This window comes from Alkalimonas mucilaginosa (genome assembly GCF_036327005.1).
Taxonomy (GTDB): domain Bacteria; phylum Pseudomonadota; class Gammaproteobacteria; order Enterobacterales; family Alteromonadaceae; genus Alkalimonas; species Alkalimonas mucilaginosa.
Genome location: NZ_JAUGZK010000013.1, coordinates 57672 through 112511 on the forward strand (window position 1 = coordinate 57672; position 54840 = coordinate 112511).

Sequence of the window (54840 nt, forward strand, 5' to 3'; positions counted from 1 at the left end):
CGTTGCCATGGTGCACATCAAAATCCACAATGGCGACCCGCTGCAGCTGGTATTTATCCAGTGCATAGCAGGCGGCAATGGCGATGTTGTTCAGCAGGCAAAACCCCATGGCCTGATCGGCGGTGGCGTGATGGCCAGGTGGCCGTATGGCGCAAAACGCCTGCTGGTTGTCGGCCTGCATCACTTCATCCACCGCCTGAATGCCGGACCCTGCCGCCAACAAGGCAGCCGGCAGGCTTTTGGGGGTCATGGTGGTATCCGGATCCAGCCAGATCTGGCCCTCACTGGGCGCTTTGGCATACAGCTCGTCAATATAGAGCTTGCTATGGGCCCGGTACAAATCGCTGACCTCGGCCGGGCGGGCATCGACTTGCTTGATCACATACTCAAGGCCAGAGCGCACCAGCTGATCATTGATGGCATGCAGCCGGGCCGGCTGTTCCGGGTGCTCCGGATCCGGGTTGTGCAGTGCGCAGCGGGCATGGCTGAACAGGGTCAGTGGCATCAGTTACTCCTTGGTCTTTGGTCGCAACGTCAGCTGCAGCGTGATTTCACCCGGCTCATCGGCTGGCAGCCGGACAAAGCCGGCTCTTTCAAATACGCAGAGCATCGGCTGGTTATCGGCCCGCACATAGGCCAGCATGGCGTCCAGGCCGCGCGCTTTGGCAATGGCAATCATTTCATCCAGCAGCCGTTTGGCCATGCCCTGGCCCTGGTATTTTTCCCGGGTGACAAAGGCGACTTCGCAGCTGTTGGCTGCAGGCAGCAGGTAATAGCGGCCCACCGCCTGAATTTGCACCGCCGAGCCTTTTTGCCGCACGATACATAGCGCTAAATCTTTCGATTGATCGACACTGACCAGGTTGCAGGACTTTTCCCGGCTCATCTGGGTAGGTACGGCGTTGTAACGCAGTTGCAGGGTTTCTTTGGTGTGCGAATAGAAAAACTCCTGCAAGCGCCGTTCATCGGATGGATTGAGCGGTCGTAAATCAAAGTGTTCGCCGCCAATAATGAGCTCCTTAAAACCCACCTTGCCAAGCTCCGGCACTTCGACCGGGGTTTGCTGCTGGTAATGCGGCACCCAGTAATGCTCGCGTACTTTTTGCAGCAGCTGGTGGCGAAACTTGGGGTGGGCAACCCGGATCAGCTCCAGTGCCCGCTCGCGGATGCTTTTACCACGCAGGGAAGCCACGCCAAACTCAGTCACCACATAGTGCACGTGGGCCCGGCTGGTCACCACACCGGCACCTTCGCGGATATGCGGTACGATGCGCGACGTTTTGCCATCTTCGGTGGTGGACGGCAGGGCGACGATGGGCTTTCCGCCCGCACTCATGGAAGCACCGCGACTGAAATCGACCTGGCCACCAATGCCGCTGTAAAACTGATGCCCTATCGAGTCTGCCACTACCTGGCCGGTTAAATCGACCTCAATGGCGCTGTTAATCGCCATCATCCGTTCGTTGCGGGCAATGTTGGCCGGGGAGTTGACGTATTCGCTGGGGTAAAAACCAATATGCGGGTTGTGATGAACAAAATCGTACAGCGCCTTACTGCCGACGCAAAAGCTGGTCACTACTTTGCCAGGATGAAAGGTTTTGCGCCGGTTGGTGATCACGCCTTTTTGAATCAATGCCATGATGCCATCGGTGATCATATCGCTGTGTACACCGAGGTCTTTGTGATTGCCCAGGTACTTCAGCACCGCAGTGCAAATGCGGCCGACACCGAGCTGTATGGTAGCACCATCCTCCACCAGCAACGCAATGTACTGGCCGATGCGCTCACTGACTTCGTTGTCGCTATCCACTTTTGGCAGTTCGGGCAGTGGCTGCGCACATTCAATACTAAGGTCAATCTGGTCACGGTGAATAAAGCTTTGGCCATAGGTCACCGGCATCAGCGGGTTCACCTGGGCAATCACAATTTTAGCGGCTTTGGCAGCAGCGGCGACGACATCGACCGACACCCCGAGCGAATGGTAGCCATGCTGATCGGCCGGGCTGACCATAATCAGTGCCGCATCCAGTGGCAGAATGTCGTCGGTAAACAGATGTGGAATATCCGACATAAAGCAAGGGGTGTAATCGGCACGGCCCTCGGCCACTGCCTGGCGGATGGTATCGCCGCCAATGAAGAAGGTATTTACTTTAAAACGGTGCTGCTGGTCCGGGTTGGCCCAGGCATTGTCGGACAGGGTGAGTAGCTGCACAATTTCAATGTCATGCAACTGACGGCCATGGGCTATCAGATCGTCCATCAGTGCGCCTGGCACAGCCGCATGTGAGCCAATAAAGATGCGCTGGCCGGATTTTAGGTACTGTTTCCAGTCGATACCAAGGGCTGAGGGCATAAGGGCTCCTGTTTTATTGCAGTATCTATCAGTATGCAGCAGGTAGCTATTCGACTTTAGGCGATTTGCCCGGTGCTGTTCCTGAGGAAAGTGACGGGAAGCGACGATGCCATTACCCGGATAAATTGTAAACTAAAAAGCAATAGGTTTAGCGGATTTTGTCTGGTCGAAGTGTGCTTTGTTGAGATGAGTTATTGACTGGTGTTTTTGGTTACTTTAAGATTGCGGAAAAATGGAATTAAGCTGTAATTATGGAATCTTTGTCAATATCCCGCTCTGCGTTGCTTGAAAAGTTGAATGGCATGGATTTGCTGTTAACATTGCACGATCGGTTTGGTGGTTCATTTCAAGGCAAGTTACTGCACTACTGTGCTAAGTCGGGCGCTGTTGTGCTGGACGGTGCCGACACTGCTGATTGTGTGAGTTTCCATCAGTTGGAAGACCTTTCCTCTATCAAGTTGCATACGAAAGTAGAGCATCTTGGCTGGTTAACAGGCAAGACAGTTAGTCCGCTTATAGAATTGCCGGCCAGTGATTTCGATCTGGACGACTATGTCTATCAAGCAGAACGAATGCTTGCCGAGCAGTTAAATCACGCTATTCAAATTTCCCTGGAGCAGGTTGCTGCATCTGATTTAACAGCAAAGCTGGCCAGTCGCCGTGTGATTGAGTCTGCTATGGCTATTGTCACCAAGATAGCGGCAGACAGTTTGGGCATGGAACTGTTAGGAAGTGTAAACACCCTTTGTTTTGTTAACACTTCGGAAGACAGTCTCAAAGTGAAGCGGTCGCTTGCGACCATTAAGATTTATTTTAATACCTCGAATATGCCGGGTACCAACCTGGCAGAAAAACTTGAACGTGATATTGAGCGTGTTTTGTAGTTCATTGAGCGATCAATTTGAAAGCACTATCATTGCCAATTAAGGAGTAAATAATGGGATTAGCAGAAAAAAAAGCCTCGCGGGATTTCCAGCAAAATCGCTTGGAAGCATTGCAGAAGCAACTGAATAAAGAAGCCGGTTTTGATATTGAGCTGGAAGTGAACTGGGACACACTGGAAGTAGATAAGTATGCCCATCTTTATGATGAAGCCTGGCCAAAAGTCTACTTCCACCCACTGATCAAAGCCTTTAAAGAAATGTGTTCTGACGACTTTGCCCGGGACATTATCAAAGAAAGCCTGAAAAAAGTTGTGATTCAGAATTACAGTGACAACTACGCTTATGATCGCTTTGCAGAGTTCAAAAAGGGTGTGTTGACGCTGAATCATTCTCCGATCACCAACATCCATCACGAGAATGAGCGCGCTGCCAATATCCAGTTTGTGGTAGAAAAAGAGCTTTAATCTCTCCGCCTGCTCTGCTGCATTGCAGCGCAGGCTTCTTTTTGGGAGTACTGTAAGCCCATGAAATATTTTATCTTTAGTCTTATTTCACTGCTGTGCGCATCACTCAGTTATGCCAATGTCTATCACAGCATTGATGCTGAGATCGAGTCTCGTCTTGTTATCTTGCCCACTGAACATCCGGATCGCTTTTTAATTGGCTTTGATGGCTTCCAGCATGAACTAGATCGCCAGGCGATGCTGTATGAAAAGCGCCTGAACAGTCGTGATGCCAGGGACGGGCACTATTACCAAATGCTTGGTATGCCGTATACGCATGTGCGCAATAATGGTCGCACTACCCTTATTTTTGGTACTTCGGTGCCTTACCTTGAAGTACATCTTGCTGGCCGGGCACCGGTGAAAATGGTGCTGACCGGGCCAAGTGATACAGCGATGAAAGAACGCATTGAGCAGCGCTATAGCAAACGCCAGGGCTACAGTCTGAGCCGCATTGAAGCAAGAAAACAAGTCGAGCAGGCGGCAGCACAGCTGCATAGCGACTGCGCCGCAACGATTCAGGTCCAGGTAGACTGGGATAGCTTTGCAGGCTCAGAACATCGGACTACCCCAGCGGTGGGGGCACGCTACATCGAGGCGCTGAACCAGATTTGCCAGCGTGATGACGATTATCGCCAGGCTGTGCTGGATATCAGCGAGGTGACACTGGTATTGGCCGAGAGTCCTGAGCAGCATCAGATTAAGCGAAATGGCAGTCAGATTGTGGTTGGGCTGGCATCGGCGGCACCGAATATTACCGAAACCTCGTATGCCCAATTAGTGGCACTATTTTGATAAATAAAGGAATTATAACAATGAAATTAAAATTAATGACAATCATTCTGGCAGGGCTGGTAAGTCAATCGGTGATGGCATCCACAGTGGTGGAGCGCAAAGCGATGCGTGAAGCTGAAGCAAAAATTGTTGAAGCGGCCGAGCAAACCAAAGCGACATGTGGCAATGCAGAGCTGGCTGTATCGGTGAACTGGGATGAGTACCGCAGCATGATCAGCGCCAATGAGAAAGTACTGCAAGACAATCGTTACCAGGGACAGTGGGTCTTATCGCATACGGCGGATCGGAATACCTCTGTGTTCGAAGCCTTAAGCAACATTTGCAATGATGATGAAGATTACAAAGAAGTGATTGCTGAATTAAGTGCTGTTGTTATTACGCCTAAGCCAGCATTTACTGATTCGGATAGCAGCTTTAAGCTGGATGGTACAACGCTGGTGATTGAGTCTGGTCACCGTATGAATCGTAGTGCTTCAGATTTTGTACGGCCAATCAAGCAACTGTTCTGAGTTACTGTTTTGTAAAGAGCAGCTGCTTATCAGGCCCGGTTTACCACCGGGCTTTTTTTATGGCAGCATCGGGTGGTCAGCCATGGTTGATGCCGTACTTTTGCTAACAGCAATGGGCAGGGCAAAGGATTGTACTCGGCCGTGCAGCAGGGTTGTGTTAGGCTGTGGGCCGGAGGAAGCATGATAGCGATCAATGACCAGTTCGAGTTGGCAGAGGATGAGTTGGAGTGGCAGTTTATCCGTGCCAGTGGCCCGGGTGGCCAGCATGTTAATAAAACCTCGACCGCGGTGCAGCTGGTACTGGATATACGGGGCAGCTCGCTGCCGGATTGGTTGAAACAGCGGTTGCTGAACCGGGCCGATCACCGTATTACCCAAAGTGGCAAAATTCTGATTAAGTGCCAGCAAAGTCGTAGTCAGGAGCAAAACCGGGAACAGGCACTGGCGCAGCTGATCCAGTTGTTGGCTGCGGCCTCGGTGCAGCAGAAAAAACGCACCGCCACCAAGCCAACCTATGGCAGCCAGCAACGGCGCATTCAGCAGAAAAAGCAGCGTGGTGCTACCAAGGCGCTGCGTCAGGGCAAACCAAAGCTGGAATAGCCCTGTTATTGTGCCTTTATTTGCCGAACCTGATAGCCACGCTCTGCCAGCAAGTCCAGCACATTGTCTGGTCCTGCCAGATGCAGAGCGCCTACCAGCACAAATTCAACTTGTGGGGTTTGCAGCATGGCATCGATTTGCTCTACCCAGTCCTGGTTACGTTCGGTGAGCAGTCGCTGATAAAAACGCTGGCCAACTTCGGTGTCCTGCATCTCGCTGACCAGCCCGGACAGAGCCTCGCGATCACCACTGCGCCAGGCAGCAAGTGTTTGCTGCATAAAGTGCTCGGTATCATCCAGTTGGTCCAGATTTTGTACTAGCCAATCGTCTTCAAAGCCATCAGAGACCGAAAAAAGCAGAGCAAATTGCTGCTCCAGTGTTTCTAAAAAGCCTTTACTTTTGCCATCTTGAGCCCCTTTTTTATAAAAGTACATATCGACACCGTCACCCGCCATACCTAGTTGCTGCAGTTTAAACTGCATCATTTGTACCAGTACAAAGTCTGGTTTAAAGGCTGCCAGGGCTGTGATATCAATGCCCAAATCCGCTGCTGCCTGTTGCAGTCTCTGGTAGCTTTCCTGGCTAAGCACTGAGTTGAGCGTTCGGCCATCCTGGTACATGGCATAGCTCAGCATCAGGGGACCAATGCTTGGATCCGACAGCTTGCTGATATCAATTTCAAATACCAGTTTGTCGGCTTGCTGATAAGCTTTATCAAACTCTGCTGGCAGCGGAAACTCACTGGCTGGCAGCAAGTGCACGGTGCCGCCGATAAACAGCTGATGCTGGTCGTTACTGACTTGCCAGACTGCACTTTGTGCCAGCAGTTGCTGACAGAAAAACAACAGCCCAACTGCGATCAGGCGAAAAAAGGTATGTGAGAACATAGCGAAGCTCCTTGTGCACTAAAAGCATTATCATAATGGTAATTTGTCGATAACAACAGCCTTTGCGGCAGCTATGCTGGCAGATTGTTGCTGCTTTGGTAAGCTATCATGGTTGAGTACAGTACAACGAAGTATTAGGGTGAGAGAAGAGCAAACGGTGTGGAGAGAATCATGGAACATTATGCGGCCTTGCGGGCCAATGTTGGTTTACTGGGAACCCAGTTAGGTGATTTGATCCGCCAGCAATTGGGTGAGACGGTGTATCAGCGCATAGAGCAAATCCGCCAGTTGTCGAAAGAGGCGCGGGCAGGTGACCTCGGGCAAGAGCAGCAGTTGAAGCAACTGCTGCAATCATTAAGCGATGAGGAATTGCTGCCTGTTGCTCGTGCTTTTGCTCATTTTCTCAATTTGGCTAACCTGGCGGAGCAGCAGCACAGTACCAGCCAGGAAGTACTGGCAGAAGATCGTCAGGCCGCGCCTTTGCAGGCGATGCTTAATCATTTGCAAGCCGCCAACCTGGCTCCGGATGAGATTGTAGCTGCGGTGGAGAAGTTAGCGATTGAGCTGGTGCTGACAGCACACCCGACTGAAGTATCGCGCCGTACTGTGATCCATAAGCTTACTGAAATAGCGGATTGCTTAACGGCTCTGGAGCAGCAGCGTGCCGATTGCCAGCAGCAGCGGCTGCGTGACAGGATGCAGGAGCTGATAGCTCAGCTGTGGTTTACCAATGAAATTCGTGAGCAGCGCCCAACCCCGGTCGATGAAGCCAAATCCGGTTTTGCTATTATTGAGAGCTCACTGTGGCAGGCGGTGCCGGCCTTTTTACGCGAGCTGGACAGCTGGATGCGTGATGCTGCTGGTCAGGCGCTGCCGCTTGCGGCCACGCCGGTGCGTTTTGCCTCCTGGATGGGCGGGGATCGTGATGGCAACCCTTTTGTTACTGCCAAAGTGACGCGGCAGGTTCTGCTGTTAAGCCGCTGGAAAGCAGCCGATTTGTTTATGCAGGACCTGGATGTGCTCAGCAAAGAGCTGTCGATGAACCAGGCCAGTGATGAGTTGCAGCAGCTCAGTGAAGCCGCCTTTGAGCCTTACCGGGCAGTACTGAAGCAATTACAACAACAACTGAGCTATACCCGTGATTGGCTGACCGAAGCGCTGAACCGGGACCGGCTGCAGCGCCCGGCCGATCTAATCTGGCAGCAGGAGCAATTGCTGGAACCTTTGCTGCTGTGCGATCGCTCCTTGCGTGAATGTGGCATGGCACAAATTGCCGATGGCCGGCTGCAGGATACCATTCGTCGGGTTTATTGCTTTGGGGTGACGCTGTTAAAACTGGATATCCGGCAGGACGCGGCCCGCCATACCGGGGTATTCAGCGAGCTGACCCGCCATCTGGGGCTGGGTGATTACAGCGCCTGGAGTGAAGACGACCGCCAGGCATTCCTGCTGCGCGAGCTGCCCAATCGGCGGCCGCTTTTTCCAAAGCAGTGGCAACCTTCCGAAGAGGTGCAGGAGGTGTTGGACACCTGCGATATGGTCGCCCGCCATGGCGAGGAGGCCTTGGGCACCTACGTGATTTCGATGGCGGGTAGGCCTTCGGATGTGTTGGCCGTGCAATTGCTGCTAAAAGAAGCCGGCATAGGCTTTGCGATGCGGGTGGCGCCTTTGTTTGAAACCCTAAGCGATTTGCAGCAGGCACCGGATTGCATCCGGCAGTTGCTGGCGATTGACTGGTACCGTGGTTACATTCAGGGCCAGCAGGAAGTGATGATTGGTTATTCGGACTCGGCCAAGGATGCCGGAGTGCTGGCTGCCGCCTGGGCACAGTACAGCGCCCAGGAGGCCTTGGTGCAGGTCTGTGCCGGTGCCGGGGTGCAGCTGACCCTGTTCCACGGCCGTGGTGGTACCATTGGCCGTGGTGGAGCACCGGCCCATGCCGCCATTTTGTCACAGCCACCAGGATCCCTGGATGGCGGTTTTAGGGTCACTGAGCAGGGCGAAATGATCCGCTTTAAGTTTGGTTTACCCAAGCTGGCTGAACGTAGTTTAAGCCTCTATGCCAGTGCCGTGCTGGAAGGCATGCTGTTACCACCACCGGTGCCCAAAACCAGCTGGCGCCGGGTGATGACAGAGCTGGCTGAAAGCTCTTGTCGGGCTTATCGGGCTATGGTGCGCGAGCATCCGGATTTTGTCCGTTATTTCCGGGCGGCAACGCCAGAGCAGGAATTAGGTCAGTTACCACTTGGCAGCCGGCCCGCCAAACGTAACCCTAAGGGCGGGGTTGAGAGTTTACGTGCTATTCCATGGATTTTTGCCTGGTCACAAAACCGCTTGATGTTGCCCGCCTGGCTGGGTGCCGGCAATGCGCTGCAGCAGGTGCTGGATCAAGGCGAGCAAGCAGTGCTGACCGAGATGCAGCAAGCCTGGCCGTTTTTCGCGACCCGCTTATCGATGTTGGAAATGGTCTTTTTAAAAGCCGATGCCGCCATTTCCGCTTATTACGATCAGCGCTTGGTGCCGACCGAGTTGCATGCGCTTGGCAAGCAATTGCGGCAGCAGCTGGCGCATGATCAGCAATTGCTGCTTAGCCTGACCAGGCACCGTGAGTTGATGGAAAATGAAAGCTGGATCCGTGAGTCCATTATGCTGCGCAATACCTATGTCGATCCTTTGCATCTGCTGCAGGTGGAGCTGCTGCACCGGCAGCGGCATCAGACGGATACGCTTAGTTCGCAGATCCAGCGTGCCTTGATGGTCACCATCGCCGGTATTGCGGCAGGGATGCGGAATTCGGGGTAGGGCTGATGCGCGAGGGCACCCAGGATTTGGACGATTGCGGTACGTCCTGGAAAACGGTGTTAAACTAGCACGAACTTTCAGGTCTCATCGTGAACACAAACCATGCTCACCGCTATTGCCATTGAAAATTATCGTTCGATTGTTCGCCTTAGGTTGCCTTTGCAGCAGCTGAATGTGATCACTGGTGAAAATGGCAGTGGAAAGTCCAATCTGTATCGGGCACTTCGCTTGCTTGCGTCAGCTGCGACCAATCAATTGGCCGCCAAGATAGCAGCTGAGGGCGGGCTGGATTCCATTTTTTGGGCCGGGATTCTTTTGCCTGAGATGGGGCAGTCCGCGAAAGAACCCAAGCGCTTGCGTCTGGGGTTCTCAAGCTCGGATTTTGGTTACAGCATGGTATTGGGTTTGCCAGTCCCTTCATTGTCCTTTTTTGACCGTGATCCGGAAGTTAAATTTGAAGCCATCTGGCATGGACCGCAGCTCAGGCCGGCAAGTGCCCTGGCGCATCGTGATGGTCCTGTTGTGCAATCAAGAGATGCCGCTGGTTGGAAGATGATGCATCATCATTGTCTTCCCTACCGAAGTATTTTCGATACGTTGGCAGACGCCAAAACAAGCCCTGAAATTATGAATTTACGAGAGAGCATGCGCAGTTGGCGTTTTTACGATCACTTTCGGGTGGATGTGGATGCTCCGGCCCGGCAAGCTCATTTCGGCAGCAGAACCTTAGTGTTGCATCATGATGGTCGTGATTTGGCATCAGCACTGCAAACCATCGCCGAAATAGGAGATGTGAAAGCTTTGCATGCCTTAATTGACCATGCCTTTCCGGGGTGCCGTGTTGAGATCCATGTGATGGATGGTAAATTTCATTTGATGTGGCATCAGAGCGGTTTGCGCAGGCCACTGAACGCAGCGGAGTTATCGGATGGTACCTTGCGCTTTCTACTGTGGGCGGCTGCACTACTGACACCCAGACCACCCGCTTTGATGGTGTTAAACGAGCCGGAATCAAGTCTGCACCCGGATTTGTTAGCGGCACTTGGGAAGCTGATCATGCATGCGGCAGACAATACCCAAGTCATCGTGGTGACTCACTCCAGCAGGCTGAGAGCTGTTTTGCAGCAAGATAAAGCCTGTTCCCACATTCCATTGCTGCAACAAGATGGTGTCACTTTGATCGCAGATCAATCTTGGTTGGATGCCCCTGCCTGGACCTGGCCAGACCGCATGCGTTAAAAGAACGCAGCCTGTGATTCTGAAGCGCGCATCAGTGATGCTAGAATGCAGGGTGCCACACTTTCATTCCAACATCACCTTGCCATCAAGGACTAAGCCACTGTGTTGGTTATTGCGCGAGAGCCAACTTTTGGTTCAGCCCTTGCAAGCGGTATGAGAACTGCTGCAGATTGTGCTGCACCAGTTCGCTGTCGCTCAGCTTAGCAGCGCGCTGAAAGTCTTGTTGCGCCTTGGCTAGATCCTGCGCCACCCAGTGCATCACACCGCGGTTGCTGAGTGCCAGCGCTTGCATTTCGCGTCGCTCGGCTGCCGAAGCCTGAGCCTGGCTGCGAGCCAGCGTGATGGCGCGGGTACAAGCCGAACTGGCAACGCTGATATCGGCTAGCTGGGTGTTGGCGACACAAAGCGCCATGGTTCGGGCAAAAACATCGCCATCGGCTTTGCTGCTGTGCAAGGTGCTCAGGCCTTTGGCTGCATCGCCCTGTTGAATGGCGCTGGCGCCGGGCGTTGCTTCGACAATAGCCATCTGATAGTGGTCACTGGCGCTCACCAAGCCTGCGTTGCAGGCAAGCAGTAAGGCTGCCACAGGTTGTACAATCAAAGAAAGTTTCGCTTTCATGGTGATTCTCCAGTTGCTGTCAGCCAAAAGTGCTGACAGTCCTAACTTTAGAGAGTCCCACCCAATCCTACAAACGATAAAAACAAGACCGATGGTTGAGCAAAACTCATCTGTACTGCTCAAAACTGGCCAGCACCCAGTCAATCAACCACTGGATTTCTGGCCGGTCCGGTTGTTGCCGGTGTTGGATCAGGTAATACTTATCCCGGGTAGTCCAGCTGCCATCAAACAGAGCCACTAAAGCGCCGCTATGAAACCAGGACTGACTGATCGGCATCGGGATCAGTGCAATCCCCAATCCTTGTTCTGCTGCCCGTGCCATGCCAAACATGCTGTCGAGTTGCAGGATTTGTTTAGGGCGAAAATGCTCGATACCGGCAAATTCAGCCCATTGATGCCAGGCATGGGGCCGGGATTGATGCAGCAGCAAAGGCAATTGATTGAGTGCATCCAGCCCCAGCCGGCTACATTGTTCATACAGGCTGGGGTTGCAGGCGGGTTGGTAACTGATGGCAAAAAGCTCATGGCACAGGGCTGCCTGCGGCGGGCTGCCAGAAAGGATAATGGACACATCCGTTGGCCGGCTCGGGTCGCTGCGGGTTTTCACCGTATCTACCCGCAGGTTAATGGCCGGGTATTGCGTCGACCACCCCCGTAAACGTGGCATAAAGAGTTCGCTGGCAAAAAATTCCGGCATACTGATGCTGACTTCCTTACTGCCGGCATTTTGGCTGAACTCGCTGATGGTATGAACCAGCTGCTGCATCACAGGCTGAATGGCCAGATAAAAGCTCTTGCCAGCCGGAGTCAGCTCCAGCGCCCTGGTTTTTCGAACAAACAAACTTAAGCCCAAATCCTCTTCCAACTGCCTGATCTGGTGGCTGACCGCCGACGGGGTGATGTACAACTGTTCGGCGGTATGTTTGAAACTGAGATTGTCGGCAGCCAGACAAAAACAGCGCAGGCCTCGCAAGGGCGGCAGGCGTGTCGACATTAAAAAAACTCCTGATAGTCATATCCAAAGTACTAGCCAAAAAGGTACAGCAAAACTCGTGCCTTTCTTTCTGCCTGCTTTTAGTCAGCATTGTAACCAAAATCCGGCTGTATACCGCTCTTTTTTGGTGCAATTCACCTTGCTGGTGCAACCGGGGCTGGTCGTTTTTTCTTGGGGCCTAGTCGCAGAAAAGCCTAAGCGCTTGATCTACCCCCGCCAGGATGGCGTACACTGAACTGCCAAACCAAACGATTTGTGATTCGATGATCCGACAGCTATTGATGGTTCTTTGGTGTTTGCTACTTGCTGTGCTTGCAACCAGTGTGCAGGCGGTTTCGACGGGCTGGAAGCAGGCGCCGCATATTCAGGTGGAGCTGGTGAGCTCACACCAGACGGTATCTCCTGGCCAGACATTTATGCTGGCGCTGCACTTATTACCGCAAGAGCATTGGCATACCTACTGGCAAAACCCCGGTGACTCCGGGATGCCCACCCAGATCCGCTGGCAGCTGCCAGAAGGGGTGACCGTTTCTGATATTCAGTGGCCAGCACCACAGGCTTTTTCCATCCCACCCTTGATGAATTACGGCTTTGAAGGTTCCACGGTGCTGCTGAGCAAAGTGACTTTGCCGGCCAATTACACTGGTACCGGCTTGCTCGTTAAAGCCGACGCCTCCTGGCTGGTGTGCGAAGAAATCTGTATTCCGGGTGATATGGCGTTTGAGTTGCCGCTGGCGGTGGCACGTCAGCCGGCAGTGTCGGAGCATTACCGTCCGCTGTTTGAGCAAGGTAAAGCAGCGCAGCCGGTGGCTTTGCAGCGGACTGCTTCCTATCAGTTGCAGGATGGTGTGTTTTCTGCAGTGATCGAGTCCCAAGACGATTTGCTGGTGGACGCCTTTTTTGTGGCGGCCACCGATCTGGTTGAGCATGCCCGTGAGCAGGAGATCAGCTGGCAGGATGGCAGCTTGCTGATCCGCCAACCACAGAACACTTACTTTCATCAGGCGCCAGAGCAGATTGAGATTGTGCTGACCAGTGGCCCACAGGCTTTCGTGGTGCAGGCGCAGCGGTTGGATGCAGCTGGCGCTGCGCAGGCGGGTACCGACTTTGGCCTGGCTGCCTTTTTACTGGCGCTGCTGCTGGCGGCGGGTGGCGGCCTGATCCTGAATTTAATGCCCTGTGTTTTTCCGGTATTGTCGTTAAAAGCCATTAGTCTGGCCAACAGCAGTGGCGATGCCGCCAAACAAAAGCGCGATGCCTGGAGCTATACCTTGGGTGTACTGGCGATGTTCGCAGTACTGGCCCTGGCACTCATTGGCCTGCGGGCGGCAGGCGCTGCAGTGGGCTGGGGCTTTCAGCTGCAAAACCCCTGGTTGGTTGGGGCTCTGGCCTACCTGTTCTTTGCGCTGGGCTTGAGTTTATCCGGGCTGGTGCACTTTGGCAGCCGTTTAATGCAGTTGGGATCACACCTTGGTCAGCAGCAGGGCGCTAAGGGCTCGTTCTTTACCGGGGTATTGGCGGTGATTGTGGCCAGTCCCTGCACCGCGCCTTTTATGGGTGCAGCACTGGGGTATGCCGTGACCCAATCAGCACCGGTGGCCTTGCTGGTGTTTTTGGCCCTTGGTTTTGGCATGGCGTTGCCATTCTTGCTGCTGGCTTACAGCCGCCGGCTGGCACGTTTACTGCCTAAACCAGGTGCCTGGATGGATACGCTCAAACAATGGCTGGCGTATCCTTTGTACTTAACCACGGTCTGGTTGCTGTGGGTACTTGGCCGTCAGGCCGGGGTGGATGCGCAGGCGCTGGTGCTGGTGGGTTTGGTTTGTCTGGCTGCTGCGTTATGGCTCTGGGGGCGTCAGCAACTGGGGCAGGGCTTTCGGTTGGCGCCGCAGCTGAGCTGGGTGTTTGCTTTGCTGGCCATCTTGTTGCTAGTGCTGTTGCAGCCACAGCAGGGGGGGGCGCTGCAAAGTGCGGAAAACCGGCATTGGGAACCCTGGAGCCCGGCACGCCTGGCTGAACTGCAAGCGGAGCAGCAACCGGTGCTGGTGAATATGACCGCTGACTGGTGCATCACTTGCCTGGTCAATGAACGGGTGGCGCTTAATACCGACAGCAGCCGCCAGGCACTGACGGACTATGGCGTGACCTACTTAAAAGGTGACTGGACGCTGAGAGGTGCTGATATTCATGCTTATTTGCAACAGTATCAGCGCGATGGTGTGCCTTTGTATGTGTTGTACTGGCCGGGACAGGAGCCAAAAATTCTGCCGCAGATTTTAACGCCAAATACGCTTCGCGATCAGCTTGCACAATTGGCAAATACAACGTCAGGTCATTAGCGCCTGACACTTTTTATGCAGCCAGAGCCGTAGTGGCTGTTTATTTAACAATGAAACGGAGTAATGCCATGAAACTAAAGCAACTTTTCAGCGCCCTGGCGCTGGCTGGTACCGTGACTGCGGTGGCTGCCGCACCACAAATCGGTGCTCCGGCTCCGGATTTTACCGTGGTCGATAGCCACGGCCAAACCCATTCACTGGCAGATTTTGCCGGCAAGAATGTGATTCTGGAGTGGACCAACCACGAATGTCCCTTTGTAGTGAAGCATTACGTCAGCGATAACATGCAGGGCCTGCAGCAGCACTTTGCGGATGCCGATACGGTCTGGCTAAGCGTGATTTCATCTAAACCAGGCAGCCAGGGCCATGTTAGCCCGGAAAAAGCCAATGAGCTGACCGCTAGTCGCAGTGCCCAGCCTGCAGCGGTGCTATTGGATGAAAGCGGCGATATGGGTCGTGCCTATGACGCCCGTGTTACGCCGCATATGTATGTGATTGGTAGCGACGGTAATCTGCTGTACATGGGCGGTATTGATAGCATACCAACCGCCAATCCGGCTGATATTCCTAAGGCGGAGGCTTACCTTGCCAATGCTGGCAATGAAGTTCTCGCCGGTCAGCCGGTAAGCAAGCCAGTCACCCGCCCTTATGGCTGCAGTATTAAGTATTAAACTATCATCATCAACCAGCAGGCCTTGTTGCCTGCTGGTACCTGCTTTGTAAACACATTTGTGTTCTTTACTCCAGTGTAGATATTTTTGTAGCAATATCGAAGCTGGTTTTATGTGATATTTAAGTGATAAATTCTTCCGTATTGTTGTGTTGCTGGGTCTTCATTGATATTGATGTGCTGCTTGATGTGATTCAAGCAACATCAAAAATTAAAAATGAAGGAAATAACTATGAAGTTAGATCTAAAAAAATCCGAGCTTGTCAACCTGTCCCAAGATAACAAAGTCTTACCAGAGGCGTTAACTCCGCAAGTGGCCGGTGGTACCCGCCCCATGCCATCTTCACCCTTTAATGGTTGTATCACTGCCAATATGGATACATGTGTATCCAATCCGGATGGTTCAACCATAGGGTGTTGCATTATCCCCTGATTTTTAGGCCGTTAAGGGAGAATGCCAGCTCTGCTGGCACTCCCAATGATAGCTATGTGTGCATTCAGGCACATTTTTATGTCGTTTACTAAGTCCAGTATGGATGATGAAGTCAGATAATGAGGATTTTCAACATGAACTTACAATTAAAAAAAGAACAATTGCTTAACCTGTCAGAAGACACCTTGGTTTTACCACTGCAACTTACGCCACAGGTTGCAGGGGGAAATACGCTTCAATGCCATTCACCGGTTAGTAGTGAATGTCCTCCAACCGAAACTACGGCAACGATCAGGGAGCTGTTGACCGCTGCTTGTTAATATTGGGTCCTTGTTTTTCGTTGTGATATATATATGATAATTTTTGGTATCTATTGCTGTGCTAAGTTGTAGTTGTTATGACTGGTGTCCCTGCTTTTTGCAGGTGATAGCAAACCAAAAGGAAACAACAATGAAACTAAATCTAAAAAAATCGCAACTGGTGAATTTGTCACATGATAACAAGGTACTTCCTGAAGAGCTAACCCCGCAAGTTGGTGGTGGTTTTGATGGTGGGACTATCCCCGCAACTCGGGATACCCCCAATCAACCAGGCTGTCCATCCGATCCCTTTGGCTGGACCAATGCATGCTGTCAAATCCCTTGATTATTCTTGGGTGATAGGGAGTAAAGCGAGAGGCTCTCCTCTCGCTTTCGTTTATCTTAACAGGCTGTGTAGGAGTTAAGCTTTGTGGCTGATACAACCAAAATTAAAAACATTATTGCATTGCTGACTGCGCATATTACCGACAATATGCATCCCCCCTCTCAGCCAGGGATTTTATCAGGCCGTGCCGGCCAGCTGTTATTTTTATGGTATGCCGCGCGTTGGATCCCCGGCCTCATTTCTGAAAGCCAGTTTGAAGACTTGCTTGCTGATTTATCACCGAATATGGAAGTGCCCTATGCCATGTGCTTTGGCCATGGACTTTCCGGTATTGCCTGGTTTTACGAAGTCATACTGAATGATACGGAGTATCAGGCTGAGTTTAATGCCAACAGCGACACTGTATTGCATGACTATGTGCTCTCTGCACAGGGCAATGCTGAGTTTGAATATGTGCTGGGGTTAAATGGTATTGCGGCTTACGCAGCAAGACGCGCACATCATGGACAGGGTAAGCAGTTGATTGAGAGTCTTGTTGCAGAGCTCATCGCCAGAGCTCACTTTTTTCATGAAAATGAGTGCTCCTGGCCCACACAGCCAACGTCAGCCTATCGTTTGGTGGAAGATAAAGATGAGCAAGAGTTTAACTTAGGTTTGGCTCATGGCGTGCCGGGAATACTGGCCGCACTGATTGCATTAATTCCTCATTTAGATGAAGAGGATTGCAAGCTTAAGGCGACCAAAGTACTGCGTGCAGGCTGTCACTGGCTGGTGAAACAGCAGCAGGATCCAGCTACCTATGGCAGTTATTACGCTAATCTGGCGGGGTACCCTGCAAAATCCAGGCTGGGTTGGTGTTATGGCGATCTTACCATCGCGTTGACTCTGTTTCGGGCAGGTGCCTTGCTGTCTGAGCCGGGCTATTCCAAACTGGCACAGGCTATCAGCCTGCACGCCAGCAGCAGGGGGCCGACGGATGCCATGATTCAGGATGCCGGGCTTTGCCATGGCGCCGCTGGTCTTATCGTCATTTTTAGCTTGTTACAGCGTTATTACCCTCACCCAGAAATAGCTGCTGCATCGGCTCATTGGCGAGACTTTGTGTTGTCGCGTTTTGAAAAACAAGGCTTGGCGGGCTTTAACAAATTAAAAGATGGGCCGGATAATCTGCACTTTGAAGAAGATTACTCATTCTTAAGTGGCTATGCAGGGGTAGGTCTCTGTTTATTGGTTGCCGCTGGCCAAGAGCCGGATTGGATCGATGCGCTATTGCTGGCCTGATAAAAAGAATAAGAAAGGAATGCTATGAGCAGTAAAACCACCCTTATCGCTGACTTTCATGTGGTCAGACTGACGCGCCTTAGTGTGAGTAAAATCAAACAACTCCCCAAAACGAACCTGGCTTTGCAAGATTATTTGGCCAGTTGGTTAGCGTCTCCTGGGGTACTTGAGGCCATCTATCTGGCCAGCCCGTCTTTGGCCGAGCGACTTGAACTTTGGCGCAGCAAGCCAGACAGCAAATCAGGCCGTAAAGTGACTGCCGCTTTGTTAAAGTACTTGATTCGCATGAGCTGCCGGCCTACCCCTTTTGGGCTTTTTGCCGGTGTTGCGCTGGGAGAGTTTGCTGAAAGCAGCCGGCTAATGCCGGGTGATTTGCTGCAGGATAAACGCAAAACCCGTTTGGACATGCATTATCTGAGCACTATGCAACTGCAATGGGCACAGAGTGATGATGGGCGCAAGCAGCTCCGCTACCAGCCCAATACCACCTTGTACCCATTAGGTGCCTTTATGCACTACATTGAATCGTATCAATCGTCTGCGCAGCGGCAGTATCGACTGAGCTCGGTAGAACGTGATGAAGCACTGGAGGCCATGTTACGGCTTGCCACAGCATGCATGACAGAAGCGGAGTTGATCCAGCAATTTAGTGCCGATTTTCCTGATGCTGCAAAAGACGATATTGCGGACTATGTCCGACAGTTGATTCAAGAGCAAGTGCTGGTGGCCGAGCTGAAGCTGCCCTTAACCAGCGGTCAGCCGGATCAGGCATTTCTGCAGCAGTTACTTCAGGCTGGAAATCTCGAGGATAGTACTCAGCTACAGGCTGCTTTGGAACGGTTGGCCTGGATAGATCAGCAACAAGCTGCACAGCCAGATGATTATCAGGCCATTGTGCAGCAACTCAAGCAGCTAGTGTATCCGGTGTCGGAAAATAAATTATTTCAGACCGATACTTACCGGGCGATGATGCAGAACCAGTTGGATAAGGGTGTGGTCACGGTGCTGGAAAAAGCATTGCTGGCATTAAAAGCTCAGAGCTCACCAGCTGAAAGCTCATTTAAAGAGTTTATCGGCAGTTTCCAGCAGCGTTTTGAAGGTCAGTTTGTACCTTTGTTGCAATTGCTGGATGATGAAGCGGGTATTCCTTACTCCAGTGATACGGGTTATGAAACGCCATTACTGGCAGGCATCCATATTGCCAGCCGGCGACGCAGTGGCAAAAACCAGCCGCAAAATGCGCTGGAACAGAAGCTGTTATCAGCCATGCAGCAACAGGCGCGAGTAGCCGTTATTCAATTAAGCAGCGATGACCTTTTAGCCCAGGCCAATAGTGAGACCTTATGGCAACAGCTGCCGGCATCCTTTGCGGCCAATATCAGTTGCTATCTTGATAACGAAGGGCAGCCATTGCTGCATTTCCATGGCTGTTCAGGGCCTTCTGGTGCCAATTTGCTGGGGCGCTTCTGCCATTTGGACGATGGCTTAGAGCAGAAGGTGCGTGCTTATTTAGCCGCAGAAGAAGCCTTGTCGCCCGATGTGGTGTTTGCCGAGGTGGTGCATATGCCTGATGGCAGGCCAGGCAATGTGATTGCAAGACCAGCACTGCGTCAGTATGAGATTGTGTTTTTAGCCGATTCGGCTTTGCCGGAACAGCAGCAGATTCAGCTGCAGGATCTCTATGTTTTTGTCGAGTCCGGGCAGGTGAAACTGTGGTCACGCCGGCTCAATAAACAAGTGATTCCCCGGCTTAGCTCTGCACATAATTACTCCGCACGAAGTCTGGGCTTGTACCGCTTTCTTTGCATGCTGCAGCATCAACAAGGCAGATTGCCATATTTTAATGCCCCTGCCAGCTTTATGCAGATGGAGCAGCAGCCAAGGGTGCAATTGGATAATCTCATCTTACATGAGGCGCAGTGGCTGGTAGATCGCAGCCTGCTGCAAGCTTTGGTGATTGATGACATCTGGCAACCGGAAGCCTGGCATGCACTGGAGCAGCGCTATCAGTTACCCCGTTATGTCTGCTATGCGGTCAGCGATAATGTGCTGACCATAGACCTGCAAAATCCGCTGTTGCTTACTGCTTTACTGGATGAAACAAAAAGTCAGCAAAAAGTTCTGCTAAAAGAATCCCTGGCCATGCAATATCAGAGTGCGGTGCGCACTGGGGATGAGGATTTTGTGCATGAAATCATTGTGCCGCTGTTAAACCCTAAGGCCAAACCTTTTACTACCTTGCACCCCAATCCGGCCAGGCAGTTGGGAATGACCATCCAACGTCGCTTTGCACCTGGTTCACAGTGGCTAAGTCTTAAAATTTATGCCGCTCAGAGTACGGCTGAGCTGGTGCTAAGCGATATCCTGGCTCCTTTCCTAAAGCAGTGTCAGCAACAGGGGCTGTTTACGCAATGGTTTTTTATTCGCTATGGCGATCCGGACTGGCATCTGCGAGTACGCCTGCGTGGTGAACCTGCCATGCTCTATGGCCAGGTACTGCCGCTGTTACAGCAGCGACTGGCTCCCTGGTTGGAAAGTGGCCGGCTGCATAAAACCGAGCTGTTTACCTATCAACGTGAGGTTGAGCGCTATGGTGGCGATGCCGCTATGGTGTGGGTCGAGCGGCTTTTTCAAGTCGATAGCAGTTTGGTGCTCGATACCTTGGCACTAATTCGTGAATATGGCGAGTCGGTTCGCTGGCGCATGGCACTACAGGGGGTGGACGCTCTGCTGACAGCCTTTGGTTATCAGGCGGGACAAAAGTTGGCGCTGATTAGTGAGTTGCGACAGGGCTTCGGGCAGGAATTTCAGGAGCATGCGCAGCTGCGCACGCAACTGGGCAAGAAGTATCGTGAATACAGTTCACAGATAGAACAAGACTTCCGGGCGCTGGCAACAGGCAGCAACGAACAGCCATTGCAACAGATGCTGCAGCTCAGACAGCAGTTGTTGCAACAGCTGGGCCCAATTACTGCAGAGCTATTAGTGTTGCAACAGCAAGCGCAGCTTAGTTGTTCGCTGGATTCGTTAATGCATTCGCTGCTGCATATGTTTAACAACCGAATTTTTAAAGCCTACGGTCGTGAGCAGGAGTTTGTGGTGTATGACTTTTTACGGCGCTTGTATCTGGCGGAGCAAAGTAAACAGCAACGGCAACAACAGCATGCTGGCTAACAGTTGTCGTTGATATCGAGTCTGGATGATCCATCCGACAGGTCTGATAGCCCGAAAAGTAAGTTGTGCAAGGCTATGGACTCACCTGGCCAATACGTAATTAAAGTAGTAGTACTGGTTTAAGTAATCGTAACCCAAAGGAACAGAATCGTATGAAGCTTACCTTACAAAAAAAGACGTTAATCAACTTGTCGATGGACTCTGCGCAGTTGCCCATTGGCCTGACACCTCAAGTCGCGGCGGGGCAGGGCTTTCCGTCAGAGCGTGGCTGCACAGGCCATCTGGACTGCAATACAATCTCACAATACAACTGCGATACTTTGATTGAGTGCGGCCCGTCCTATGCTGTGGCTTGTAAAACCATCCCTTGCCATACCGTAGAGTGTTAAAACAAGCTGAACCTGTCGGTTGACAGGTTCACTTTTTGCTTGTGTTATAGTTACATCCATTATGTAGGATGAATCAGGATCCTTAAGTGCTTTTTACAGCAGAATTCTTACCGGGGTATGTGTCAGTGATAAGCTGGAATTGTGAGGCGACAGAGCGGGTATGAAATCTCTTTTCCGTGAACAGGTCCTGACCCAGCAAAGTGCACGCATGCAAGGTGAAGTCAGTTTGGTGCAAGTGCCTGCTTTTGCCTGGCTTACTGGCTTGATCGCCTTTATTGTGGTGTGCTCGCTGATTTTCCTGCTGAGTGGCAGTTACAGCCGCAAAGCGGTGGTCTTTGGTGTATTGCAGCCACAGCAGGGAGTGATTCGGGTGCAAGCCTCTCAGTCCGGTACTGTGGAGCAATTATTGGTGCAGGAAGGCGATTGGGTGGAAGCCGGTCAACCCTTGCTGCAGCTAACCATGCAACATTTCTCCTCAGAGCATTCCGAGCTGAATGCTTCACTGCAACAGGAGCTGGCTGCTATTCTGGCCAACCTGCAGCAGCAAAAACAGCAGGAGTTAAGCCGTTTTAGCATTCGGACACAAGAAATCAATGAGCGGGTGCTGAACCTGGAGCAACAGCTTGAGCAAGTGCTGCAACAGCAAGCGACTTTTCAGCAGCGCTTAGCGTTAAATCAGCATTTGGTGGAGCAGCTTTCACAGCTATCCGGCACTGGTTTTATTTCCAATCTGGAGCTCAGCAGGCAGCAAGATACGCTGTTGTCGTTGCAGCAACAGGATCAGGTTCTGCAAGGCCAGCAACTCACCCTGCAAGAGCAGTTAAAGCAACAGCAAAGTCTGCAACAACAGCTACCGCTGGAGCACCAGGCCACGCTGGCACAACTGGATAATCAAATCTCAGAGCTGCGTAATCAACTGACACGCTTGCAGCATGAGCAAAGCAGCATGATCCGAGCGCCGAAGGCCGGTACCGTCAGTGGCATTTTGCCTAGGCCTGGCCATTTTATGAATGCGGGCAATAGTGTGTTGAGTTTATTGCCCGAAGGGGCCGAACTGGAAGCTATCGTCTATGTCCCAACCAGCGCCATTGCGTTTATTGAACCTGGCCAGGATGTCCGGTTGCGTTTTCATGCATTTCCCTATGAACGGTTTGGTGTGCATCAGGGGCAGGTGCGGGAGGTGAGCCATACCGTCCTGTTACCCGAGGAAGTGCCAGAGATGACGTTGCAGGAGCCCAGTTACCGGGTGCGGGTGCAGCTGTCTGCGCAGCAGATCCAGGCTTACAATCGTGACTTGCCACTACGGGCGGGTATGACCCTGGATGGCGATATTATCACCGAGCGTCGCAGCCTGTTGCAGTGGCTGTTTGATCCGATTTATAGCTTGAAAGGACAGTTGTAATGCAGGCCATGACCGAGAAACTGACATTCTGGCAGCGAAGTAGCCTGCCGATGGTGCACCAAACCGAAGCGGCGGAGTGCGGTCTTGCCTGTATGGCGATGGTGGCGGGTTTTCATGGTTACCAGGCCAGCCTGAATGAATTGCGGCAAAAATTCTCCCTGTCCATTGAAGGTTGTACCTTGCTCGATCTGATGAATTTTGCCGAAAAGCTGCAACTATCAAGCCGGCCACTTAGAATTGAGCTGGAGGATTTGGCAGCACTTAAGACACCTTGCATCTTGCACTGGGATTTGAATCACTTTGTGGTGTTAAAAGCAGTGCAGGCCAGGCATGTCATTATTCACGATCCGGCCATGGGGCTGCGCAAGCTGACGCTGGAAGAAGCCAGTAAACACTTTACCGGTGTAGCACTGGAGTTGTTACCAACCAATGAGTTCAAGCTTAAACCCGGTCAAAGTCGGTTGGGTTTGGCCAATTTCTGGACAAAAATTACTGGCCTGAAGCGTTCTTTGCTGTTGCTTTTTACCTTATCCATTTTGTTGCAGGTGTTTACTCTGGTTGCACCCTATTACATGCAACTGGTCATCGATGATGTGATTTTAACCAGCGATACCAGCTTGTTACTGGTACTGGCGCTTGGCTTTGCGCTGGTGCTGTTGTTTGAAGTGGCCACCAGCGCAGTGCGGGGGTTCGTATTGTTGCATTTTGGCAACTTACTGAATATCCAGATGGCGGGTAACTTATTTCATCACTTAATCCGTTTACCGCTAAGCTATTTTGAAAAGCGCCATATGGGTGATGTGGTCTCCCGTTTTGGCTCGTTGCGCCAGGTGCGTGAGCTGTTAACTACCGGGGTTATTGAAGCTTTAATCGATGGCCTGATGGCGGTTGCGATTTTGGCTGTAATTCTTATCTACAGCCCAATGCTGAGTCTGGTCGTACTGGCGGCCGTGTTGTTGTATGCCGGCTTTCGGTTAGTGATGTATCGTTCACTGCGTGCTGTGTCTGAGCAGGAGATTCTGGCTCAGGCGAAAGAAAACTCCAACTTTATGGAGACAGTACGCGGTATCCAGACCATTAAACTCTTTGGTTCAGAAGCCAAGCGGGAAGGGTTGTGGCAGAACCATTTTATTGATGCGACCAATCAATCCATTCGCCTTGGTGTCTTCAATATTTCCTATCAGACGGTTAATCGGCTGCTGTTTGGCCTGGAGAATATTCTGGTGGTGTATCTGGCGGCGCTGCTGGTTATTGATGGTGGCTTTAGTACCGGGATGCTGTTTGCCTTTATAGCGTACAAAAGTCAGTTTATGGACAGAATGGCGCGCCTGGTAGAAAAGATGATTCAGTTCCGTATGCTCAGTCTGCACTTTGAGCGTTTGGGGGATATTGCCCTGACCGCCAAAGAGCAGGTGCATCCGGCACAGGAGCGTGAGCAGCGGGTACTGCAAGGTCGGCTGGAGCTGCGTAACATTGACTTCTCCTACAGCGATGTCACCAAGCCGGTGTTGCAGGATGTTAGCCTGGTGATTGAACCCGGTGAGTCTGTGGCTCTGGTTGGCCCTTCTGGTTGTGGTAAAACTACTCTGATGAAGGTGATGCTGGGCTTGTTGCAGCCATCAAAGGGTGAGGTGCTGGTGGATGACATACCACTGCCGCAGTTGGGGTTGGCCAATTACCGGCGCCAGATAGCTGCGGTGATGCAGGATGATCAGCTGCTATCCGGCTCCATTCGCGACAACATTGTGTTTTTTGAAGAGCAGTACGATATGCGCCGGGTCGTGGAATGCGCCCAAATGGCCGCGGTGCACCAGGACATCGAGCAGATGCCGATGGGCTACAACAGCCTGATTGGCGATATGGGCTCAGCGCTGTCGGGCGGGCAAAAACAACGTATTCTGCTGGCCCGGGCGTTGTACCGACAACCGCAAATTCTGTTTTTGGATGAGGCGACCAGTCATTTGGATACCAAAACGGAGTCCTATGTCAGCAAAGCCATTCAGCAATTGCACATCACCCGGGTGGTGATCGCTCACCGGCCAGAGACAATTGCCTCGGTAGATAGGGTGATTGAATTAAACGCGCATCAAATATAAAAATCATTGCTAAACAATGCTTTATATGGGCAAAAGCAAAGGCATAGCCTCTGCTTAGGCTGGAAGTTCCTGGTGCTGCACCAGCGTGAGTAGTTGCTGAATGGTGGTGAGGCTGTGTCGCTGCATAATAAGCTGCCGCCCCAGCATCAGCGCTAAACGCTCACTACGGGCACGAAGCTGCTCATTACGGATCTGCTCTAAATCCGCGACATGAGCCAGGCCAACGGTACGGCGGATCAATTCACAACCGGCATAGCCGATGCTGTCGGCCAGCACTTGTTGCAGGAAAAAGTGCTGATAGCTGCTGTTGGCAAAGCTACTTTCTTTGCTCTGGGTTTGCATCAGTTGGCTAAACTCACTGGCAAAACCTTGCCAAAGTGTTTCGATTTGTTCGAGCAGATACCTATGTTGTTGCTCGAGGGCAGTAGTGTCTTCCTGCAAACCAAACTGACCGGCGTAGTTCAGCAATAAATTGCCGATCAGGCTGCCGACGTCGAAACCGATAGGGCCATAAAAACCAAACTCAGCATCGATGACTTTGCACTGTTGTGCATCAATAAAAATACTGCCGCTGTGCACATCGCCATGCAACAGGGCTTGTGGCTTGGAAAGAAAGTCCGCTTTCAGTCGTGCCACTTCGGCCTGCAAGGCCTCATCGTGCCAAAGCTCACGCGCCTGTGGCAGAATGGCCTGATGAATGTTGTTGCGCTCGTGATTGCAGTAGGGATCGGTGAAGAATAAATCTTCAGTAATCAGGCAGAGTTCCGGGTTTAAAAAGCGGGCAACCTCGGTTTTCTTCTGTAAACCATTTAGCACAAAATCACTGGTATGAAACAAGGTATGCGCCAGATACTGCGCCATTTGGCTGGCAAGCCTGGGGAACTGTTTGCCCGCTACCAACTCGCTACGCAAAATAGTCAGTTGCCCTAAATCCTCCATCAAAATCGCTGCTTTGGCTGCATCGTAATGCAGTACTTGGACGGTATGTTCCGGGCAAATCCGACCGTGACGTAGCAATACTTCAGCCTCTATTCTGGCTCGGTCAATGGTAAGCGGCCAGCTTTCACCAACACAGCGGGCGTATGGCAGGGCTTGCTTCACAATCAGGCTTCGGCCCTGTTGGTTTTTAACCCGAAACACCAGGTTCAGGTTGCCGTCACCAAATTCTTCGGCTTCAAGTTTGTCGCTGTCACGAAAAGTATCACTATGGCTGAGTGCAAACTGTCTGGCATCGTCTGCGGTAAAAGTTTGGTAGTCGCTCATGCTGGATCCGGACTTGTCAGGGCAATAGAAGAGCTGCATAATCGCAAACATTCTAGACGTCTGCAAGGCTAAATTGGGCATAAAGCATGAAAAATATAGCGGGTCTCAGCATTAAAACCGAGCAAAGCCAACTGTATATACTGGATCAAACGCAGTTGCCGCATCAGCAAAGCTGGCTGCACTGCACCGAAGTAAACCAAATGGTTACCATGATCCAGCAGTTGCAGGTGCGGGGGGCGCCGGCCATTGGCATGGCTGCTTCCTTATTGTTGGCATATCGGGCAGAGCAGGGGGATAGCCGGGAGCAACTGCTGCAAAGCGCTGAAGTGCTTCGGGCAGCCCGCCCGACAGCGGTAAACCTGATGAATAATCTGGATGCCATGGCTGCAGCCTTGGTGCAGCAGGATTATGTGGGGGCCGCAGTGGAATGTGCGGAGCAGCTGTTTGCCGAGGATGTGCAATTGTGCTTGCAGATGGCTGCCCATGGTGCCGCGCTTGTGCAGCCGGGTGAGCGTTTGCTGACACATTGTAATACGGGGGGCCTGGCAACTGCAGGCGTAGGCACTGCCTTTGGGGTGATTCGGTTAGCACATCAGCAGGGGAAGCAAATTCAGCTATGGGTCGATGAAACGCGGCCCCTATTGCAGGGCGGGCGCTTAACTGCCTGGGAGTGTCAGCAGCTCGGCATCCCCTATCAGCTGATATGCGACAATATGGCGGCCATGTTAATGGCTCGCGGTCAGGTCGACCGTATTTTTGTCGGGGCCGACCGCATTGCCGCCAATGGCGATTTTGCCAACAAAGTTGGCACTTACAGCCTGGCAGTGCTGGCACATTATCATCGGATCCCTTTCTATGTGGTAGCGCCGCATACTACAGTAGACCCGGGTTGTAGCGATGGCGGTCAGATCCCGATCGAGCAGCGCCCGGCGGCGGAAGTGCGCGGTGTGAGCGGTAGTTTTGGCAGCGTCTGCTGGTCACCGGAGCAGGCATCCGTATTTAACCCAGCCTTTGATGTTACGCCAGCTAAGCTGGTGACTGGCTGGGTGCTGGACAGTGGTGTGTTTGAGGGGGCTGCTGTTGCTGCCGGCGTCTTAACGCGGCTGCGTTGAGCATAAAAAAATGCCCGGAGCAAGCTCCGGGCGAAAGACAAGGATAGACAGGGTGGAACCGCCTTTTCGGGGCGACAGGTACAGACTAAGTTGTTTCTGTTTTGCTGACAAAGGAGATAAATCCATCCGTCGAATGAGAAAAACTCAGCTATACAACCCTGTTGGTTGTCACATTGGACTGCTAAGGCTTTAAGGCAATAATGGAAAGCGACTGGCAATTTCGCTACCAGTAAAGTTAGCAACCCAGCCTTCCGGGTTATTGAATAACCGAATCGCGGTGAAGTTGGGATCGCTGCCCATATCAAACCAATGTGGGGTATTAGCCGGTACACTGATTAAATCGTTTTGCTGGCACAGCACCTGATATATATGCTCGCCCAAATGCAGACAAAACAACCCCTCACCTCGGACAAAAAAGCGCACCTCATCTTCACTGTGAGTATGTTCGGCCAGAAACTTTTGCCGTAAGGCCACTTTATCCGGGTGATCACTGCTTAGTGAAATCACATCTACCGTCACATAGCCGCCTTGCTGCTTAAGTCGCGCGATGTCATCGCTGTAGGCTGCCAGGATGCTGGCGTGATCGGTGCTGGCCTCGATGGGTTGATTGGCTTGCCATTGTTCAAAGCGGATCCCTTGTTGCTGCAGTTTCTCGGCAATCTCAACCAGGTTGTCGCTTTGGAATACTGGTTGAGTGGGCTCCTGGGCTGTGTAGATGGTTAAGCTGGACATAATTAGACCTCGATTTGGTTAAAATCCTGGGCAACCGGGTGCATCCCAGAGGCTTGACCGTCACGAATTAACTGGGTGGTAGCGATCCCCAACTTGCTGGCGGCATCCAGTTCGGCCACCACATCGGACAAAAACAGCACCTGGCCGGGTGGCAGTTGCAAATGTTGCAAAATAGCCGCGTAGGAGGAGATCTCCTTTTTTCCACCAATGCGGGTATCAAAGTAACCACTGAACAAGGGGGTTAAATCGCCAAAGTCACTGTAGCGAAACAGCAGTTGCTGCGCCTCTACCGAGCCTGAGCTGTAGACAAAGAGTTGCACCCCCTTGGCTTGCCATACTTTGAGCTGCTCGGCAGCATCCGGGTACAGGTGGCCGGTAAAGTGCCCTTGTTGATACCCGAGCCGCCAGACCATGCCTTGCAGGGCTTTCAGTGGCGTGATTTTTTCATCAGCACGGATCCAGGCCTGCAATTGGGCAATAATGTCGTTCAGGCTGGCTTCCGGTTGCTTCATCAACTGGCGGACCGCCTTTAGTTGCAAGGCTACTTCGGCCTGTTCACTGCGCTGGCGGATAAAGTCCGGTAGCTGCTCTGCGGCATAGGGAAACAACACCTCGGTGACAAAGCTGATACGGGTGGTAGTGCCTTCAATGTCGGTGATCAGGGCGCGGTATTTCATAAAGATCCAGTAAGTCGAATTCGTTCCAGCTCACAGTGTATAAGAAATTCCCAGGCCTCTAAATGTCTTTTTGCTTCATCCAGATTCTGGCCCCAAACATAAAGACCATGGCCGCGAACCAGTAAGGCCGAGGCGCCCTTCACCTGTGACCAGTTGGTAGCGACCTGAGCGGCAAGGGCTGGCATGTCCTGAGTATTCTCAAAAATAATCAGGGGGCAGGGCTGGTCGTGGCTGAGCTGACCGCGAATGGCCTTTTGCATCTCGTAGCCGGTAAATGTGTGCTGTTCGGTTGGAATCAACCGGGAAAACACGGTGGCTTGTACCGAGTGAGTGTGCAACACCGCTTTTATTGAATCATCCAGTTGATAAAGCCGGGCGTGCAATGCTGTTTCTGCAGAAGGCTGACCGGCGCAAACCAGCTCGCCTTCTGCCCAACTGACTGGCAGCAGATCGTGCGGGCTGAGTTCGCCTTTATCTTTGCCGGATGCGGTGACCAGGGCACTGTGTTCAGCAGTGCGTATGGAAAAGTTACCGCCAGTAGCAGGCACCCAGTGACGGCTGGCAATCCAGCGGCCAGTAGCACACAAGGCGATCGCGTAAGGATTTAATTGTTGTACCTGCTGCGTTGTATGATTCATTAGCTTACACCTCTGAACGCCCTGACGTTTAGATGTCTATACATAAATAGGGCTGAAATGATAGCATGCCTGAGTAATTTGGCAACCAGTGCGGCTTAGTGCCGGCTTTGGCCGGTTGCAGCGAGCCTGCTGCAGGCGTTAAGGTAAGGATAGTTCACTGTCAGGACAAACTATGTACTCCAACCTCCAATCCAAACTGCCCGCAGTGGGCAGCTCGATTTTTAGTCAGATGTCGCAGTTGGCTGCTGAGCAGCAAGCGATCAACCTGTCACAGGGCTTTCCTGATTTTGGCTGTGATCCTTTCTTGCTGCAGCAACTGGCAGCATATAGCCAGCAGGGGCTGAACCAGTATGCACCCATGGCTGGGGTGTTGGTTCTGCGCCAGCAGATCGCCGCTCTGATTGCGCGTTGTTACCGGCAGCAGCTATGCCCGGAGCAACAGATCACGGTTACATCTGGTGCAACCGAGGCGCTGTTTTGTGCCATCCAGGCACTGGTTCGCCCCGGTGATGAGGTGATCGTTTTTGATCCCGCTTACGACAGTTATGCCCCAGCTGTACAGTTGGCTGGTGGCAGCACGGTGCACCTGGCTCTGAAGGCCCCTGATTTTCAGGTCGACTGGCAGCAAGTGGCGGACTCGATTACCGATAAAACCCGGCTGATTATCGTCAATAGCCCGCATAATCCAAGCAGCCAGGTTTTTACCGCGGATGACTGGCAGCAGTTGCAGCACCTGGTTTGCCAGCATGGTTTGTATTGCCTGAGCGATGAAGTCTACGAACACATGGTATTTGATCGCCGGCCGCAACTCAGTGCCTTGTGCTTTCCAGACTTAGCAGCGCGCAGCCTGGTAGTCTCATCCTTTGGCAAAACCTTTCATGTCACCGGCTGGAAGCTGGGGTATTGTGTGGCGCCAGCACCGCTGATGGCGGAGTTTCGCAAAGTACATCAGTACGTCACTTTTTCCAGCTTTACTCCAGCGCAATATGCGGTAGCGACCATGCTGCAGCAGCACCCGGAGCAGGTCAGTGGTTTAGCTGCCTTTTACCAGCACAAGCGTGATTATTTTGCATCGCAACTGAGCCACAGCCGCTTGCAGTTGCTGCCTGCACAGGGGACTTATTTTCAGCTGGCCGATTACAGTGCCATCAGCGATCTATCGGATGTTGAATTTTGTCGCAGGCTCACTATCGATCACAAGATAGCAGCAATCCCGCTGAGTGTGTTTTATCAAGCACCGCCGGACCAGCGGTTGATTCGGTTTTGTTTTGCGAAGGACGAATCTACTTTGCGCCAGGCAGCGGAGGTGTTATGCCAGCTGTAAAGGTTGCCGCAGTCCAATGCAGGCTGCATTGGCAGGATCCCAAGGCCAACCGGCAGCAGTTAGCCGGGCAAATTGCAGCTTTGAGCGGTCAGGATTTGATTGTGTTGCCGGAAATGTTTACCACCGGCTTTTCGATGGACAGTGCCGCCGTTGCCGAGCCGGCCGGTGGGGAGAGCCTGAACTGGCTGAAACAGCAGGCGGCGTTATCCGGCGCGGCACTTTGTGGCTCGGTGGCGGTGACAGAGCAGGGCAGGTACTACAACCGTTTGTACTTTGTTACACCTGAAGGGCAGTACTTTCAGTACGATAAGAAACATCTGTTTCGGATGGCGGGCGAGCATGATGCCTACCAGGCTGGTACTGATCGGGTGATTGTACCCTGGCGCGGGCTGCGTTTTTGCCTGCAAATCTGTTACGACCTGCGTTTCCCGGTATTTAGCCGAAACCGGAATGATTACGATGTGTTGATTTATGTTGCTAACTGGCCGGCACCGCGTCGCTTGGCCTGGCGCACGCTGCTGGCAGCCCGCGCCATTGAAAACCAGTGCTACGTGATTGGTTGTAACCGCATCGGCAGCGATGGCAATGGTGTTGAATACAGTGGTGATAGCTTGCTGCTCGATTATTTGGGCCAGTCGCTGGTGGATGGTGCTGATAGGGCGGCTGTGTTGGCAGCTGAGCTGGATGGAGCCGCATTGCAGCAGTTTAAAGATAAATTCCCGGCTTATCTGGATGCGGATGGGTTTGAACTAACGACGAGGAGATAAGAATGAAACATCAATGGTTAGGGTTGTTGGTATTGCTGGCGCTGCTTGGCTGCAGCGACAGGTCAGCAGTTCCTTCTGCGGTCAAGGGTGAATTGGATGCACTGGACTGGCGTTACGCCACCGATCCTCATGGCAGCAAGGCAGCTGTCGATGGTGACCTGGTGCAAGATGGTATTGCCCGCATTGCCTTTACCCGTGTCCCCCGGGTTGATGAGCAAAACAACTCCTGGGTCGAGCTGATTTATGATCTACCTGCAGGCAGCTTGGGCGGTTACAGTAGCATCTCGCTGGAATACCTCAGCAGTAGCGATTTGGTGGTGAAGTTATCGCAGCTGGAGTATGGCGAGCAAGGCGATCAGAGCTATGCGCATTATCAGACAGTGTTATCGGCGGCAACCGACTGGCGGCAAGTTACCCTGGTTCTGAGTGATTTTGAGCGTCCGGACTGGACACCTGCAACATCCATCGATCATGGCATAGTAGCAGCGCATGTGAATGCCATTTATCTGGTACCGGATTTGACCGACGACGCAGGCGGCCAGGCATCGCTCAGCATTCGTGCAATTCGTTTAACAGAGTAACACTATTTCAACCTCTGCTCTTGATCTGTGCAGGGTTTGCCGTCATAACTGTTGATCCGGGTCGGTATGGCCAGATTGAATGAGAATGACAAATGACAGCGATAACGTCTGAACTTGAGCCCCTGTATCAGGCAGCAAAAGCAGCGGCAGCACAGGCTTACGCCCCTTATAGCCAGTTTCCAGTGGGGGTCGCAGTACGCGCCATCAGTGGCCAAATCTACACGGGATGCAATGTAGAAAATGCGTCTTATGGGGGCACTGTCTGTGCCGAGCGCAACGCCATTGCCGCTGGTGTGGTGGCAGGGGTACGCCAGTTTGATGCTTTAATGGTTTATACCCCACAAGAGCAGTTAACGCCGCCCTGTGGTATATGCCGTCAGGTGATTGCCGAGTTTTTCTTGCCAGACACTATGATTTACAGCAGCAACCATAAAGAGCAACTGCAAGGCTGGACAGTACAGCAACTGCTGCCAGAGGCCTTCACCCCTATGTATCTAGCAAACAGCACTAAAGTAGCGACGGAGTAAGGCATGCCTATCCCTCAGGAAATTATTAAAATTAAACGCGATGGCAAGGCACTCAGCCAGGCCGATATTCAGCAGTTTGCCAAAGGCTTAACCGATGGCAGTTTCAGCGACAGTCAGGCCGCCGCGCTGGCCATGGCGATTTACCTGAACGGCATGTCGGTGGATGAAAAAGTGGCGCTTACCCTGGCGATGCGTGACTCAGGTTCCTGCCTGAACTGGCAGGGCCAACTGAATGGTCCTGTGGTGGATAAACACAGCACAGGTGGTGTCGGCGATAAAGTGACTTTGATGCTGGCACCTATGGTGGCGGCCTGTGGCGTTTTTATGCCCAGCATTGCCGGCCGTGGGTTAGGCCATACCGGTGGTACAGTCGATAAACTGGAGAGTATCCCAGGTTACAGCTGCAATCAGTCGCTGAGCCGTATCCGCCAGTTGCTGCCAGAGCTGGGCTGTTTAATCGTCGGTCAGACCGATGAGCTGGCACCGGCCGATCGGCGTTTGTATGGCATTCGCGATGTCACAGCCACAGTGGAATCCATTCCGTTGATAACCGCTTCGATTTTATCAAAGAAGTTATCGGAAGGGCTGGATGCGCTGGTGATGGATGTTAAAGTTGGCAATGGTGCCATTATGGCCACAGCAGAAGATGCGCATGAATTGGCCTGCAGCATTGTGGATACCGCCTGTGGCGCAGGGGTCCCGACGGCAGCGCTGATTACCGATATGAACCAGATCCTTGGCCTTACAGCCGGTAATGCACTGGAAGTACTGGAAACCCTGGATTATCTGACGGGCAAAAAACGCGAACCGCGCTTGCATCAGCTAACACTGGCACTGGGTGCTGAGATGTTGGTGCTAACCGGAGTCGCGAAGGACAAAGCCAGCGCTGTGGATGCGTTAGAACAAAGCCTGAGCAGTGGAAAAGCTGCGGAGTACTTTGCCCGAATGGTGGCCGCACTTGGTGGGCCAACGGATTTGCTGGAGCGGCCGGCGGCTCATCTGGCACAGGCGCCGGTGGTGCTGGATGTACCGGCACCGACCAGTGGCTACCTGCGGATCAACGATACAGTGGCGCTTGGGATGGCCGTGGTACGTTTAGGTGGTGGTCGTTCGCATCCGGAGCAAAAAATCAATCCTGCGGTAGGTTTTAGTGCTATGTGTGCGGCGGGCAGTCCGATCACCCAAGGGCAGCCGCTGCTGCAGGTGCACGCAGCCAGCCGACAGGATGCTGAGCAGGCGGTGCAGGAAGTATTGGCTGCTTGCACCATTGCGCCTGAGCCGGTTGACACTATGCCTTTGATCCATCAGCGTCTGGGCTAAGCAGGCAATAAAAAAGCCAGCCTGGTTGCAGGCTGGCTTGTTAGAGCTACGGAAGGCTGTTAGCTGCGCTGACGCTTCATGGACTCAAAGAACTCGTCGTTGGTCTTGGTCATGCCCAGCTTGTCGATTAAAAACTCCATGGCATCTGCCTCATCCATTGGGTTGAGAATTTTGCGCAGGATCCACATTTTCTGCAGTTCTTCCTGGGACACCATCAACTCTTCACGACGGGTACCGGAGCGATTGAAATCAATAGCCGGGAAGATCCGCTTTTCAGCAATTTTACGAGCCAGATGCAGCTCCAGGTTGCCGGTGCCTTTAAACTCTTCGTAGATGACTTCGTCCATCTTCGAGCCGGTATCCACTAGGGCAGTAGCGATAATGGTTAAGCTGCCGCCTTCTTCCACATTACGGGCGGCGCCAAAGAAACGCTTTGGTTTGTGCAGCGCATTGGCATCGACACCACCGGTCAGTACCTTGCCTGAGCTTGGGATCACGGTGTTGTAAGCTCGGGCTAAGCGGGTGATGGAATCGAGCAGAATAATAACGTCTTTTTTGTGCTCAACCAGGCGCTTGGCTTTTTCAATCACCATCTCAGCGACCTGCACGTGGCGGCTGGCAGGTTCATCGAAGGTAGAGGCAATCACTTCGCCTTTGACCAGTCGCTGCATTTCCGTGACTTCTTCCGGCCGCTCGTCAATCAACAGCACCATCAGCACACATTCCGGGTGGTTGGCGGCGATGGACTGAGCGATGTTTTGCAGCAGCAGGGTTTTACCGGCTTTGGGCGGCGCTACAATCAAGCCGCGCTGGCCCCGGCCGATGGGGGAAGCCAAATCCAGTACCCGGGCCGTGATGTCTTCAGTACTGCCGTTGCCACGCTCCATTCGCAGGCGGTCATTGGCATGCAGCGGGGTTAAGTTTTCAAACAGGATCTTATTGCGGGCGTGTTCGGGTTTACCAAAGTTTACTTCGCTGACTTTCAGCAGGGCAAAATAGCGCTCACCTTCTTTCGGCGGCCGGATCAGCCCATCGATGGTGTCACCGGTACGTAAATTGAAGCGACGAATTTGGCTGGGGGATACATAGATATCGTCCGGGCCTGCCAGATAGGAGCTGTCGCCAGAGCGCAAGAAGCCGAAGCCATCCTGCAGAATCTCCAGTACGCCACCGCCGTAGATTTCTTCACCTTTTTTGGCATGGGACTTTAAAATGGCAAAGATAATGTCCTGCTTGCGCAGACGAGCCATGCTGTCTAAGCCCATGGACTCGGCTAATTCCACCAGTTCATTGATTGGCTTACTTTTTAATTCTGTTAAATGCATAGTTGATGGGTTCTAGTTGATCTAAATAAGGGTTGTTAGCTTATCAGCGGGTTTGAAAAGGTTTGGAGTTGGTCTACTCGACAGACAAGCGTGGTCATGGGTGTTGTACTGCTGGTAACAATAGCAGGAGATACTGCAGGCGTCTATATTTTATCATGAAAAAATTGCATAAAAAGTCAGCAGCATTGCAGTTCAGCTAAGTAAACTGCAATGCATGGCTGAGTTATCAGATATTGCTGTCCAAAAACTCTTTTAATTGCGTTTTGGATAGGGCGCCCACTTTGGTCGCTGCAACCTGACCATTTTTAAATAACAGCAAGGTAGGAATGCCGCGAATGCCGTATTTAGGCGAGGTATTCGGGTTTTGATCGATATTCAGCTTGGCAATGGTGACTTTTCCTTGATATTCACCCGCTACATCGTCCAGAATGGGCGCGATCATTTTACAAGGGCCACACCATTCAGCCCAAAAATCGACTAAAACAGGTTGTTCAGCGTTCAGTACATCGGTTTCAAAACTATCGTCTGAAACATGTAAAATCAGGTCACTCATTGATTGTCTCCGTTATTGAACTGGGCAGATCGACTGCAAAAAATGTCATCAATTTAAACGCGGCTGTTTCCTAATGCAAGGCGAACAGTTATGCTAGGCTGGTATGAATAAAACACACTTAACATCGCACAAGTTCGCCGATTTCGCATTGGCACCACAGATCCTGGACGCACTGAACAGTCTGGGTTTCAGTTATTGTACTCCAATCCAGGCGCAGTGTCTGCCCCTGGCGCTGCAGGGCAAAGACATCGCCGGCCAGGCTCAGACCGGAACCGGTAAAACCCTGGCGTTTTTAACCGCCACCTTTCACTACTTATTGAACAACGAGCCCAGAGGCTCGGGTCAGCCGCGCGCTATCATTATGGCTCCTACGCGCGAACTGGCGGTTCAGATCCATCAGGATGCGGTGGCACTGGCAAAAAGCGCTGGTTTTCGCCTTGGCCTTATCTATGGGGGCGAAGGCTACGACTCTCAACGGCAGTTGCTGGAACAAGGCGTCGATATTTTGATCGGCACCACTGGCCGCTTGATTGACTATCAGAAGCAGGGCCTGTTTCAGCTGGATCAAATTCAGGTGGTGGTATTGGATGAAGCCGATCGGATGTTCGATTTGGGCTTTATCAAAGACATCCGCTTTTTATTCCGTCAGATGCCGCCGGCCAACGAGCGCCTTAGCTTGTTATTTTCGGCGACTTTGTCCTACAAGGTGCAGGAGCTGGCGTTTGAGCAAATGAACGAACCGGTGCACATTCACATTGAACCGGATCAGATGACGGCCAGTCGCATCAGCGAAGAGCTGTTTTATCCATCCGATCCGGACAAAATGAAGTTGTTACTTACCCTGATGGAAGAAGAGTGGCCGGACAAAGCCATTGTCTTTGCCAACACCAAGCACAGCTGTGAGAACGTCCATGCCTGGCTGGAAGCCGATGGTCACCGGGTAGGTTTATTGACCGGCGATGTGGTACAGAAAAAACGGCTGAAAATTCTGGAAGACTTTACCAGCGGCAAGCTGGATATTCTGGTGGCAACCGATGTCGCCGCCCGTGGTCTGCATATTCCGAAAGTGAGCCATGTCTTCAACTTCGATTTGCCGGACGATTGCGAAGATTATGTCCACCGTATTGGTCGTACCGGCCGGGCGGGCGAAAGTGGCAAAGCCATCAGTTTTGCCTGTGAGCGCTATGCGCTAAACCTGACGGCGATTGAAGACTACATCCGGCATCCGTTGCCTGTGACCCAGTACGATCCGGATGCGTTGTTAACCGATTTAACGACACCCAAACCTCGGGCTCGACGTCGTACCACCACAGCACGCAGTGGGGGTGGTAACCGTGGTCGCAGCGGATCCAGCTCAAATGCCAGCCGACGTCCACGCAGTCGCTGAGCCAGCCCGCTCAGAACAGCAGGATATCTACGCCGTCATCGACCTTGGCTCCAACAGCTTTCATATGCTGATGGTCAAGGTGGTTGGCGGCAGTGTGCAGGTGATAGGCCGGGTGAAGCGTAAAGTTCGGTTGGCCGCCGGTTTGAATGAAAACCTGGTGCTAAGCCGCCGGGCGATGAAGCGCGGCTGGGAGTGCCTGGCGCTTTTTGCCGAGCGTTTGCAGGATATTCCGCCACAAAATGTCCGTATTGTTGGCACCGCCACTTTAAGGTTGGCCCGCAATGTCAAAACCTTTTTGCACGATGCCGAGCATATCTTAGGCCACCCCATCCGGGTGATCAGCGGCGAAGAAGAAGCCCGCATTATCTATCTGGGCGTGGCTCATACCTCCAACTGCGAACAAAACCGTCTGGTCATTGATATCGGCGGGGCCAGCACGGAAATTATTATCGGCAAAGGCTTTGAACCACTCAAACTCAGCAGCCTGCATATGGGCTGTGTGACCTTCCTGGACGCTTACTTTGCCGATGGCTTACTGACTGAAGACAATTTCAATGCTGCTATTGCTGCTGCAGAGCAAACGCTGGCGCCGATTTTGGCGGAATTTACTGAGTTGGGCTGGCAGGTGGCAGTGGGGGCTTCTGGCACGGTGCAAGCAATGCAGGAAATTCTGATTGCTCAGGGGCTGGATGAAACCATTACCTTGCAGCGACTGGAAGCCATTATGCAGCAAGCGGTGGTCTGTGGTCGGCAGGATCAACTGAGCCTGATTGGTTTAGCGCAGGAGCGGCGGCAGGTGTTTCCATCGGGCCTTGCCATTTTGATTGCTTTGTTCCGTGCGCTGGGTATCAAAGGCATGACCTTATCGGGTGGTGCTTTGCGTGAAGGCGTGCTGTACAGCATGCTGCCTCAGCTGCAGGAAAGCGATGTGCGTCACCGCACCATGGCCAGCCTGATGGTGCGTTATCATATCGATCAGCAGCATGCCAACCGGGTGGCGGATATGGCTCAGTCGTTGGCACAGCAACTCAGCCCGCGCTGGTCACTGACTGCGTTTGATGGCCTGGGTTTACTGCATGGCGCAGCACTTTTGCATGAGCTGGGCCTGTTGATAGAATACAAAAACCACCATCACCATGGTGCTTACATCATCAGCCACTCCGATTTACCCGGTTTTACCCGGGCCCAGCAGCAGCTGTTGATGGCACTGGTGCATAACCACAGAGCCGATATCAACCGGGAACTGATTGCTAAACAGACCATGACTTCGGTGCTGTTAACGGTGCGACTGACGCGGATACTGCGATTGGCCGTGGTGCTGTCGATGCGCCGACGGCATGAAGCCTTGCCCAATGTCACTCTAAGCGGTAAAGGTGAGCAATTGGTGCTGCAATTGCCCGCTGGCTGGCTCGATCAGCACCCGCTGATGCGGGCCGAGCTGGAGCAGGAAGTGCAATACCAGCAGGCCGCTGGCTGGGAGCTGGAGCTGCAGTGAACATCACGCTGCGTCCTTGCCCTACGCCGGTGCCAACCGAAGTCAGGCAGTTGAGCGTAGCGTCGGCGCAGCAGGATTTTGTTCTGCCTGTTAGCGACGTGATCACTCAACAGCGTGAAGGTGAACATTTCCAGTTGGTGTGTCATCAGCAACACGCAGTGGGCTTCTTTTTGCTCGATAGTCATTACAGTGCTTATCATGCCTTTGCGTTGCCAAAGGATTTGGGGTTGCGTTGTTTTTTTATTGACCAGACGGCACAAGGGCGGGGCATCGCCGGAGCGGTTTTGCGTGAGCTGCCAGCCTATTGTCAGCAGCAATTCCCCGGTTTCAAGCGGCTGGTACTGACCGTCAATTGCCGTAATCAGTCAGCCGCTCGCTTGTACCAAAAACATGGTTTTGCAGACAGTGGCCAGTTGTATCTGGGTGGTTCAGCCGGGCCACAGCATATTTTGTGTCAATCTCTGAGGAATGAACATGCGCTACGCCATTGAGCACCAACCCGAGTTGCAGCGCTTTCGCATTGTGCAGCAAGGCGAAGAAGCACTGCTGGAATACCAACTGCTTGGCGATAGTGTCGATTTCTGGCGCACTTATGTACCGGATGCACTGCGTGGCCAGGGCATGGCTGAGCAGTTGGTACGGCATGGGCTTAGCTGGGCGCAGCAACAGCAATTGGCCGTACAGGCCAGTTGCTGGTATGTGCAGAAGTTTTTGTGATTCAGGTAGTTGTTTCTTTCAGCCAAACCGCAACTTTTTTGGCGAAATAGGTCAGGATGCCATCGGCACCGGCCCGCTTAAAGGCCAGTAGGGATTCCATAATGACCGGCTTTTCTGCCAACCAGCCGTTTTGAATGGCAGCCATATGCATGGCGTACTCGCCGCTAACCTGATAGGCAAAGGTCGGGACGCCAAATTCGTCTTTGACCCGCCGCACTATGTCTAAGTAAGGCATACCAGGTTTCACCATCACCATATCGGCGCCCTCCGTTAAATCCAGCGCCACTTCGCGCAGTGCTTCGTCGCTATTGGCCGGATCCATCTGATAGGTTTTTTTATCGCCACCTTTTAGGTTGGCGGCGGAGCCGACCGCATCCCGGAAAGGACCGTAGTAGCTGGAAGCGTATTTGGCGGAATAAGCCAGAATGCGGGTATGGACGAAACCGGCTTCTTCCAGCGCCTCACGAATCGCGCCAATGCGGCCATCCATCATATCCGATGGCGCTACCACATCGGCGCCGGCTTCGGCATGCGACAGTGCCTGTTTCACTAAAGCTTCGGTGGTGACATCATTCACCACATAGCCACTATCGTCGATAATGCCATCCTGACCATGAGTGGTGAAAGGGTCCAGTGCCACATCAGTAATCACACCAAGCTCCGGCACGGCAGCTTTTAGTGCCCGAACTGCCCGCTGGGCCAAGCCATCCGGGTTCCAGGCTTCTTCGGCCTGCAGCGATTTCTTTTCTGCTGGTGTAACAGGGAAGAGCGCGATGGCAGGAATGCCCAGCGCAGCCAGCTGTTTTGCTTCTTCGACCAGCAGATCCACACTCAGGCGTTCAATGCCCGGCATGGAGGCAATGGCTTCACGCTGCTGCTCACCTTCCAGCACAAAAACCGGGTAAATCAAGTCATCCACAGTTAGCCTGTGTTCTGCCATCAGCCGACGGCTAAAATCAGCCTGACGCATCCGGCGCATCCGGGTCCATGGAAAGTCATTAGGGTTTGGCATGTTTGGGAGCCTTTTGTTCGGTGGTGTTGGTAATACTCTTTAGCACAGCAGGTGAGCTGATAACCTGATTACGGCCTGAATTCTTCGCTTGATATAAGGCTTTGTCGGCATTGTGGATATAGAGCTCCATACTGCTGTCCGAGCTGGCAACAGCCGCATAGCAACCCGCACTGATAGTGATGGCAAGTTGGTGCTGCTGTACCGGCAAAGGCTTCGCTGCCAATTGGCTGCGAATCCGCTCTGCCACCTGCAAAGCGCCCGTGATATCGGTGTTGGGCAGGATCAACGCGAACTCCTCGCCACCATAACGACAGACCAGATCACTGCAGCGCTTAAGTTGGCTCTGAATAAAGCCTGCAACTTGCCGTATCACCTGATCGCCGGCCAAGTGGCCGTACTCATCATTCACATGTTTGAAAAAATCGATATCAAGCAAGATCAGTGCTAGTGGCCGCTGTTCACGACGGCTACGATTTAATTCGGCCTGGATTTTGCGGTCAAAGTAAGCCCGGTTTTTAACACCTGACAGCGCATCGGTGGTACTTTGTGTTTCCAGTTCCTGGTTCTTCTCTGCCAGTTCCTGCAAGGTAATCTGTAGTTCCAGCGTACGTTCTGAGATGGTGTTTTCCAGCTCTGCCGCCAGCCGTTCAATATGCTGGCGATGACGCCAGATAAGCCATGGCACCACCACCACCAGCCCGCCTACCGCACCTAGCAGTAGCGCGAGCAAGATATCAGGCTCTGTCCAGGCAACCGGACTCATTCAGCGCCTCCGGCTTGTTGCAATAAAGTCAGGCTGTTGTGCCAGCAATGCTGCTGCAGTTGTTCAAGCGTAATATTTTTCAGCTTAGCCAACTGCTGAGCGATAGCCAGCAAAAAAGCAGGTTCATTGCGGCGGCTTTTGGGTTTTGGTTGCAAAGTACGTGGCAGCAGATAAGGCGCATCAGTTTCCAGACAGATCCGGTCCAGAGGTAAATACTGTAAGGCAGCTACCAATTCCTGATTACGGCGCTCGTCACAGAGCCAGCCTGTAATGCCAATATAGAGCCCTAAATCCAGATACGCTTTCAGTTGGTCCGAGTTGCCGGTAAAGCAATGGGCGATGCCATGCCTGACATGGTGCTCTTTCAGCAGAGCTATTTGTGTGGTAAAGGCATCGCGTTCGTGCAGATAGACAGGCAACTGAAGCTCTTGTGCTAATGCCAGCTGAGCACTAAAAACCGTGACCTGTGCTGACTGGCTGGAGAAGTTACGGTTAAAATCCAGGCCACACTCACCGATGGCAACGACGCTTGGGTGTGCAACCAACTGCCGGAGCTGTTCCAGCCAGTCATCAGCAATGTGCTCAGCCTGATGGGGATGGACGCCGGCAGTACTGACACAGGCAGTATGTTGGCTGCACCAGTGTTGATTGTGTGCTGTCTCGGTCAAATCTGAGGCAATCAGTAACAGCTTGCTGATACCGGCCTGGTGCGCACGTGCCAGCACCTGTTCTCGATCGCTATCAAATTGCGAGCTGAGCAGATTTACACCAAGATCAAACCAGCTCATGGCTTAATTGACCCTGCGCACACGCGTGGTACGGTTGTTATTATCATTGCCCAGCATAAACGAGCCTAAGGCGGCACGACGAATGAAGTGGACCTGGCCTTCTTCCACCGGGTAATGTTCCACTGAGTTCTGCCGCCAGACCTGGCCGTTATCGAAGCTGATCACTCGATGTCCGCGGGCATCCTGCCGTACTGCGGTGACTGTCGCATAAATTCGCTCAAGTTGTTCTTCCGGCCGTTGGGTTTGTCTGCCAAACTCTGCCTCGTAGGCTTTTGTTGTTTCAGGCAGGTTGGCGCCCTGCGGGTTCTCTGCAAACTGCCTGGTGGTGTTTTGCTCTGGCTGCTGTGCCGTGCTTGCCAACTGATCATAGCAATGCAGGCGTGAGGCGGTATCCTGCTGTTGCTGGCATTGGGCTAAAGCCTGACGCAAGGTTAATTCTGCAGCTTGGGCTGGAATGGATAGTGGCGCAAGGGCAACAAGCAGGAACATGAGCTGTTTAGCGTTCATCGTTGATCTCCTGGTCTGACTCGGCTTTGGGCTGGTAGAACCGACCTAGCAGTAAGCCACACTCGAATAAAATCCACATAGGGATAGCCAGTAATGTTTGTGAAATTACATCCGGAGGTGTTAACAGCATACCGGCAATAAATGCCGCAACAACAATGTAAGGGCGTTTGGCAGCCAGCGCCTGGGGGGTAGTGGTACCAGACCAAATAAGCAGTAAAATCACCACCGGTATCTCAAAAGCGATACCAAAAGCAAAAAATAGCTTCAGTACAAAATTCAGGTAGCTGCTGATATCGGTAGCGATGGTGATGCTCTCAGGGGCATAACTGCTGAAAAAAGCAAATACTATGGGAAAGACCACATAGTAGGCAAAAGCAATACCCCCATAAAACAACAGGGTACTGGATATCACCAAAGGTGCGACCAATCGCCGCTCCTGCTGATAGAGTGCCGGGGCAATAAACTGCCAGAGTTGAAACAAGATATACGGAATGGCCAGCGCAATGGCGACCATAAAGGTGAGCTTAAAGGGCGCGAAAAAAGGCGAAGCCACGTCGGTTGCAATCATGCTGCTACCTTCTGGCATGGTGGCAATCAAAGGCATCGCCAGCAGCTCATAGAGATCGGCAGCAAAATACGCCAGACTGGCAAAAACCAGCAATACGGCAATAATGCAGCGCAATAATCGGTTGCGCAGTTCGACCAGGTGCCCCAACAAACTGTCAGGTTCGGCGTGAGTCGTCATGATGCTCTGTTGTATTCTCTTTCGGTGCCGTGCTGGCTTTGTTGACATCGGCAGCAGCCTGCTTTAATTCAGCAACAGCCGCTTTTTCATCATCGGTTAAATCAAGAAAGCCTTTTTGCTCGGCCTGCTTTAGTTTCTGATGCAGCTCATGGACCCGCAGGTTGTCGTTCAGCTCTGCTTGCATTTGCTGACCAAAGTGCTTCACCGAGTTGATGGTACGACTGACGGAGCGAATCGCTCCGGGCAAGCGCTCAGGGCCCAGTACCAACAAGGCGACAACAGCAATAACAAGCAGTTCCCAGAAGCCCATTTAGTGCTTTTCGCGCTCTTTGGTTTTCGTGGCGTCAGCCTGTTCACGCTCCGTAGGTTTACTCAGCTGCTCCGGATCCTCTTTAGGTGTTTCATCATCTTTTACGGAGTTACGAAACCCTTTGACAGCGGAACCCAAATCCGAGCCAATCCCACGTAATTTCTTGGTACCAAACAGCAACACAATGATTGCCAGGACAATCAATAATTGCCAGATACTAATGCCACCAAATCCCATATCAATGCCCTTAAACCACAGTATTCAATTCAGGTTACGACCATACTGCTTTCGCAGCAAAAAATAAAGCACCAGTTGCGGTTAATGCGGTTGCGAGCAAGCTGCCCGAGCTAAGCAGAATGCAGCTGGCAATCAACAGCGAGCCGGCAGCAATGGTTGCCAGCAAACGGCGGTGCTGCTGCTGGCGCTGCAAGAGTTGCTGTGCGACCAACTCGTTGAGAGCTTGTTGTTGTCTTGGCAACTGTTCCAGGGCTCGATGCAATAAGCTGGGCATCTGCGGCAGCTTTTCAGCCCAAAAGGGGGCATTGTCCTTAATTTGCCGCCACAGCGCCGGCAGGCCTATCTGCTGCTGTAACCAGTTCTCTAAGAAGGGTTTGGCGGTTTTCCATAAATCGAGCTGTGGGTACAGCTGGCGGCCTAAGCCTTCAATGTACAACAGTGTTTTTTGCAACAATACCAACTGTGGTTGTACCTGCATATTAAAGCGCCGGGCTGTACTAAAGAGGTTAAGCAGAACATGACCAAACGAAATATCCGCCAGAGGCTTTTGAAAGATAGGCTCACAGACGGTACGGATGGCACTTTCGAATTCTTCCACATTGGTGTCAGCTGGCACCCAGCCAGAGTCCAGATGCAATTGAGCTACTTTGCGGTAATCCCGGTTAAAGAAGGCAACAAAATTTTCTGCCAGATAGCGTTTGTCTTCACTGTTTAAAGTACCAACGATGCCGCAATCGATGCCAATGTATTTTGGGTTCTCCGGGTGGTCTCGTGAGACAAAGATATTGCCAGGATGCATATCCGCATGGAAAAAGCTGTCGCGAAATACCTGGGTAAAGAACACCTCCACACCACGTTTGGCCAGTAGTTCCATATCGGTGCCCTGGGCCTCGAGGGCTGTGATGTCGGAGACCGGAATGCCATAAATGCGCTCCATCACCATCACATTGCTTCGGCAGTCATCGCTGTAGACATAGGGGATATACAGCGAGTCGGAGTCCATAAAATTGCGTCGCAACTGAATGGCATTGGCTGCTTCGCGTTGCAAATCCAGCTCATCCAGAATGGTCTTGCGGTATTCGGCGACCACTTCACGAGGGCGGAAACGTTTACCATCCGGCAAAAAACGTGCTGCAGCTTCGGCTGCTGTTTCCATCAAGGACAGATCCGCCAGGATTTGCCTGCGTATGCCTGGGCGGATAACTTTGATCACCACATCGGCATCAGGGCCATCCACTTGCTTCAAGGTGGCCGCATGTACTTGTGCGATGGAAGCGGATGCCAGCGGTTGCAATGAGAAGGCACTGAACTTGTCGTTAATGGCGTGCAGGCCCATTGCCTGCTCAATCAACTGCTGGGCTTGTTCACCAGGAAAGGGGGCTACTTTATCCTGTAGCTTAGCCAGTTCATTGGCCCAATCGGCGGGTAGCAAGTCCCGACGGGTTGATAGCATCTGTCCCAGTTTGATCCAAACAGGGCCCAGACTTTGCAAGGCAAGCCGAAGTCGAACGCCCTGAGGCTCATCCGGGTGCTGATTGCGTAGCCAAAACGCACTTTTACGAAGCAAGCGCAGATACCAGGGACGATGCTTACTGGGAACCAGCTCATCCAGTCCGTATTGCAATAAAGTTTTTTGGATCTGATAAAACCGACCGATACGCATCGGTTACTCCTGCCATTGTTTCAGTTGATATTGCAGTTGCTCCAGCCTGGCATGCAACTGGCTGACCTCTGCACTGAATTGTTCAAGTTCATAGTTGCTGGGTGTCAGTTGCAGTTCATCTTGCACCAGCTCACGGCTCATTTGCTGTAACTCACGACTTTTGGCGCCAATCAAGGCAATGAGTTGCTGTAGCAGTCGCTGCAATTTGTGGGTCAGGCCATCGCCAAGATAGCTGGCCGCTTTGGCCTCCCAATCGGGTTGCAATTGTTGAAAGAAGCTGCTGAATTGTTGCGCTACCTGGATGTCACCTTCAATCTGCACGGCCTCTTGCTTGATTAAATGAGTCAGCTGGTTCGGATCGCGCAATTGCTGCAGGCTGACCAAATCGGCTTGAATGCTACAGTCCACAGGCTCTGCGTGCAGATTCAGCAGGATAGTTTGCCGGGTGGCTGTGAGCACCAGGCGCCAGTCGAACTCGGCCAATTGGAAGGCCAATTGGCGGCCTGCCAGCCGGTGCAACTTTGTGATGGCTGCTGGATCCATTGCAATGATTTCAGCCAATGCTTTTTCAGCCAAAGTGCACAGCAGTTGTGGCCCTAAACGCAGCATCAGAACTTGTAACCCCGGTGCAGTGCAACAATGCCACCTGTCAGGTTATGATAACTGACTTCAGCAAAGCCAGCTTGCTCCATCATCTGTTGCAGGGTGTCCTGATCCGGATGCATGCGAATAGACTCTGCCAGATACTGATAACTATCGGCATCGCCAGCAATCAGTTGGCCCATTTTTGGCAACAGATTGAACGAATAAAAGTCGTAGGCTTTATTCAGCAGCTCGGACTGTGGTTTGGAAAATTCCAGCACCAGCAAACGACCACCTGGCTTCAGTACCCGGAACATTGACGCCAGGGCTGCATCTTTATTGGTAACATTACGTAAGCCAAAGGCAATAGTAATAATATCAAAACTGTTATCGGCAAAAGGCAGGGCTTCAGCATTGGCTTGCACATAGTCGATGTTATCGACCAGCCCTTGATCACGCAGTTTATCGCGGCCTACTGCCAGCATCGAGGCATTGATATCGGCCAATATCACTTTGCCGCTGGGGCCAACCCGCTTGGAAAACAGGGCGGTTAAGTCCCCTGTGCCGCCGGCCAAATCCAGCACTTTCTGGCCAGGCCGAACGGCGCTGCAATCAATGGTAAAGCGTTTCCAGAGCCGGTGAATGCCAAAGGACATCATATCATTCATGACATCGTACTTGGCGGCTACTGAATGAAACACATTGGCAACTAAAGAGACCTTGTCGTCTTCTGCCACGGTTTTGTAGCCAAAATGAGTGGTTTTAGGAGTGCGGTCAGACATGTCAGAACCTTGCAAATCAATTCAGCCGCTAGTGTAAAAGATCTGGCCCTAAGACGCCAACGGATCCGGCAGCGATGCTTAAATCGTTTGCAGCATGACCTCGGTTGCGACCTGGTTACGGCCCCGGTGTTTTGCCAACTGCACTATCTGGTTGGTGCGAGCCAGGAACTGTTGCCAGTTCTCTTTTGCCTGAAACAAGGACACTCCCAGTGAAATAGTGATTTTGGGCAGCGTTTTCTTGTTGCGTGACGAGACAAAGCGCAGCTTTTCGACCCCTTTTCGTACCTGTTCAGCAATTTCACTGGCCGTACGTAAATCGACATCCGGTAGCAAAATTAAAAACTCTTCCCCACCTGCTCGTACCGGCAAACCACTGTCTTGCACATAGCTGCGTACTTTGCGTGCCACCTTACTCAGAATGACATCACCGATGGTATCGCCATAATCCCGGTTAAACTGGCGGAAATGATCCAGATCAACAGCAATGGCTGCAATGTGTCGTTCTGGTTGCTCACTAAGCCAAAGCTCCAGATGCTCTTGCATGGCCAATCGGTTGTACAGGCCGGTAAGGGGGTCAAGCAACCGTTGTTGCTTCATTTTCTTTAGTTCAGTGCGTAGCTGTTGGCTTTGTTGACTGGCATGATCCAGTTGTTGATAAAGCTGCTTGTGACTGAGTCGTATTTTTTCTGTCGCTTCAATAAGCTGAAGCATATTTAACTTAAGGGCTGGGTCCTGGCTGCTTAATTCCGGCAGATGATGATCAAGCAGTTCCAGATAATCGCTGGCCGCTTCCTGAGCCTGATTGGTGCAACCAGACAGCCGACTGACCATACCACTTACCCGCTGCACCAGTTGCTCGTTCTGTTGCGGGGATTTTTCAATCCAGTGACTGTAAAACTCAGCCATTATGAAGTCATCAAAATGCAGTTTAGCTGAAACACGTTGCTCAATGGCCTGACACAAGCCAGCATTTTGACCACTGCTGTATTCGTAGCTGACGGTATAGTTGACCGGGTGCGGCGCTAAATTGTGCCTTAACAGGAAAGCCGCTGCCTGAGACGATTTTTCGCGCGCCAGGGCAACCGGGTCATTATACATCATGACAAGGTGAACTCCGTTTGGATACTTGATGAAACCCAGTTCTGCTTCGATAGAGCAAGAACCAGGCGATCTGTTGTTTTGCCAGGCAAAGCAATACGTATCGCTTGTAATTTCCTATAACATAACGGCTTCAGCTGCGTTCGCCAAGTTTTTTTTAACGCTCAGTCCGGAATCTTCCGAAGCCGGTGAGCAGTCATTGCTAAAGGCAGTTGAAATGCGTTTAACGGACCGGTGGAAGCGTTAGTAGCTGCTGGACTTCTGTAACAGTCGGGTTAGAATTTGGCAACAACACCGACGTTGAGGGAACACCATGCGATTTATGATTTTGGGTGCGGCTACTTGTATGCTGCTTGGCTGTGCCAGCCCGTCATCCATTCCTGTACTTCAGGATACCACTTTCGATACTTTTGCTACCGAGTTATGGCAAGCGGAACAGCAACGCAGCAGACCGGTGGCTGGTTCGCTGGCTGATCTATCTGCCAGCCACCTGGCTGCGATGGCTGCCGAGCGGCAGGACTGGCTGGCGCAGCTGGATGCAATGGATGTATCGGCCTTGTCTGAGCAAAATCAGATCAATCATGCCATTTTGCGCTACCGGTTGGCCAATAGCTACGATCAGTATCGCTTTGGTGCTCACCGCATGCCGTTAACTGCAGAGTCTGGTTTTCACAATAGCCTGGCGTTTATGGCGCAGCGGGGTGGGTTCCGTCAGCACAGTGATTTCGAGAATTATCTGAGTCAGCTAGAGCAGATGCCGCGGTATTTTCAGCAGCAAATGGATTGGATGCGGCAGGGCCTGGCCGATGGCATGACACAGCCACAACAGGTACTCGGTGGTTTTGAACAAAGTATCATTGCCTATGTGACCGAGCGCGCAGAAGACAATGTGTTTTATACGCCATTCCGGCGTCAGCCAGAAGGGATTGCTAATGCCGACTGGCAGCAACTGACCGAGCGCGCCAAAGTATTGATCAAGCAAGCGGTGAATCCGAGTTATCAAGCGTTTTATGACTTTTTTGTGGGCGAGTATTATCCCAATGCCCGTCAAAGCATCGGTGCCAGTGAACTGCCCGATGGCCATGCGTACTATCAAAACCGGTTAGAACATTACACTACTTTGCAGCTGACACCGGCAGAAATTCATCAGATCGGTCTGGACGAGGTGGCTCGTATCCGGGCTGAAATGCAGCAGGTAATCGATTCTCTGGGTTTTGAAGGAAGTTTTGCCGATTTTGTAAATTATTTACGGACCGATCCAAAATTCTACGCCGAAAGCCCGCAGCAACTAATGCATTATGCGGCTTACCTGTCGAAGAAAGCCGATGCTGCCTTGCCCCGGTTTTTTCTGCGTGAGACGTTGCCCAGAACCCCATACGGCGTAGCACCGGTACCAGATGAGATTGCACCCAAATACACCACAGGTCGTTATTTAAGTGCTAATACTGATCGGGATGCCGGTTACTACTGGGTCAATACCTATGCGCTCAATCGCCGGCCTTTGTATGAAATGGAAGCCCTGACACTGCATGAAGCAGTTCCAGGCCATCATTTGCAAATTGCACTATCGCAGGAAATGGCGCAGTTGCCGGATTACCGCCGAAGCTTTTACACCTCTGCATTTGGTGAGGGTTGGGGCCTGTATGCGGAGTACCTTGGTCTGGAGATGGGCTTTTACCAAAACCCATACGACAACTTTGGCCGGCTGTCCTTTGAAATGTGGCGGGCGGTGCGCTTAGTGGTGGATACCGGCTTGCATGCCAAAGGCTGGAGCCGGCAAGAGGCGATCGACTTTTTGGCCAGCAACAGCGCTTTGTCGATGCACAATGTGGTGACGGAAATTGATCGCTACATCAGTTGGCCTGGTCAGGCGCTGTCCTACAAGCTGGGTGAGTTGACCATTCGCCGTTTGCGTCAGGAAGCAGAGCAAGCACTGGGTGCCGGCTTTGATGTACGTGAATTTCACCATCAGGTGCTGAAAAATGGCAGTGTGCCACTGCAGGTACTGGAGCAACAAATTCATCAGTACATCGCAGAAAAGCGTCAGAACTGACGCACATAAAAAAACAGCAGCTCAGGCTGCTGTTTTTTTAATGCCGCACGGTAATTTTCGGCTCAGTATCAATTTCGCCGTCCTGATCGATGGCGGCGATCCGATTGCCGGCCAACAGTACGGCCAGATTACCGGTGGTGGAGTGCCGGACAAAAGCAAGTTGGTAACCGTACCGCTGTAATTCGGCGACCGAGAATTTTTGGGCCAGATTAAGTTCGTCCCAGATTTGCTGCGTTTCCCTGTTCGACTGGCGCCTTTCAATAAGAGCAGTCTGCATGATTGAACACCTTATTTTCCAGTTGCGTCGAAAAGTTACAGTCCTGATTGGACTAAGTCGTCAGGCTAACAATAAACTGCCACTGCGCTGCTGTCACTGGCATGACCGATAAACGGTTGCCTTTTCGGACCAATGGCATCTCAATCAGTGTACTGCTTTTTTTCAACTTGTCGAGTGGCACAAACCGGGCAAACTTTTGTGTGAACTGAACATCCACTGCTATCCAGCGTGGAGCTTCAGGTTTGGCTTTGGCATCAAAGTACGGACTGGTTGGCTCAAACTGGGCAGGATCCGGATAGGCAGCTCGGCTGATACGGGCAATACCCGCTATGCCGGGGGGCTGGCAACTGGAATGATAAATAAATACCAAATCATTGAGTTGCACCTGGTCGCGCAAAAAGTTGCGGGCCTGATAGTTGCGCACACCATCCCAGACAAAACTACGTGCTGGCTCTGCCGCCAAATCGTCAATACTGAGTTCTTCCGGTTCGGTTTTAAAGAGCCAATATGCCATCAGGTGAATGCTTCCGTCTTGGAATTTATTGCTATACTAGCGCCATAGTTCAGGTTGTTAAAGCAAAATGCAGGTTGCTATGAGTCAGGTATTGGATAAGTTGTTGTCGTTACTGAAGCTGGAACCCATCGAGCTAGGGCTCTATCGTGGGCAGAGCCAGGATTTGGGTTTTAAAGCCGTATTTGGTGGCCAGGTGATGGGTCAGGCCTTGTCGGCAGCCAAGGCAACCATCGAAGAAGATCGCAAAGTGCACTCGTTTCATTCCTATTTCTTGCGGCCGGGTGATGCCAGCAAGCCCATCGTCTACGAAGTGGAGAATATCCGTGATGGCAAAAGCTTTAGCACGCGTCGGGTGCGGGCTATTCAGTTTGGCAAGGCTATTTTTTACCTGACAGCCTCTTTCCAGCGCGAGGAGAGTGGTTTCGAGCATCAGGATACAATGCCGGAAGTACCGGGACCCGATGAGCTGGTATCGGATTTGGACTTTTACCAGCAACATGCTGATAAAATTCCTGCTGCGCTTCGCAGCAAGTTTATTTGTGAAAAACCGATTGAAATGCGCCCGGTTGATTTTCAGAACCCGTTCGAGCCTAAGCACAGTGCCCCTAAGCGCTATGTCTGGTTCAAAGCCAATGGCACCATGCCGGACGACTTGCGGATACACAAGTACTTGCTGGCTTATGCATCGGACTTTAACTTCCTGCCTACGGCGCTGCAACCGCATGGTCATTCCTTTATGGCGCCGAATATGCAGGTAGCCACCATTGATCATGCCATGTGGTTTCATCAGGATTTTCGCTTTGACGACTGGCTGCTGTATGCGGTGGATAGCCCAAGCGCCTCGGGTGGCCGGGGGCTGGTGCGCGGCCAGTTCTATGACCGTGCCGGCCGTCTGGTGGCTTCGACCATGCAGGAAGGAGTGATTCGTCAGTATCCGGTTACTGCAAAGCCAGCCTAAAGGGCTGGCTGACACTGCCCGTTGGCACAGCTATGCACCAGACGCTGAATGCTTTGCAACACATCCGAATGCAGCATGGCATTGACGGTGTCGGTCAGCAGGCGCAGGCTGTTGGTGCCGTGCAAGCTGCCATCATCGGCAATCTGCAGGTGCTGCGCTTTACGCAGTGCCTTCATTAAGGTGGCAAATAACTGTTTATCCAGATACTCCGGTGCTGTGATGCCGTGCAGGGTTAGTAGCCTGCCGGCCAAGGCCTGGCTTTGTTGTTCCAGCTGCGCACGCTGCCAGCCTGAGCTTTGTTGCAACAGGTTCAGCACAATGGCATAACGTTGCAAGGTATCTGTGGCGATGCCTGCCAGCAGGCCGAGTTGGCGATAGCCGGCGTCTTGCTGTGGTACAGGCCTGGGTCCTTGCTCGGGTTGCTCAATCAAGCCGGCTTTTGCCATAAAATCGAGCAATGGGTCGGATAAAGCACTGTGTTCTGTTTTCAGGTAGAGCTCGGTAGCCAGCAAAGGGTAAAGCAATGCCATGGTCTCGGCTAGTTGTTGCCCACTCAGATCCCGTTGTCGCAGCAGAGCCGATGCCAGTATGGCAGGCAAAATAAATAAGTGAATGATGTTGTTACGGAAGTAACTTAACAAGATCGCCTGCTCCGGCTCCAGCGTGATGATCTGACCAAAATGATCACTGCTTTGCTGAATTTTGCCAAGGGCAAGGGCGTGCTCGATCATGTCGGCAGCACTGTGCTCTGGCAGGCTGATGCGGCTATGGTAGGGTAAGCATTGCTGCAGCCGGATATAAAGCTCTAATTGCTGCTCCAGTTCAGAGCGAGCCAAGGCTTTATGGCGGGTAGCCAGCAGTACCAAGGCAATCAGATTGATAGCATTCAAGGCTGCAGACTGGTTGATGTGCACCATAATGTCGGCCGCCAGCTCATCCACCACGCTTCCTAACCAGGCAGGTTTAGGCACAGTGCTGTATTCGCGCAGGCGCTTCCAGTCGGGTACCCGCTCGGAGAGATAAGTATTTAATGAAATCGGCTCAGCGAAGTTGATGTAGCCAAAGCCGTAATTACGCAGTTTACGAATGGCTTTAAAGACACCAAATACCGACTCTTTTTGTTTGGCTGAACCTTTTAGTTCGCTCAGGTAGGTATTCACTTCCATCACATGTTCGTAACCCAGATACACCGGCACTAGCGTGATAGGCCGATCGGTGCCTTGCAGCAGGGTTTGCACCGTCATGGCCAGCATGCCGGTTTTTGGGGTCAGCAACCGGCCTGTTCTGCTACGGCCACCTTCCGGGTAAAACTTTACCGCGTACCCTTTGTTAAACAATTGGCTTAGGTACTCACGAAATACGGTGGAGTAGAGCTTATCGCCGCTAAAACTGCGCCGGATAAAAAAAGCGCCACCACGGCGAAAGATAGGGCCGGCTGGCCAAAAGTTCAGATTCACACCGGCCGCAATATGCGGTGGTACTAAGCCTTGATGATAAATAACATAGCTCAGCAGCAGGTAATCCATATGACTGCGATGGCAAGGCACATAGACAATTTCATGGCCTTTTTGCGCCAGCTCCTGCAACTGCTTGCTATGATGAATCTTCAGGCCATGATAAAGCTTGTGCCATAACCAGCTCAGGACTCTGTCGCCCACCCTGAGGGTTGATTCACGGTAATCAGCGGCAATTTCCAGCAGTAACTTACGGGCATGTTGTCTGGCTTTTTCGGTTGTTATCTGACGGGTTTTCACTTCATCGGCAATGGCCTTTTTCACCGCTGGTTGCGCCAGAATGGCGTGTTGCAGTTGTGTGCGGCTCATCAACCGTGGGCCGGTGGCTGCCAGCCGCTGCCGGTAAAAGTGAATGCGTGACATCCGCAACAGCTTGCGCGCTACCACCGGGTTAGCACCAAATTGTGCTGCCATCTGTTGCAACTGAACCGGTGGACTAAAGCGGATCAAAGTATGGCGGCCGGAAATCAGAACGATTAAAAGTTTTGCCAGCCAGTTGGGTGAATGGGCCTCACCGAGCAGCCATTTGATGCTGTTTTCTTTGCCTGGAGTACGACCCCATAGAATGGCAGCCGGGATCAGCTGGGCATTCAACTCGTCTTGCTGTTGGTGGGCTTCTAGCAAGGCCAGTCCTTGTTGTAAGGCGGTGGTTTGGCGGCGACCACCCAGCAACTGATGCGGTTTCTCCAAAAACAAAATGCGAGCATGACGCTTAGAACCCAGCTTCACCGTGCTAAGGGGATCAGGCAATTGCAGCTGTTGACAGACCCGACGCAGGGTAGCCAGATCACTGGCCGATTCGGTGTGGCAAATATAAAAAATTGGCCGGTTTGTATCCAGCTGCAAATCGGCAATCGGATCGGCCGGCAGCAGTTTAAAGCGAACCAAAGGGCGCAGTGGCCATTTCAACAAAGCAGCAAGCCATTGCAAGCGCAGCAGCATATCGAGTTTCCGTGATGGTAAAAGGATTATTTTAGCATAGTAGAACCCTTGGCTGGCAGTAGATGAGCAGAGCTTGAGGTTTGATTGCTGGTTCAGTTATTCATGTATGGGTAATAGATCTTTTTAATTGGTATTAAGTTCGTAGGGATCACTCGGTACAACTCATCGGGTTATTCAGCACATAGCTGTAGCGGTTGTAGTTTTGCATATTAAGCGGCGCCTTAATAAAGGGATCGGGCTGGAGCTAGTTGTTGCTGAGCAGCAAGTCTGCCCGTTTGATGCTGCGTTTTTCGCACGTATCGCTGACAATGCCCGGCCAATTGCTGTAACCGTACAGCCCTGATGCTGCAGCAAGCTTAGCGTTGCTGAAAGTAGTGATTAAAATCTGGTCTTATGCATCCTGTCAGGGGTGACAAAAGAGAGAACAAGAACGGGCATAGTTTTCACATTCATGGCTGTTAGTGGTATATTTTTTAAGCCGAAAGATCAGATCGTGAACGGCCAAAAATGTTCCCTTTTCGCCTAAATTTTGGATTTAGCGATGACATTTGTTGGGATACCTCAGATATTTATTCGTAGGGTGCGGTATCAATGCCGTCACCAATGCTGGTAACAGTGCAGAGCCGCCATTTGTCAGGCTGTAAAAGCAATCAGTCATAGCTTTTTATATGATTGCATGAATTTTAGGTGTGACAAACGAAGCGATCTTGGTCAAGATGGCTCGTACATTCTTAGCGTGTCATTGGCAGGTTTGTTTGGGGATAGACCTGATAACAGAAAATCATGATGTTCCTTCCGAATCAATTTTTTTGTTGTGACTAATGACTTGGGGGAACGGCAAAGGGGAAAATTGCTAGATTTTTCAACTAGAAAAATTCAATGCAATAAATATGTGATCAGCAAACCCGTTATAATAATAAATTTTTATAGAAGCACTCAGGGGTTGTTGGTGAACAAGGATATATCAAGAGAAATGCTGATTACCCTAAAGCAATAATTTGTTGGTTTTTAAAAGTTGAAAAGATTAAGACGGGTTCGAAATTTAAACTGCATATAGTTTGTA

The 54840-nt window shown here is 52.0% G+C and carries 53 protein-coding genes (1 of these 53 cut by a window edge); 28 read left to right on the forward strand and 25 right to left on the reverse strand.

Features of this window, described 5'->3' with window-relative positions; translation table 11 throughout:
* Together QWF21_RS14775 and QWF21_RS14780 are read right to left on the reverse strand one after the other, a co-directional pair.
* A protein-coding gene (locus QWF21_RS14775; RefSeq protein WP_330088810.1) for a histone deacetylase family protein crosses the window boundary here: on the reverse strand, positions 1–505 show its 5' portion. 413 nt of this gene lie to the left of the window's left edge; 505 of the gene's 918 nt are visible here — the first part of the coding sequence; the start codon lies at positions 503–505; its stop codon lies beyond the left edge, outside the window.
* A 3-nt stretch (positions 506–508) separates the two neighbouring features.
* Positions 509–2353 (reverse strand): GNAT family N-acetyltransferase, encoded by a 1845-nt coding sequence (locus QWF21_RS14780; RefSeq protein ID WP_330088811.1) that lies wholly within the window; start codon positions 2351–2353, stop codon positions 509–511.
* Positions 2354–2604: 251 nt separating this feature from the next.
* Here QWF21_RS14780 and QWF21_RS14785 point away from each other — a divergent pair, with 251 nt between their 5' ends.
* The 5 genes from QWF21_RS14785 (at position 2605) to arfB (ending at position 5644) form a co-directional block, all read left to right on the forward strand.
* Positions 2605–3237, forward strand: coding sequence for a hypothetical protein (locus QWF21_RS14785; protein ID WP_330088812.1), 633 nt, complete (start codon positions 2605–2607; stop codon positions 3235–3237).
* Positions 3238–3290: 53 nt separating this feature from the next.
* The gene (locus QWF21_RS14790; RefSeq protein ID WP_330088813.1) at positions 3291–3701 is read left to right on the forward strand and encodes a hypothetical protein; all 411 of its coding nucleotides are present in this window, start codon (positions 3291–3293) and stop codon (positions 3699–3701) included.
* 60 nt (positions 3702–3761) lie between these two features.
* A complete protein-coding gene (locus tag QWF21_RS14795) occupies positions 3762–4535 on the forward strand; it encodes a hypothetical protein (protein ID WP_330088814.1) in 774 nt (257 codons plus the stop codon).
* Positions 4536–4555: 20 nt separating this feature from the next.
* A complete protein-coding gene (locus QWF21_RS14800) occupies positions 4556–5044 on the forward strand; it encodes a hypothetical protein (protein WP_330088815.1) in 489 nt (162 codons plus the stop codon).
* Positions 5045–5224: 180 nt separating this feature from the next.
* Positions 5225–5644: an alternative ribosome rescue aminoacyl-tRNA hydrolase ArfB gene (arfB, locus tag QWF21_RS14805; protein WP_330088816.1), complete on the forward strand. Its 420-nt coding sequence runs from the start codon at positions 5225–5227 to the stop codon at positions 5642–5644.
* 5 nt (positions 5645–5649) lie between these two features.
* Here the strand turns inward: arfB and QWF21_RS14810 are convergent, their stop codons facing one another.
* Positions 5650–6531 (reverse strand): TraB/GumN family protein, encoded by an 882-nt coding sequence (locus QWF21_RS14810; protein ID WP_330088817.1) that lies wholly within the window; start codon positions 6529–6531, stop codon positions 5650–5652.
* A gap of 168 nt (positions 6532–6699) precedes the next feature.
* On the opposite strand from QWF21_RS14810, the gene ppc reads away from it, so the two are divergent.
* Positions 6700–9333, forward strand: coding sequence for a phosphoenolpyruvate carboxylase (gene ppc / locus QWF21_RS14815; RefSeq protein ID WP_330088866.1), 2634 nt, complete (start codon positions 6700–6702; stop codon positions 9331–9333).
* Positions 9334–9435: 102 nt separating this feature from the next.
* Entirely contained in the window at positions 9436–10572 is a 1137-nt protein-coding gene (locus tag QWF21_RS14820) for an AAA family ATPase (RefSeq protein WP_330088818.1), read from the forward strand.
* A gap of 109 nt (positions 10573–10681) precedes the next feature.
* On the opposite strand, the gene QWF21_RS14825 is transcribed toward QWF21_RS14820, so the two are convergent.
* Together QWF21_RS14825 and QWF21_RS14830 are read right to left on the reverse strand one after the other, a co-directional pair.
* Positions 10682–11191 (reverse strand): hypothetical protein, encoded by a 510-nt coding sequence (locus tag QWF21_RS14825; protein WP_330088819.1) that lies wholly within the window; start codon positions 11189–11191, stop codon positions 10682–10684.
* 106 nt (positions 11192–11297) lie between these two features.
* Positions 11298–12185 carry a LysR substrate-binding domain-containing protein gene (locus QWF21_RS14830; protein ID WP_330088820.1) on the reverse strand — a complete coding sequence of 296 codons (888 nt, stop codon included), beginning with the start codon at positions 12183–12185 and terminating at the stop codon, positions 11298–11300.
* Positions 12186–12448: 263 nt separating this feature from the next.
* On the opposite strand from QWF21_RS14830, the gene QWF21_RS14835 reads away from it, so the two are divergent.
* The 9 genes from QWF21_RS14835 (at position 12449) to QWF21_RS14875 (ending at position 24614) form a co-directional block, all read left to right on the forward strand.
* Entirely contained in the window at positions 12449–14524 is a 2076-nt protein-coding gene (locus QWF21_RS14835) for a protein-disulfide reductase DsbD family protein (RefSeq protein WP_330088821.1), read from the forward strand.
* Positions 14525–14592: 68 nt separating this feature from the next.
* On the forward strand, positions 14593–15195 hold the full coding sequence (locus QWF21_RS14840; protein WP_330088822.1) for a redoxin domain-containing protein: 603 nt from the start codon (positions 14593–14595) through the stop codon (positions 15193–15195).
* 566 nt (positions 15196–15761) lie between these two features.
* Entirely contained in the window at positions 15762–15947 is a 186-nt protein-coding gene (locus tag QWF21_RS14845; protein WP_330088823.1) for a hypothetical protein, read from the forward strand.
* Between the two features lie 130 nt (positions 15948–16077).
* The gene (locus tag QWF21_RS14850; RefSeq protein ID WP_330088824.1) at positions 16078–16272 is read left to right on the forward strand and encodes a hypothetical protein; all 195 of its coding nucleotides are present in this window, start codon (positions 16078–16080) and stop codon (positions 16270–16272) included.
* Positions 16273–16356: 84 nt separating this feature from the next.
* Positions 16357–17553 carry a lanthionine synthetase LanC family protein gene (locus QWF21_RS14855; RefSeq protein ID WP_330088825.1) on the forward strand — a complete coding sequence of 399 codons (1197 nt, stop codon included), beginning with the start codon at positions 16357–16359 and terminating at the stop codon, positions 17551–17553.
* A gap of 24 nt (positions 17554–17577) precedes the next feature.
* Entirely contained in the window at positions 17578–20727 is a 3150-nt protein-coding gene (locus tag QWF21_RS14860) for a lantibiotic dehydratase (RefSeq protein WP_330088826.1), read from the forward strand.
* Between the two features lie 152 nt (positions 20728–20879).
* Entirely contained in the window at positions 20880–21116 is a 237-nt protein-coding gene (locus QWF21_RS14865) for a hypothetical protein (protein ID WP_330088827.1), read from the forward strand.
* Between the two features lie 160 nt (positions 21117–21276).
* Entirely contained in the window at positions 21277–22518 is a 1242-nt protein-coding gene (locus QWF21_RS14870) for an HlyD family secretion protein (protein WP_330088828.1), read from the forward strand.
* Positions 22518–24614, forward strand: coding sequence for a peptidase domain-containing ABC transporter (locus tag QWF21_RS14875; RefSeq protein WP_330088829.1), 2097 nt, complete (start codon positions 22518–22520; stop codon positions 24612–24614). Before QWF21_RS14870 ends, QWF21_RS14875 begins: the two co-directional genes overlap by 1 nt.
* Positions 24615–24668: 54 nt before the next feature.
* On the opposite strand, the gene mtnK is transcribed toward QWF21_RS14875, so the two are convergent.
* Positions 24669–25877, reverse strand: coding sequence for an S-methyl-5-thioribose kinase (gene mtnK / locus QWF21_RS14880; RefSeq protein WP_330088830.1), 1209 nt, complete (start codon positions 25875–25877; stop codon positions 24669–24671).
* Between the two features lie 86 nt (positions 25878–25963).
* Here mtnK and mtnA point away from each other — a divergent pair, with 86 nt between their 5' ends.
* On the forward strand, positions 25964–26989 hold the full coding sequence (mtnA, locus tag QWF21_RS14885; protein ID WP_330088831.1) for an S-methyl-5-thioribose-1-phosphate isomerase: 1026 nt from the start codon (positions 25964–25966) through the stop codon (positions 26987–26989).
* Between the two features lie 189 nt (positions 26990–27178).
* On the opposite strand, the gene QWF21_RS14890 is transcribed toward mtnA, so the two are convergent.
* Genes QWF21_RS14890 through QWF21_RS14900 form a run of 3 tightly spaced genes read right to left on the reverse strand, consistent with a single transcriptional unit; the run spans position 27179 to position 29036 of the window.
* On the reverse strand, positions 27179–27721 hold the full coding sequence (locus QWF21_RS14890) for a 1,2-dihydroxy-3-keto-5-methylthiopentene dioxygenase (RefSeq protein ID WP_330088832.1): 543 nt from the start codon (positions 27719–27721) through the stop codon (positions 27179–27181).
* A gap of 2 nt (positions 27722–27723) precedes the next feature.
* A complete protein-coding gene (gene mtnC, locus QWF21_RS14895) occupies positions 27724–28398 on the reverse strand; it encodes an acireductone synthase (RefSeq protein WP_330088833.1) in 675 nt (224 codons plus the stop codon).
* Positions 28395–29036: a methylthioribulose 1-phosphate dehydratase gene (locus tag QWF21_RS14900; protein ID WP_330088834.1), complete on the reverse strand. Its 642-nt coding sequence runs from the start codon at positions 29034–29036 to the stop codon at positions 28395–28397. Before QWF21_RS14900 ends, mtnC begins: the two co-directional genes overlap by 4 nt.
* A gap of 172 nt (positions 29037–29208) precedes the next feature.
* Between QWF21_RS14900 and QWF21_RS14905 the strand changes: the two genes are divergently transcribed.
* From QWF21_RS14905 to deoA, 5 genes are all read left to right on the forward strand, one after another.
* Positions 29209–30360: a pyridoxal phosphate-dependent aminotransferase gene (locus QWF21_RS14905; protein ID WP_330088835.1), complete on the forward strand. Its 1152-nt coding sequence runs from the start codon at positions 29209–29211 to the stop codon at positions 30358–30360.
* Positions 30348–31127, forward strand: a complete 780-nt coding sequence (locus QWF21_RS14910; protein ID WP_330088836.1) for an amidohydrolase — start codon at positions 30348–30350, stop codon at positions 31125–31127. Before QWF21_RS14905 ends, QWF21_RS14910 begins: the two co-directional genes overlap by 13 nt.
* Positions 31128–31129: 2 nt before the next feature.
* Entirely contained in the window at positions 31130–31708 is a 579-nt protein-coding gene (locus QWF21_RS14915) for a carbohydrate binding domain-containing protein (protein WP_330088837.1), read from the forward strand.
* 92 nt (positions 31709–31800) lie between these two features.
* Complete coding sequence (gene cdd, locus QWF21_RS14920) at positions 31801–32235, forward strand: cytidine deaminase (RefSeq protein ID WP_330088838.1); 435 nt, start codon at positions 31801–31803, stop codon at positions 32233–32235.
* A 3-nt stretch (positions 32236–32238) separates the two neighbouring features.
* The gene (deoA, locus tag QWF21_RS14925) at positions 32239–33555 is read left to right on the forward strand and encodes a thymidine phosphorylase (RefSeq protein ID WP_330088839.1); all 1317 of its coding nucleotides are present in this window, start codon (positions 32239–32241) and stop codon (positions 33553–33555) included.
* Positions 33556–33614: 59 nt separating this feature from the next.
* Here the strand turns inward: deoA and rho are convergent, their stop codons facing one another.
* Positions 33615–34880: a transcription termination factor Rho gene (rho, locus tag QWF21_RS14930; RefSeq protein ID WP_330088840.1), complete on the reverse strand. Its 1266-nt coding sequence runs from the start codon at positions 34878–34880 to the stop codon at positions 33615–33617.
* A gap of 226 nt (positions 34881–35106) precedes the next feature.
* Entirely contained in the window at positions 35107–35433 is a 327-nt protein-coding gene (gene trxA, locus QWF21_RS14935) for a thioredoxin TrxA (protein ID WP_091343963.1), read from the reverse strand.
* A 103-nt stretch (positions 35434–35536) separates the two neighbouring features.
* Between trxA and rhlB the strand changes: the two genes are divergently transcribed.
* From rhlB to QWF21_RS14955, 4 genes are read left to right on the forward strand one after another with little or no spacing between them, the layout of a single operon-like run.
* Positions 35537–36820, forward strand: a complete 1284-nt coding sequence (rhlB, locus tag QWF21_RS14940) for an ATP-dependent RNA helicase RhlB (protein ID WP_330088841.1) — start codon at positions 35537–35539, stop codon at positions 36818–36820.
* Positions 36792–38315, forward strand: a complete 1524-nt coding sequence (gppA, locus tag QWF21_RS14945) for a guanosine-5'-triphosphate,3'-diphosphate diphosphatase (RefSeq protein WP_330088842.1) — start codon at positions 36792–36794, stop codon at positions 38313–38315. Before rhlB ends, gppA begins: the two co-directional genes overlap by 29 nt.
* Positions 38312–38806, forward strand: a complete 495-nt coding sequence (locus QWF21_RS14950) for a GNAT family N-acetyltransferase (protein WP_330088843.1) — start codon at positions 38312–38314, stop codon at positions 38804–38806. The genes gppA and QWF21_RS14950 overlap by 4 nt, the downstream gene beginning before the upstream one ends.
* Positions 38784–39032, forward strand: a complete 249-nt coding sequence (locus tag QWF21_RS14955; protein WP_330088844.1) for a GNAT family N-acetyltransferase — start codon at positions 38784–38786, stop codon at positions 39030–39032. Before QWF21_RS14950 ends, QWF21_RS14955 begins: the two co-directional genes overlap by 23 nt.
* A 1-nt stretch (position 39033) precedes the next feature.
* Here QWF21_RS14955 and hemB read toward each other — a convergent pair whose 3' ends face one another.
* The 11 genes from hemB to QWF21_RS15010 form a co-directional block, all read right to left on the reverse strand.
* The gene (gene hemB, locus QWF21_RS14960; RefSeq protein WP_330088845.1) at positions 39034–40044 is read right to left on the reverse strand and encodes a porphobilinogen synthase; all 1011 of its coding nucleotides are present in this window, start codon (positions 40042–40044) and stop codon (positions 39034–39036) included.
* Entirely contained in the window at positions 40031–40807 is a 777-nt protein-coding gene (locus tag QWF21_RS14965) for a GGDEF domain-containing protein (protein ID WP_330088846.1), read from the reverse strand. Before QWF21_RS14965 ends, hemB begins: the two co-directional genes overlap by 14 nt.
* Positions 40804–41595: a TatD family hydrolase gene (locus QWF21_RS14970; RefSeq protein WP_330088847.1), complete on the reverse strand. Its 792-nt coding sequence runs from the start codon at positions 41593–41595 to the stop codon at positions 40804–40806. Before QWF21_RS14970 ends, QWF21_RS14965 begins: the two co-directional genes overlap by 4 nt.
* A 3-nt stretch (positions 41596–41598) precedes the next feature.
* The gene (locus tag QWF21_RS14975) at positions 41599–42102 is read right to left on the reverse strand and encodes a hypothetical protein (RefSeq protein WP_330088848.1); all 504 of its coding nucleotides are present in this window, start codon (positions 42100–42102) and stop codon (positions 41599–41601) included.
* Positions 42092–42847 carry a twin-arginine translocase subunit TatC gene (gene tatC, locus QWF21_RS14980; protein ID WP_330088849.1) on the reverse strand — a complete coding sequence of 252 codons (756 nt, stop codon included), beginning with the start codon at positions 42845–42847 and terminating at the stop codon, positions 42092–42094. Before tatC ends, QWF21_RS14975 begins: the two co-directional genes overlap by 11 nt.
* Complete coding sequence (tatB, locus tag QWF21_RS14985) at positions 42825–43157, reverse strand: Sec-independent protein translocase protein TatB (RefSeq protein ID WP_330088850.1); 333 nt, start codon at positions 43155–43157, stop codon at positions 42825–42827. Before tatB ends, tatC begins: the two co-directional genes overlap by 23 nt.
* Positions 43158–43394: a Sec-independent protein translocase subunit TatA gene (gene tatA, locus QWF21_RS14990; protein ID WP_330088851.1), complete on the reverse strand. Its 237-nt coding sequence runs from the start codon at positions 43392–43394 to the stop codon at positions 43158–43160.
* Between the two features lie 34 nt (positions 43395–43428).
* The gene (ubiB, locus tag QWF21_RS14995) at positions 43429–45057 is read right to left on the reverse strand and encodes a ubiquinone biosynthesis regulatory protein kinase UbiB (RefSeq protein ID WP_330088852.1); all 1629 of its coding nucleotides are present in this window, start codon (positions 45055–45057) and stop codon (positions 43429–43431) included.
* 3 nt (positions 45058–45060) lie between these two features.
* Positions 45061–45666, reverse strand: coding sequence for a ubiquinone biosynthesis accessory factor UbiJ (locus tag QWF21_RS15000; RefSeq protein ID WP_330088853.1), 606 nt, complete (start codon positions 45664–45666; stop codon positions 45061–45063).
* A complete protein-coding gene (gene ubiE, locus QWF21_RS15005; RefSeq protein ID WP_330088854.1) occupies positions 45666–46421 on the reverse strand; it encodes a bifunctional demethylmenaquinone methyltransferase/2-methoxy-6-polyprenyl-1,4-benzoquinol methylase UbiE in 756 nt (251 codons plus the stop codon). Before ubiE ends, QWF21_RS15000 begins: the two co-directional genes overlap by 1 nt.
* A 78-nt stretch (positions 46422–46499) precedes the next feature.
* On the reverse strand, positions 46500–47522 hold the full coding sequence (locus QWF21_RS15010) for a GGDEF domain-containing protein (RefSeq protein WP_330088855.1): 1023 nt from the start codon (positions 47520–47522) through the stop codon (positions 46500–46502).
* Positions 47523–47832: 310 nt separating this feature from the next.
* On the opposite strand from QWF21_RS15010, the gene QWF21_RS15015 reads away from it, so the two are divergent.
* The gene (locus tag QWF21_RS15015; protein WP_330088856.1) at positions 47833–49572 is read left to right on the forward strand and encodes a DUF885 domain-containing protein; all 1740 of its coding nucleotides are present in this window, start codon (positions 47833–47835) and stop codon (positions 49570–49572) included.
* A 37-nt stretch (positions 49573–49609) separates the two neighbouring features.
* Here the strand turns inward: QWF21_RS15015 and QWF21_RS15020 are convergent, their stop codons facing one another.
* A complete protein-coding gene (locus tag QWF21_RS15020; RefSeq protein ID WP_330088857.1) occupies positions 49610–49849 on the reverse strand; it encodes a hypothetical protein in 240 nt (79 codons plus the stop codon).
* 52 nt (positions 49850–49901) lie between these two features.
* Positions 49902–50363, reverse strand: coding sequence for an EVE domain-containing protein (locus tag QWF21_RS15025; protein WP_330088858.1), 462 nt, complete (start codon positions 50361–50363; stop codon positions 49902–49904).
* Between the two features lie 79 nt (positions 50364–50442).
* Between QWF21_RS15025 and tesB the strand changes: the two genes are divergently transcribed.
* Positions 50443–51321, forward strand: a complete 879-nt coding sequence (tesB, locus tag QWF21_RS15030) for an acyl-CoA thioesterase II (protein WP_330088859.1) — start codon at positions 50443–50445, stop codon at positions 51319–51321.
* Here tesB and plsB read toward each other — a convergent pair.
* On the reverse strand, positions 51318–53777 hold the full coding sequence (gene plsB, locus QWF21_RS15035; protein ID WP_330088860.1) for a glycerol-3-phosphate 1-O-acyltransferase PlsB: 2460 nt from the start codon (positions 53775–53777) through the stop codon (positions 51318–51320). The two genes, tesB and plsB, sit on opposite strands and share 4 nt — an antisense overlap.
* Positions 53778–54840: the final 1063 nt, after the last annotated feature.

What these genes read in the sequence shown, in the direction of transcription:
- QWF21_RS14870 (WP_330088828.1), top strand. Translation starts at nt 21,277, where the DNA reads ATGAAATCTCTTTTCCGTGAACAGGTCCTGACCCAGCAAAGTGCACGC.
- plsB (WP_330088860.1), bottom strand. Translation starts at nt 53,777, where the DNA reads ATGCTGCTGCGCTTGCAATGGCTTGCTGCTTTGTTGAAATGGCCACTG.
- QWF21_RS14795 (WP_330088814.1), top strand. Translation starts at nt 3,762, where the DNA reads ATGAAATATTTTATCTTTAGTCTTATTTCACTGCTGTGCGCATCACTC.
- gppA (WP_330088842.1), top strand. Translation starts at nt 36,792, where the DNA reads ATGCCAGCCGACGTCCACGCAGTCGCTGAGCCAGCCCGCTCAGAACAG.
- ubiB (WP_330088852.1), bottom strand. Translation starts at nt 45,057, where the DNA reads ATGCGTATCGGTCGGTTTTATCAGATCCAAAAAACTTTATTGCAATAC.
- trxA (WP_091343963.1), bottom strand. Translation starts at nt 35,433, where the DNA reads ATGAGTGACCTGATTTTACATGTTTCAGACGATAGTTTTGAAACCGAT.
- hemB (WP_330088845.1), bottom strand. Translation starts at nt 40,044, where the DNA reads ATGCCAAACCCTAATGACTTTCCATGGACCCGGATGCGCCGGATGCGT.
- QWF21_RS14845 (WP_330088823.1), top strand. Translation starts at nt 15,762, where the DNA reads ATGAACTTACAATTAAAAAAAGAACAATTGCTTAACCTGTCAGAAGAC.
- QWF21_RS14840 (WP_330088822.1), top strand. Translation starts at nt 14,593, where the DNA reads ATGAAACTAAAGCAACTTTTCAGCGCCCTGGCGCTGGCTGGTACCGTG.
- mtnC (WP_330088833.1), bottom strand. Translation starts at nt 28,398, where the DNA reads ATGAAATACCGCGCCCTGATCACCGACATTGAAGGCACTACCACCCGT.
- tesB (WP_330088859.1), top strand. Translation starts at nt 50,443, where the DNA reads ATGAGTCAGGTATTGGATAAGTTGTTGTCGTTACTGAAGCTGGAACCC.
- QWF21_RS14830 (WP_330088820.1), bottom strand. Translation starts at nt 12,185, where the DNA reads ATGTCGACACGCCTGCCGCCCTTGCGAGGCCTGCGCTGTTTTTGTCTG.
- deoA (WP_330088839.1), top strand. Translation starts at nt 32,239, where the DNA reads ATGCCTATCCCTCAGGAAATTATTAAAATTAAACGCGATGGCAAGGCA.
- QWF21_RS14835 (WP_330088821.1), top strand. Translation starts at nt 12,449, where the DNA reads ATGATCCGACAGCTATTGATGGTTCTTTGGTGTTTGCTACTTGCTGTG.
- QWF21_RS14955 (WP_330088844.1), top strand. Translation starts at nt 38,784, where the DNA reads ATGAACATGCGCTACGCCATTGAGCACCAACCCGAGTTGCAGCGCTTT.
- mtnA (WP_330088831.1), top strand. Translation starts at nt 25,964, where the DNA reads ATGAAAAATATAGCGGGTCTCAGCATTAAAACCGAGCAAAGCCAACTG.
- QWF21_RS15000 (WP_330088853.1), bottom strand. Translation starts at nt 45,666, where the DNA reads ATGCTGCGTTTAGGGCCACAACTGCTGTGCACTTTGGCTGAAAAAGCA.
- QWF21_RS14875 (WP_330088829.1), top strand. Translation starts at nt 22,518, where the DNA reads ATGCAGGCCATGACCGAGAAACTGACATTCTGGCAGCGAAGTAGCCTG.
- mtnK (WP_330088830.1), bottom strand. Translation starts at nt 25,877, where the DNA reads ATGAGCGACTACCAAACTTTTACCGCAGACGATGCCAGACAGTTTGCA.
- QWF21_RS14825 (WP_330088819.1), bottom strand. Translation starts at nt 11,191, where the DNA reads ATGAAAGCGAAACTTTCTTTGATTGTACAACCTGTGGCAGCCTTACTG.
- rho (WP_330088840.1), bottom strand. Translation starts at nt 34,880, where the DNA reads ATGCATTTAACAGAATTAAAAAGTAAGCCAATCAATGAACTGGTGGAA.
- tatA (WP_330088851.1), bottom strand. Translation starts at nt 43,394, where the DNA reads ATGGGATTTGGTGGCATTAGTATCTGGCAATTATTGATTGTCCTGGCA.
- ubiE (WP_330088854.1), bottom strand. Translation starts at nt 46,421, where the DNA reads ATGTCTGACCGCACTCCTAAAACCACTCATTTTGGCTACAAAACCGTG.
- QWF21_RS14860 (WP_330088826.1), top strand. Translation starts at nt 17,578, where the DNA reads ATGAGCAGTAAAACCACCCTTATCGCTGACTTTCATGTGGTCAGACTG.
- QWF21_RS14900 (WP_330088834.1), bottom strand. Translation starts at nt 29,036, where the DNA reads ATGAATCATACAACGCAGCAGGTACAACAATTAAATCCTTACGCGATC.
- QWF21_RS14890 (WP_330088832.1), bottom strand. Translation starts at nt 27,721, where the DNA reads ATGTCCAGCTTAACCATCTACACAGCCCAGGAGCCCACTCAACCAGTA.
- QWF21_RS14910 (WP_330088836.1), top strand. Translation starts at nt 30,348, where the DNA reads ATGCCAGCTGTAAAGGTTGCCGCAGTCCAATGCAGGCTGCATTGGCAG.
- tatB (WP_330088850.1), bottom strand. Translation starts at nt 43,157, where the DNA reads ATGGGCTTCTGGGAACTGCTTGTTATTGCTGTTGTCGCCTTGTTGGTA.
- cdd (WP_330088838.1), top strand. Translation starts at nt 31,801, where the DNA reads ATGACAGCGATAACGTCTGAACTTGAGCCCCTGTATCAGGCAGCAAAA.
- QWF21_RS14810 (WP_330088817.1), bottom strand. Translation starts at nt 6,531, where the DNA reads ATGTTCTCACATACCTTTTTTCGCCTGATCGCAGTTGGGCTGTTGTTT.
- QWF21_RS15015 (WP_330088856.1), top strand. Translation starts at nt 47,833, where the DNA reads ATGCGATTTATGATTTTGGGTGCGGCTACTTGTATGCTGCTTGGCTGT.
- arfB (WP_330088816.1), top strand. Translation starts at nt 5,225, where the DNA reads ATGATAGCGATCAATGACCAGTTCGAGTTGGCAGAGGATGAGTTGGAG.
- QWF21_RS14800 (WP_330088815.1), top strand. Translation starts at nt 4,556, where the DNA reads ATGAAATTAAAATTAATGACAATCATTCTGGCAGGGCTGGTAAGTCAA.
- QWF21_RS15025 (WP_330088858.1), bottom strand. Translation starts at nt 50,363, where the DNA reads ATGGCATATTGGCTCTTTAAAACCGAACCGGAAGAACTCAGTATTGAC.
- tatC (WP_330088849.1), bottom strand. Translation starts at nt 42,847, where the DNA reads ATGACGACTCACGCCGAACCTGACAGTTTGTTGGGGCACCTGGTCGAA.
- QWF21_RS14785 (WP_330088812.1), top strand. Translation starts at nt 2,605, where the DNA reads ATGGAATCTTTGTCAATATCCCGCTCTGCGTTGCTTGAAAAGTTGAAT.
- QWF21_RS14965 (WP_330088846.1), bottom strand. Translation starts at nt 40,807, where the DNA reads ATGAGTCCGGTTGCCTGGACAGAGCCTGATATCTTGCTCGCGCTACTG.
- QWF21_RS14850 (WP_330088824.1), top strand. Translation starts at nt 16,078, where the DNA reads ATGAAACTAAATCTAAAAAAATCGCAACTGGTGAATTTGTCACATGAT.
- QWF21_RS14975 (WP_330088848.1), bottom strand. Translation starts at nt 42,102, where the DNA reads ATGAACGCTAAACAGCTCATGTTCCTGCTTGTTGCCCTTGCGCCACTA.
- QWF21_RS14915 (WP_330088837.1), top strand. Translation starts at nt 31,130, where the DNA reads ATGAAACATCAATGGTTAGGGTTGTTGGTATTGCTGGCGCTGCTTGGC.
- rhlB (WP_330088841.1), top strand. Translation starts at nt 35,537, where the DNA reads ATGAATAAAACACACTTAACATCGCACAAGTTCGCCGATTTCGCATTG.
- QWF21_RS14970 (WP_330088847.1), bottom strand. Translation starts at nt 41,595, where the DNA reads ATGAGCTGGTTTGATCTTGGTGTAAATCTGCTCAGCTCGCAATTTGAT.
- QWF21_RS14790 (WP_330088813.1), top strand. Translation starts at nt 3,291, where the DNA reads ATGGGATTAGCAGAAAAAAAAGCCTCGCGGGATTTCCAGCAAAATCGC.
- QWF21_RS14865 (WP_330088827.1), top strand. Translation starts at nt 20,880, where the DNA reads ATGAAGCTTACCTTACAAAAAAAGACGTTAATCAACTTGTCGATGGAC.
- QWF21_RS14820 (WP_330088818.1), top strand. Translation starts at nt 9,436, where the DNA reads ATGCTCACCGCTATTGCCATTGAAAATTATCGTTCGATTGTTCGCCTT.
- QWF21_RS15010 (WP_330088855.1), bottom strand. Translation starts at nt 47,522, where the DNA reads ATGATGTATAATGACCCGGTTGCCCTGGCGCGCGAAAAATCGTCTCAG.
- QWF21_RS14780 (WP_330088811.1), bottom strand. Translation starts at nt 2,353, where the DNA reads ATGCCCTCAGCCCTTGGTATCGACTGGAAACAGTACCTAAAATCCGGC.
- QWF21_RS14905 (WP_330088835.1), top strand. Translation starts at nt 29,209, where the DNA reads ATGTACTCCAACCTCCAATCCAAACTGCCCGCAGTGGGCAGCTCGATT.
- QWF21_RS15020 (WP_330088857.1), bottom strand. Translation starts at nt 49,849, where the DNA reads ATGCAGACTGCTCTTATTGAAAGGCGCCAGTCGAACAGGGAAACGCAG.